The organism is Paenibacillus sp. J22P165, assembly GCF_059692015.1.
In genome coordinates this window covers 115,343-163,642 of sequence record NZ_JCAUAP010000013.1, presented here as the reverse complement: position 1 = coordinate 163,642, position 48,300 = coordinate 115,343, and the positions used below count along the sequence as shown (strand labels likewise).

The following is a 48,300-nucleotide window of genomic DNA, read 5'->3' as shown; positions in this document are numbered from 1 at the left end:
ACGCCCACGATCATACCCATGCCTACGCTCATACCGACGCCCACGATCATACCCATGCCTACGCTCATACCGACGCCCACGATCATACCCATGCCTACGCTCATACCGACGCCCACGATCATACCCATGCCTACGCTCATACCGACGTCCCCGCTCATACCCATGCCTACGCTCATACCGACGCCCACGATCATACCCATGCCTACACCCATGCCTACACCCACGCCAAGTCTTACACCCATGCCCACACCCATACTCATACCCACGCCAAGTCCCACACCCACACCCACACCCACACCCAAGTCTCAGTTACCAGCCCCTCCTCCGTTCCAGCCTCTGATATACCAAAAGTGATTTACATTTGAATATCGCTCTATTTTCATGGATACTGAAAGAAAAGAGATAGAGGAGTGGACACCATTCATGAATGCAATTATTGATCTACTACAAAATCATCGCTCCATTCGAAAATTCACAAAAGAGCCCGTTAGCAACGAGCAACGTGAGGCAATTATCCGCGCTGCCCAAGCCGCCTCCACGTCAAGTAATATGCAAGCGTACAGCATCATTCACGTGTCCGATGAGAATATGAAAAGCCAGCTAGCAGAACTAGCTGGCAATCAAGCTTACGTCAGCGAGTGCCCGCTCTTCCTCGTGTGGTGCGCAGACCTTCACCGCTACGCGGGGGCGGTCCACCAACACGTGGACACGCCAGTCTCCGGCAATGCTGAGAATCTCATCATTGCCACGGTCGAGGCTGCATTAGCTGCGCAAAATGCAGCGATCGCCGCCGAGTCACTCGGCCTCGGCGTCTGCTATATCGGCGGGCTGCGCAATAAGCCCGCGGAAGTATCCGAGCTGCTGGGCCTGCCCCAGCTCGTGTACCCGATCTTCGGCATGTGCATCGGCATGCCGGATCAAGAGCCGCTGCAACGCCCGCGGCTCCCGCTAGAGGCCGTATACCATGAGAATCGGTATACGCCGAACCCAGCCGCGGTCGAGGCGTACGACGAGACGATCCGCGGCTACATGAACTTACGTACCGACGGCAAAGTCGATACGACGTGGACCAAGGAAATGGCTGCGAAAGCGCAGCGACCAAGAAAGCATATGAAAGCTTTTCTGAGCAGCCAAGGCTACGAAGCGGAATAAACTTAGATGTAACACGGGGTCAGCGCTCATATATCAAGAACTTGTCTCATATAATGGCAATAGGTAGAGATCGGTTCGAGGTTATTTTGAGCGAAAGGTGAGTGATTCCATTGAAAGGTTTCAAAAATGTCGTGTACATGGGTTTAGCAGTCGGTATGTTATTTTATTCCATTCCCAAATTACAATTTCGCGAGGTTGGTTCCTTGCCGATGATCTTTAGTGTCATTTGGCTCGTCATGGCCCTGCTCATCATTGCTGCGCATTTGCATCAAATTCTTGGCGTTGATGAAGAAAAACGTAAGCAACAGCTCCGGATCAACCGGATGAAGAAATGGCAGATGGAGCAGCTCGTGCAAGGCAGACGGAAGCTATTGCAATTCCGTAAGTAAAATAGCAGGCTAATCTTTGACAACGAACACATGTTTGGTATAATGATGATGAGCATCCAATCCTAAAGGGTTGGATGCTTTTGCTTCTGATCTACCCTCATTGTTCTTAACCGTTAGAACGATTATACTAGTAGTACAGACTAATACAGGATCTAGTGAATGAGGTGTAACAGTTGGATACACATTCGGTCGATACATTAACGAAGCATGAGCAGATTTTGCGGCATATTGAAGACTTGAAGTTAGGCAGTCGGATTTCTGTTCGTAAAATCGCCAAGAATATGGAAGTTTCCGAAGGCACAGCCTATCGCGCGATCAAAGAAGCGGAGAATCAAGGACTCGTTTCGACCAAAGAGCGGATTGGAACCGTCCGTGTGGAGAAGAAACTGCGCCAGAATATAGACAAACTGACCTTTGCCGAGGTTGTGAATATGGTGGACGGTCAGGTGCTCGGTGGGGCGAAGGGGCTTCATAAGACGCTGCACAAGTTCGTCATCGGCGCGATGGAGCAAGATGCGATGATGCGCTACATTGAGGCAGGCAGCTTACTTATTGTAGGTAACCGGAATAAGGCTCACTTATGTGCCCTAGAGCAAGGCGCCGGCGTTCTCATTACAGGTGGATTTAATACGAGCACAGAGGTCAAAGTGCTGGCGGATGAGTTGGAGTTGCCTATTATTTCAAGCAGCTATGACACGTTTACCGTCGCATCCATGATTAACCGAGCTATCTACGATCGTCTGATCAAAAAGAAAATCATGCTCGTAGAAGATATTCTCGCCTCTGGTGCTGCGCTTTTCGCACTGAAGGCGAACAGCACATTGAAAGATTGGCAGCGTATGTCCGAAGATACGGGCTACAGCCGCTTTCCGGTCGTGGATGAGTGGAATCGCATTATCGGTGTTGTGACATCGAAAGATATGGTTGGCGCGAGCACGCAGCAATCTGTCGATAAACTGATGACACGCAATCCACTGACAGTTTCCCCACAGACCTCAGTCGCTTCTGCCGCCCATATGATGGTGTGGGAAGGGATCGAGCTTCTGCCAGTCGTAGATACGAATCGCAAAATCGTCGGCGTGCTGAACCGCAGCGATATCTTGAAGGCGATGCAGTCGATTCAAAAGCAGCCGCAAAATGGTGAAACCTTTGAAGATTTGATCTGGTCGGGGATGGAAGAAGTACGAGATGAGAAGGGCAAACTGCAATTTCATGGTGTAATTACACCGCAGATGACGAATCATTTGGGGACGGTATCAGAAGGGGTTCTTACGACGCTTATGACGCAAGCGGCTTACCGCATTGTGCAGGAGCATAAGAAAGGGGACCTCGTTATGGATAATATGTCGACTTATTTTCTAAAGCCGCTTCAGATTGACTCCAAAATAGAAATACGACCCACCATCATTGAGGTGAGTCGTAAATTTGGCAAGATTGATGTAGAAATTTATCATGCAGGAGCCCTGGTCTCGAAGGCGATGCTAACCGCTCAAGTGATCTAGCGAAGCAACCGATCGAAGTGCCCATGATTACGGATGCCAACGAAAACATTGAAAACACCGATCAACACGAGTACCGTGCCGAAGATACGGCGGAAGCTGGATTCGCTGAAGAAGAAGATCTGCGTAACAGCGATGAGCACGAGCATGAGTCCCATGAATATGTTCATACGAGCTGTATACAAGCCTCGTTTGGCAGCATCTGGCTCACGACGTGAGCGAATGCTATAGAACAAGGTAAGTCCGAGCAAGAGGCAAATAAGAATGAATAACGTCAATTGTATGGCGTGCATGGCGACAATCCGTCCCTTATCGTTGAATTTACAATTAACTTTAGCGATTTTAGGACAGGATTGCAAGATAAGACACAAATTCCTATTATGTCTTTTTCTCCTCGGCAGTGATCCAAATCGTTAATTCTGTCTGGATCAACACAATAGATTTGACCTGGACGACATATTTTTTATCATGAAGAAAATACGTTCTTTGTGTAATCATACGCTCATAGAGAGGCTGGGCATCGCCAACAAACGAAGCCTTCTGGCCAATGACGACCTTGAGTTCGCTTTTAATATCACCTTCAATTTCTTTTTGAATGTCATCACTAAAGATTGTGGTGTCATTTTTGGGAAGCAGATGCACATTGACTACATTGACAAGCGTTTGATTATTTTTAGTCTTTTTTAAATTAGCGATATCGGAAGTTAGATTTTCATTCTCCTGTAAAACCTTATGCAACTGCACATATAACTCATTATACGTGTGTTGATGAATACTCATATAGACCGCGCTCCCAATGATCGCTCCCGACAACAGTAATCCGAAGCTCGCAAGCAGTCGTTGGTATCGGGCAAAAGGAGGGACTCTCAAGTCTGATGGCCCCCCTTGCAGATCATTTGAATGAGCGCAGTTCCGAATTGTGCACCTGTAAAAGCAACAATGATATAGACAACCTGCTTGATTGCCGGGTTGAGGTGGCCGATGGCCACATGACTTTCAATATAACGGATTGGATCTATGGTACCGCCAACGGCAGCAACCATGGCCCAAATCTTGATATTTTCCGAAATGGTCAGCATTTTCTCTGTTGGAGATTGCAAGGTTAATACGGCTGCGATGCCGCTTAGCATACTTCCTCCGAAAACAACGCCAAATGCAATACAGAAATACATGATAATACTTGCCCAAAAGCCAGCCATGTGCCAATCGCTTCCTTTCTACTGAGTTGGGAGGACAAACTCTCTCTACTACTGTATGGGACTGGCTAGGTCCAATATGATAAAATATAGGAAAAAATCACGAAGAAGGGGGGAACCCACGGATGAGTTCGTTTGTACATCTGCACGTGCATAGTGAATATAGTTTGTTAGACGGTGCGGCACGGATGGAGGAGCTTGTTTCACAAGCGGCTAATCTTGGCATGACCTCTCTGGCTTTGACGGATCATGGTGTGATGTATGGGGCCATAGCGTTCTACAAAGCTTGTAAACAACGTGGGATCAAACCGATTATCGGGTGTGAAGTTTACTTCACTGCGGGTTCCATTCGCGATAAAGGAACACGGCAGGAGCAGCCGATTTATCATCTTATTTTGCTTGCGAAGAATTTCAAAGGGTATCAGAATCTAATGAAGCTCACGTCGATTGCACATCTACAGGGCTTTCACTATAAACCGCGTATTGATTTAGAACATCTGTCTCAACATTCGGAGGGGCTGATTTGCCTAAGCTCTTGTTTAGGCAGTGAGGTTTCCCAACATTTGCTTCATAACCGCTACGATGAGGCTCGCCAAGCGGCAGAGCGCTATCGTGACATTTTCGGAGACGATTTCTTTTTAGAAATTCAAGATCACGGCATGCTTGAGCAGAAAAAAGTGATGGTTTCCATGATTGAACTAAGCAAAGAAACCGGTATCCCTTTAATCGCGACGAACGATGTCCATTACGTAACAGAGCCAGATCATGTGATGCAGGATATCCTCATTTGTATTGGGACGGGCAAAACCGTGGAGGACACGGATCGGCTCAAGATGGGGACAAGTCAGATGTATTTGAAAAGCGAGGAAGAGATGCGGCGTTTATTCGTCCATGTACCTGAAGCGCTTGCGAATACAGCTGTGGTTGCTTCGCGCTGTGATCTCGAACTGACGTTCGGGAAGTCGATTTTGCCGAGCTTTAGGCCGATTCCAGAGCATTTGACAGCAGGTGTTTATCTGGAGGAGCTATGCAGACAAGGTCTGGAACAGCGTTATGCGAGCAAGCCAGAGTGGCAGGATACGAGCCATCCTCTGCGGAAACAGGCGGAAGATCGCCTCGCCTATGAGCTTGGTGTCATCGAGAACATGGGCTTCTCCGATTACTTCTTAATTGTATGGGATTTTATTCGATTCGCTCACGAGAAACAGATCATGACAGGACCAGGGCGGGGTTCGTCCGCAGGAAGTTTAGTTGCCTATGTATTGCGCATAACGAATGTGGACCCCTTGCAGTATAAGCTGCTCTTTGAACGATTCTTGAATCCGGAACGGATTTCCATGCCCGATATCGATATCGATTTTAGCGATGAACGACGGGATGAAGTTATTGATTATGTCGTTGCCAAATATGGTCATGAGCATGTAGCGCAAATTATTACCTTCGGAACGATGGCAGCCAAGGCCGCTGTTCGTGATGTAGGGCGTGTCCTCAATGTGCCTTATGGGGATGTGGATCGAGCCGCCAAAGCGATTCCTAATCAGCTCGGGATGACACTGAAGGAAGCGCTGCAGACGAGCTCTGACTTGAAAGGAATGGTAGCAAGACAACCTAAGACCGCAGAACTGCTGGAGATGGCGATGCGAGTTGAAGGAATGCCGCGACATGCCTCAACGCATGCTGCGGGTGTCGTTATTTCGCGAGAACCGTTGACGCATTACGTGCCTTTACAAGAAGGAACGACACAGACGGCGCTCACCCAATATACGATGGAGCATTTAGAGGCGATCGGACTCCTCAAAATGGATTTCCTAGGTTTACGGACGCTTTCCATTATTGAACGAACGGTCGATTGGCTCGCCCAAATGGAAGAGGTTCACGTTAACTTCGATCTCCTCAATATGGATTCGGATGATATTACCTATGAGATGCTCAGCAGAGGGGAAACAACAGGCGTATTTCAATTAGAGTCAACAGGTTGTCGTAAGGTTCTCAAGGACTTGAAGCCGTCTGAATTTGAAGATATTATTTCCGTCTTAGCCTTGTATCGTCCGGGCCCGATGGAGTTTATTCCTAAATATATTGCAGGTAAACATGGACAGGTGGAGGTTGTTTACCCACATCCAACGCTTGAGCCCATTCTAAAAGACACTTACGGTATCATCGTGTACCAAGAGCAAATTATGCAAATTGCCTCATCGATGGCAGGTTTCAGCTTAGGAGAAGCGGATCTATTACGTAGAGCTGTGTCCAAAAAGAAGCGGGAAGTCCTCGATGAAGAGCGTACACATTTCGTTTCGGGAAGCTTACGACAAGGCTTTAACGCGGATGAAGCTAACCATGTGTATGATATGATCGTGCGTTTTGCCGATTACGGCTTCCCGCGTGCGCATGCAACAGCTTATGGGGTTCTGGCTTTCCAAACAGCCTATCTCAAAGCACATTATCCAATTTATTTCATGGCTTCGATGCTAACCGCCGTCATGGGGAATCATCGCAAGGTTGCTGAGTATGTGGATGAATGCCGACGTGTGAAGTTAGCTGTTCTGCCACCAGATGTGAACGGCAGCGGAACGGTGTTTACGCCGGATTCTAAGGCTGGTGCTATTCGATTTGGTTTGGCTGCCATCAAAAATGTCGGTACACAAGCCATCGATGCCATTCTTAGTGAGCGTAAGAAAGCGCCGTTTGAGAGCTTGCTCGATTTCTGCCGACGGGTTGACCTTCGTGTAGTTAATAAAAGAGTTGTTGAGTCTCTTATCCAAGGAGGCGCCTTCGATTCGCTTGGGGGTCATCGCGCTCAACATTTAGCTATTCTCGATGAAACCATTGCTTCTGCTACGAAATGGCGCAAGGAACGAGATGATTTACAGCTTCACTTGTTCGGATTTGTGGAAGAGCCGAATTGGGAGGTCGAGGTGCCGAACATCCCTCCAATGCCGCAATCCAAGCAGCTGGAGCTGGAGAAAGAGCTGCTTGGCATGTACATTTCTGGCCATCCGCTGGATACTTATGCGGAGCAGCTTGCCGAACTGGATGCCGTGATGCTGCATCAGCTAACGGAACTTCCAGACCATAGCGATGTTCTGGTTGCTGGGATGATCCTCTCGAACAAAACGATCGTCACCAAAAAAGGTGACCCGATGGCGTTCATGGAGCTTGAGGATCGCATTGATAAGGTCGAGGTGGTCTTGTTCCCCGAGACCTGGAAGAAGTCCGCTCCGCTCGTGCAGAAGGGCAAACTCGTCCTCATCCGTGCGAAGCTGCAGCTTCAGGACGAGGACCCGCCCAAGCTGCTCGCGGAGCAGCTAGCCGCGCTGGACGACCCAGAGGCCGTCCAGCGGCTTCGCCGGCAGCCTGCGGGCAGACGATCCCCTGACGATGTCAGGGATCGTGCACCGCGCGCGGCTGCCCCGCAGAGCGGCACGCGCAGCGCCGCTCCTGCACCGCAGGCGGCCCCGGCAGCGGGCCGCCCAGAGCCTGTCGCGGCTGAGGCGAAGCCGCAGCGCGTGTTCGTCAAGATCACGGCTGACTGTGAGCAGCCGGATAAGCTCTTGCAGCTGAAGGCGCTGCTGAAGCTGCATAAGGGCCAGCTCGCGGTTGCGCTTTTCTATGAAAGCAGCAACAAGCTCTTGGCCTTGAGCGACCAGTATCGGGTCGATCCGACCAAGGATTTGATGCGCATGATCGAGACGATTATGGGCAAGGATTCCGTCCGAGTGAAATGAGAAAATAACAATCGTGGATTTTCTCTAGTAGTAAAGATAACTTCCTCCGCATATGAATAGGAACCCGGGTTTACTTTTCATATAGGCATCCCTATGCTAGGAGGAGGATTTATGACCGAACAACATATGATCCAACTACTCCAGAAACGCGGTGTATCCGTGGATCAAGTGTCAGAAATCGTGTATAAGCTGCAGAAGCCATATAATGATCAACTTACGATTGAAGAATGTGTAGACAGCGTAATGGCAGTGCTTTCGAAGCGAGAAGTGCAGTATACTCTCTATACAGGGATTGCCCTAGATGAATTAGCTGAGAAGAAGCTCCTGCCAGAACCGCTGCAATCTATTCTTGAAGCGGATGAACCCTTGTATGGGGTAGACGAGACATTGGCACTTGGCATTGTGCATGTTTACGGGATGATTGGGTTAACCAGCTTTGGCTATTTAGATAAGGAAAAAATAGGAATTATCCGCGCATTGAACGATGACAAAAGCAGTGTGCATGTTTTTCTAGATGACTTAGTATGTGGATTAGCAGCAGCAGCTTCAGCCAGAATCGCTCATCAAAATGAGCATGCGCCTGATTATAGCTCTAAGCAACGTCTGGACTAACTAGTTCAGGCTTTACTTTAAATATACAAATGATAGGTTTTACGTAATAAATTAGCTGTATTTCTAGATAAACGCTCACGTCCATAGTGGACTGTGTAGTCGTTTATTTTCGTTTCAATGATGTGCTCTGTTGCGGGCAAAAGTGGAATTATGCTATCATTATTGCATTGTGTGTTCCTATGCATGAATTATCGTCTCGTCATAGCTTAATTGCCTTAGTGGTTGTAGTTGCACGTCATAGGAGGTTTATTCATGTGGACGGTGATCTATATAGCTCCTACTGCGAAAATTGCAGAGCGGATTAAACAGAGGCTGACGGAAGAAGGTTTTCTGGTTCAAGTACGAGGCATCTCCTTATCCAAAAATCAGTTTGAAATTGTTGTTCCCGAAGGGGAACTGGAAGAAGTACAAGAAGTGCTCAATTCTATTTTACATAGATAGTTAAAGTAGAACTAAGAATCGTGGCTTGTCAGGGAAGATAGATCATAGCCAAGTAGAGGTGGAAATGTGCTAAAGGATTTATTTCAAAAGCGAAAATATGCAACGATTCCTTCCGAGAGAACGAAAAGGGAAATTCCTGAGGGTTTAATGAATAAATGTCCGAAGTGTGGCACGATTCAAACAAGCAAAGAGCTTGAGAAGAATCTAAAAGTGTGTACGTCTTGCGGTTATCATTATCGTTTAAGCGCATCCGAACGGATCCAACTTACGCTCGATGAAGGTCAATTTGTTGAATTTGATACCGATATGATTTCAGAAGATCCTTTGCAGTTTCCTGATTATGTCGAGAAATTGGACAAAGCGAAGAACGCAACGAAGCTTCAGGACGCGATTATGACGGGTCAAGGCACAATTGGCGGATATCCGGTTATCGTTGCTGCCATGAGCTTTGATTTTATGGGAGGCTCGCTAGGTTCTGTTGTCGGTGAGAAAATGACGAGAGCCGTTGAAATTGCGATTGAGAAAAAGCTTCCGATTCTCATTTATTCCACATCTGGTGGCGCGCGTATGCAAGAAAGTATTCTTAGCCTTATGCAAATGGCCAAAACTAGCGCAGCATTGTCCAAGCTTAGCGAAGAAGGCGGATTATTTATATCCATTATTACGGATCCGACTTTTGGCGGGGTTTCGGCGAGTTTTGCGATGCTTGGCGATATTATTATTGCAGAGCCGGCTGCTTCGTTTGGTTTTACGGGCCGCCGTGTTATCGAGCAAACGATTAAGCAGAAGCTGCCGGATAATTTCCAAACATCTGAATTCAATCTCGAGCATGGTCAGCTCGACAAGGTCGTCAACCGCAAGGATATGAGACCGACGTTAATTAAGCTGCTCGACATGCACGGGACGAAGGAGGAGGCGACTTATGGCGGGTGAAATGCCGTTTGAACAGCCACTGGCGGAACTAAAAAGCAAAATTGCGGAATTGCGTAAATTTGGCGCAGAGAAGCAAATTGACTTTTCAGAGGAAATTCGCCGTTTGGAAGAAAGATATGCGCAACTAGAGGATGAACTTTATACAACGATGACGTCAGCGGAGAAAATGCAATTGGCACGCCATCCGCAAAGACCGACGACAATCGATTATATTCATACAATTTTTACAGATTTCATTGAGTTTCATGGGGATCGCTTATATGGCGATGATTTAGCAATTGTTGGTGGTCTGGCCAAACTGAACGGGATACCTGTGACGGTTGTTGGGCATCAAAAAGGGAAAGATACAAAGGACAATATCGCTCGCAATTTTGGATGTCCGCATCCAGAAGGGTTCCGTAAAGCGCTGCGTTTGATGCGTCAAGCTAACAAATTTAAGCGTCCTATCGTTACCTTTATTGATACGAAGGGGGCATTCCCGGGGAATGCTGCGGAAGAGCGCGGTCAAGGAGAAGCGATTGCCAGAAACTTGCTGGAAATGGCCTCTTTTCGTGTGCCGATCATCTGTATCGTCATTGGTGAAGGTGGCAGCGGCGGTGCCTTGGCGTTAGGGCTAGGAAATAAGGTGTTAATGTTGGAGAATGCGATTTATTCGGTTATTAGTCCCGAAGGCGCAGCTTCGATTCTTTATAAAGATGCTTCTAAAGCATTACACGCAGCAGAAGCAATGAAAATTACGGCTGATCATATCCTTGAGCTAGGTGTTATCGATGGGATTATACCAGAGCCTAAGGGCGGCGCTCACCGGGATTTAGCAACACAAGCCGAACATATTAAATCAGCGATCTGGGAACAGCTTCAGCAACTGCTAAGTTTGAACGAACAGGAGCTGCTTGAGGACCGTTACCGGAAATTTAGAGATATCGGTCGGTTCACATTCAATCAGGAGGGTAACAGTAACCATGCGTAAAACGAAAATTGTCTGTACGATTGGACCAGCAAGCGAATCACAAGAAAATTTAAAGAAACTACTACTAGCGGGCATGAACGTCGCTCGTCTCAACTTCTCCCACGGAGATTTTGAAGAGCACGGCGCACGTATCCGCAACCTTCGCGCTGCATCCGCCGAGACTGGTAAAATAGCTGCTATTTTGCTTGATACCAAAGGACCGGAAATCCGTACAGGTAAGCTAAAAGAAGAGCCGATTGAGCTTGTTCAGGACAAGCATATTATTTTGACAACCGAAGAAATTCTAGGGGATACAGATCGTATCTCAGTTACGTATTCTGATCTGCCGCGTGACGTTAAAGTTGGATCGACGATTCTTATCGATGACGGCTTGATCGGTCTTACGGTTGTTGATATTCGTGGAACTGAGATCGAATGCCGTATCGTCAATGGCGGAACGATCAAAAGTAAAAAAGGTGTTAACGTACCAGGCGTGAAAATCAGCCTTCCAGGTATCACAGAAAAAGATGCGAATGATATCGTGTTCGGTATTGAACAAGGGGTAGATTTCATCGCAGCTTCTTTCGTGCGTAAAGCAAGTGATGTCATGGAAATTCGTGAATTGTTAGAGCGTCACAACGCTTCGCACATCCAAATCATCTCCAAAATCGAAAACCAAGAAGGCGTTGATAACCTTGACGAAATTCTTGAAGTTTCCGACGGTTTGATGGTTGCTCGTGGAGATCTTGGTGTTGAGATTCCTGCTGAGGACGTTCCAGTTGTCCAAAAGCAAATGATCAAAAAGTGTAACATTGTAGGTAAACCAGTTATTACGGCTACAATGATGCTTGATTCCATGCAACGTAACCCGCGTCCTACACGTGCGGAAGCAAGTGACGTAGCGAATGCGGTATTCGACGGAACGGATGCCGTGATGTTGTCCGGTGAGACAGCAGCTGGAAAATATCCAGTTGAATCCGTTGAAACGATGGCTCGTATTGCTGAGCGTGCAGAAGCAGCTTTGGAATATAAAGAGATCTTCCTTCGTCAAGCGCAAGCGCAACAAGTGACTGTTACAGAAGCAATCTCGCAAGCTGTAGCGAACTCGGCATTAGAGCTGGGTGCGAAAGCGATTCTTACCGCAACTGAAAGTGGCTACACAGCGCGTATGGTTTCCAAATACCGTCCGAAATCCCCGATTATCGCAGTAACACCTAGTGAGCAAGTGATTCGTCGCTTATCCCTAGTGTGGGGCGTTATTCCGGTGATTGGCGTAGAAGCGAAAACAACAGATGAGCTATTCAACCTAGCGGTAGAAAGCTCCATCAAAACAGGTATCGTATCACTTGGCGACATCGTTGTAATTACAGCAGGTGTACCAGTTGGCCGCTCTGGAACAACGAACCTCATTAAGGTTCATCACGTTGGTGAGATGATTGCCAAAGGGACAGGCATCGGTATGCAAACAGCAACTGGGACTGTTGTAACAGCACGTACCCCAGAAGAAGCTAACGCGAAAATGGTAGATGGCGCTGTACTTGTAACAGTTTCAACCGATAAAGAGTACATGCCAGCTGTTCAAAGAGCATCTGCTTTGATTACCGAAGTGGGCGGCATCACGTCTCACGCGGCAGTCGTTGCACTTAGTCTTGGGATTCCTGTCATCGTTGGTGTGGAAAATGCAGTTGAATTAATTAAAGACGGTACAGAAGTTTCGATTTACCCAGAAGTAGGCGTAATCTACTCAGGTCAAGCGAGCGTTCTGTAAGTGATTATAAGGAGTGAAGCGAGAGCAATCTTGCTTCACTCTTTTTTGCGTCTATGGCGCCAAATTCCTAGCTTAGATCCTACCTATGTTATACTGGAATCATCAAGACATAGCAGGAGGATTTAACATGAATCAGGAACAGTGGCATGGGCAACAGCTGCGAGTGCGGTATCAGGAAACGGATCAAATGGGGGTCGTATACCATGCAAACTATTTGACTTGGTTTGAAATTGGACGCACTGAATTCATTCGATCCTTGGGATATCCCTATAGTCAAATAGAGGCAAAGGGACTGTTACTCCCCGTAACCGAAGCGGATCTCAAGTTCAAAAAGCCAGCACGTTACGATGATCTTGTTGGTATCTATACTCGGGTAGCTCAAACAAGCAGCGTTCGCCTGCAATTCGCCTATGAAATTCGCAGAATTAATGAGGATCTTACCGAAGAATTATTGGTGACGGGCACAACTGGTCATGTTTGGGTGAATCCTTCTTGGAGGCCAGTACGTATAGAGAAGGAAGCGCCAGAATTGTGGCAGCTCATTACGAAGTATTCCGAAGGAGTGTGAACGTATGTTTCGATGGATTATTGCTCTTTTAATACTCGTACCCGCCGTTGAAATTACACTGTTAATTATGCTAGGACATCTAGTCGGAGGTTGGATGACCTTCCTGTTAATCATAGCAAGTGGTTTTCTAGGTGCGTACTTTGCTAAGCGCGAAGGTCGCAAGGTCATGGAATATGCGAAGTTTGAGTGGTCGCAGGGGCAATTGCCGGCACAGCAAATCTTAGATGGCATCTGTATTTTCCTTGGAGGGATTCTGCTCATTACTCCAGGCTTCATTACGGATATTCTCGGTTTCTTGCTCGTTTTTCCGTATACAAGACCGATATTCAAGGTGCTCTTGCTGGCTATCATCCGCAAGCAAATCGGCAAAGGCAATATGCACATTATTCGTCGTCGATAAGCTTATATTAAAGCAAAGGCTCGGTCATCCTCCTATTCCGGAGGTGCCGAGCCTTTGTGTATGTAGGCTGCGATATCATGAAAGATTCTCGCTCGATAGAACGCGGTAATGAGAATAAGGGATACAGGGCCAACGATGAGTCCTAATAGCCCGAATAGCTTTAAACCTACGAACATGGCGATTAAGGTAGCTAAGGGATCCAAGCCGACGGAAGAGGCTAATACTTTGGGCTCCATAATTTGCCGCGCGATAACAATAACCCCATATAGAATACTAAGTCCAATCCCCAGCATGATATTGCCTTGCGCAAAGAAAACATAGAGGATCCACGGCACCATGACCGCACCTGTTCCTAAATACGGCATCAAATCAGCCAAGCCCGTCAATAAACCTATGGTGATGGCATAGTCAACACGAAGCACAAGCAGACCGATAATGACCACGAGTGCGGTTAAGGAAACTAGAATTAACTGAGCTCTTACATATCCGAACAACGCTTTCTGCAAGTCCGTTCGTATTAACTTCGTCGTTTTGACGATCACGTCCGAGAAGATCCCTTTATAGCGTTTGATGAGCCCATACCAGTCCTTACTAATGAAGAAGGTGGCTAACATGACAATGATCGTGATTGTCGCAATATTCGGCAGCGAAGTTAGGAAACCTTTGAGTGCCGCAAAGATATAGGTGATGACCAATTTACTAACATCGGCTATTGAACCTGCTGTGGACGAGAGATTGGTGTTAACCGTCTCCTGATATTTCGGGTTATTTTCGAAAAATTCATTGACGCGCTCAATCCATTGTTGGAAGGTAACCGAATTAATAAATACATTAAATTCTTCTACCCACCGGTTAATCTGCAGTTGAATCGTATCCGCAAGTGAGCCCAGCTCAACGACAATGTTGGCTACAAGTAACGTAATGATGGTAACCATTGCACCTAAGAATAAGAGCATGGATAACGAAACCGACAGCCATCTGGGCAGTTTTAATTTGAATTGAAAAAAATTAACAAGCGGGTTAAGCATAAGCGCAATGATCCAACCAAAAATAAAGGGGTAAATAAGAGGAATGATATAGTAAAAGGCAATGGCCACTAGGAATAGTATGATTGCCACCCATATCCCCCTGAAAATTTGGTGAACCAGTCGCGGATTTAGGATACCCATGGTAGGAATCACTCCTTGTTATCAGTCATTTTTATTGTAACATGAACGTGGATAAATACGGAAATATCATCTTATTTACAAAATCTTAATATATTGAAATACAGGGAATTGGATTGTCGCCCCCTTAGACGCATAGTACAATGGAGATAGTAGATGACTAAAAAAAGGGAAAGTACTGGAGGAATTATGAGTATTGCGCGCGAACCGGAACTGAAGGATGTTAAAGAACTCAAAGAACTCAAAGAGATCTCAACCAAGTACATTAATCGTGATTTGAGCTGGATTGAGTTCAATTGGCGTGTGCTTGAGGAAGCGCAAGATGCGAGTACGCCACTGCTAGAGCGTGTGAAATTTCTGTCGATCGTATCAAGCAACCTCGATGAATTCATGAGTGTTCGTGTCGCAGGACTTAAGGATCAAATTAAGGCTGGCTATACCAAAAAGGACTTCACTGGTTACACACCAGCAGGACTCATTAAGCGCATTATGAAACGCACGGCCAAAATGGTGACAGAGCAGTACAAAACGTACCGTGAAGTAACGCGGCTCTTAGGAAAAGAAGGTATCGTTTTCACCGAGTATGAAGATTTGAACACGTCTCAGAAGAAGGCTATGGATGCCTACTATCATGATATTATTTTCCCGGTACTTACACCGATGGCTGTCGATCAAAGTCGCCCGTTTCCTCTTGTCCATAATCAATCTTTATATTTGGCCGTGTTGCTTGTTCGCGAGGGCGATGAGTTAGATGAAGAACCGTTTTTTGCTATAGTTCAAATTCCTAGTAATTTATCTCGCTGCATCCCTGTGCCAACACGTTCGAATAGCAAAAAGACCGAGTTTATTCTACTGGAAGAGTTAATCGAGCATCATATTCAGTCTCTTTTCAGTGGTTACATACCGATTTCCGTGCATGGCTTCCGAGTGACGCGAAATGCGGATCTAACGCTCAATGAAGAAGGAGCGGAGGATTTACTCGAGGAGATTGAAAAGGAGCTAAGGCGCAGACGCTGGGGCTCTCCTGTGAGGTTGGAGGTCCAAGAAGGGATTCATCCCTACGCTTTAGCGCAATTGCAGGAAGAGTTTGAAATCGAGGAACAAATATTTGAGATTGATGGGCCGCTGGATATTACCTATTTTATGAAGCTAGCCAACTCATTGAATGGGTTTGATAATCTTCGCTATCCGCGCATTGTGGCTAAGTATCCCATTGAATTTGAAGATACAGCGAATTCCGATGAATTCTTCGAGATTCTCAAGGCAAAAGATGTGCTCGTGTATCATCCCTTCGAAACGTTCGACGCTGTGACGGACTTTATTATTCATGCGGCTTATGACCCTCACGTACTGGCGATCAAGATGACGCTATACAGAGCGAGCGGTAAATCGCCAATTATCCAAGCCTTAGCGAGAGCAGCAGAGTCAGGTAAGCAAGTGACAGTGGTCGTTGAGCTGAAGGCTAGGTTCGATGAAGAACGAAATATTGCATGGGCAAGAATGCTCGAGAAATCGGGTTGTCACGTTGTATACGGCCTTGTTGGACTCAAAACGCATGCCAAAATTACACTCGTCGTTCGTCAAGAGGAACATACACTTCGCCGATATGTCCATGTCGGAACAGGTAACTATAATGATAGTACGGCACGGCTATATACGGATGTTGGTTTGTTTACCTCCAATAGTGTTATTGGTGAAGATGCTTCTGCCCTTTTTAACGAAATTACAGGTTACTCAGATCCACATGATTGGCAATCTTTTGCCGTAGCTCCAACGGATTTAAAAGATAAGTTGTTCGAACTCATCGCGCGAGAATCTGAACATGCCCAAGCTGGCCGTCCTGCAAGGATTATTGCCAAAATGAATTCACTGTCCAATCAAGAAATGGTGGATGCGTTATACGCGGCGTCTCAGGCTGGTGTGAAGATTGAACTTATCATTCGCGGTGTGTGCTGCTTGCGGCCGGGAGTGCCGGGTCTCAGCGAGAATATTACTGTTCGGAGTATTGTAGACCGTTTTCTTGAGCATTCAAGGATCTACTATTTCGAAAATGGGGGTCGTGTCGACGTCTATCTGTCTTCAGCAGATTGGATGACGCGGAATTTAACGCGGCGGATTGAGTTGATGTGTCCAGTATTGGATCGTGAAATGAAGAAAATGATGATTCAAATTCTGAATGTGACACTCCATGACAATGTAAAGGCAAGAGAGCTCATGTCGAATGGGATGTACGCACGAATCAAAAATGAACTGACCCCTTATCGGAGCCAGTTCGAGGCCATGCGGATTACTTCATGGAAGAAACTTCGGCTTGAGCCGTAAGCTTGAGTCCCCAGATTTTATCAAAATCCTTCGTAAATGCGTGAAGCTCCCTAAGCTCCAAATAAGGGTTGTGTACGCAGCGCAGATGGAGACACATCGCAGTACCCTTACGAAGGAGGGTTAGTTCTTGAATTGGCTGAGTTTCACTAATATCCAAAGCCATTGCAAGCTTTAGAATCGCACCGAGCTTGATGATTAAGGTAACATCGGATTCCAGTAACAGGTCCTTGTACACAAGTGCCTGCTGCAGGGTCCGATTTTTTGTTTTGAAGGTTGCGATAAGCGATGCCAGGACAATCTCCCGATGGCTTAGACCGTCAATATGGGCTTCCTGGATCATATATTCCGTATGCTTGAGGAACTGATAGTAATGTACGCTGACACCAATGCGGTATAATAGCGCTGCTGTGTGCAGCAACAGCTTGCTGCGTGATTCCAACTCTGTAGGTGGTGTAAGCACATCGTACATTTGTAAAGCAAAAGCATCGATATGCCGCACATGTGCGACGGACGCATTCGGATGGAGCATCAGGATGTTCTGGAGGCTCGCTTCCAACACGTCAGCCTTCATCGGTTGCTTCGGATTAAAGGTTTCGAAAAAAAGACCGTCACGGAGTCCAGATCCGCTAACAAGACAAGAAGAGGATTTGGCTGCCTCGCAGATCGTCTCAAGGATAATCAGACCTGGTACCATAATGTCGGCTCGCTCTTTGGCGAGACCGTCAATTTTCTTTCTTTTATCAATAGGCAATGAGGATAAAAGAAGTGAAAACTCCCGAAGCTCCTCTAGCTTCATGACATAATTATGAGCGAGCTGGAGAGGGTATTTATTGCGCTTACGACTCATTTTACCTAGGGTGCGAATCGTTCCTCCCAGCCCAACCATCGGAAGATCAGGGGACTTGGCTATCCATGGCTGAGAAGCAATCGCTTCAAGGACCATTTTGCGGATTTCGTCGATTTCGGATACCGTTAGGTTAGCGCCTTTCATGTATTGGCGGGTCGTATTCACAGCGCCGAAGGGGAAGGAGACACTTTGGACCAGCTCTCTATCCTTTACTAACGAGACTTCTGTGCTGCCTCCGCCGATATCAATAATCATGCCATTGCGAATATCCATGGCATTGACGACACCTAAATAACCATAGCGAGCTTCCTCAAATCCGCTCAATACCTCAATTCGAAGTCCTGTTTGTTCCTCAAGAATTCGCACGATATCTGCTGTATTGGCAGCGTTTCGAACAGCTGCTGTTGCAACTGCTCGCACAATTGTAACAAATTGAGACTGGCATAACCTGGCATAGTGGGTTAAGATAGGAACGATTGAAATAATATCTTTGTTATGTAAGATGCCATCTTGACCCATACGTTCACTAAGTCTTGCGGAATCTTTGTGCTCACTCACGACGCGATAAGCGCCATGTGCATTCATTTCATAAATGACAAGTCGGATGGAGTTGGAACCGATATCGATGATGCCAATCCTAGTTGCATGGTTGCTCATTATGTCGCTCCTTTCAACTCATTTCACGGATTCATTGGTTACATTGTATCAATCTCGTACTTGCTCTACAAATTTTTCCGCGCTCACTGAATAATTCGGTGAAATTAACAAAAACTTGTATCGTGCGTTTGGAACCAGTTGTACGAAAATGGTGTGAAAATTTGCGCCAAAAAGAAAACTTATGATAGTGATAATGAACTTCTATGACCCCTTTTGTTCACTTACCAAGTAAAATACTTTATTATTAAAAGAAGAAAACAGCAATATTATGCTAATAGAGTAGCTAAGGAGAGATTCCCATGTCTGCAACCAAAGGTTTAGAAGGAATTGTAGCCACAACCTCGTCGATCAGCTCCATTGTAGATGGTGTGCTTACGTATCGCGGGATTGATATTGATGACCTCGCAGAAAATGCGACTTTTGAAGAAGTAATTTACTTACTTTGGTTCGGCAAATTGCCTACTCAAGCAGAGCTTGAGAAATTGCAAAGTGACCTGAACTCATACAGCAAAGTACCAGATGCGGTAATCGACCTCATTCGTGCATTCCCGAAAGATGTAAATTCCATGGCGGCGCTTCGTACAGCGGTTTCTGCACTTGCCCTTTATGATGAAGAGGCAAATGATGCTAGCATGGAATCCAATGTGCGCAAAGCGATCAAGTTGCAAGCACAAATTCCAAGCATTATCGCAGCTTTCGCACGCATTCGCGAAGGTAAAGAGCCAGTAGCTTCCCCAGGATATGCTTCTGTAGCTGCTAACTTCTTGTTCCAACTGACTGGCAAAGAGCCAGATAAAGTTGCAATTGAAGCTTTAGATAAAGCGTTGGTACTTCATGCAGACCACGAGTTGAATGCATCGACTTTCGCGGCGCGTGTAACTGTAGCAACATTGACTGACATCTATTCCGGTATTACTTCCGCTATCGGTACGCTTAAAGGGCCTCTTCACGGTGGTGCGAACGAAGCGGTTATGGTTATGCTTGAAGAGATCGGTACAGTTGAGAATGTTGTTCCGTACATTAACGGTAAATTAGAGCGCAAAGACAAAATCATGGGCTTCGGTCACCGCGTATACAAAAACGGCGATCCACGTGCAAAGCACTTGCAAAAAATGTCTTATGAGCTTGGCAAATTGACTGGCAACCTCAAATGGTACGAAATGTCCATTAAAGCAGACGAGTTGGTAACAGGTCTTAAAGGCTTGAAACCAAACGTAGATTTCTATTCAGCATCCGTATATACGACGCTAGAAATCCCACGTGACTTGTTTACGCCAATCTTCGCGATTAGCCGTACTTCCGGTTGGGCAGCTCACATTCTTGAGCAGTACGAGAACAACCGCTTGATCCGTCCTCGCGCAGAGTACACAGGTCCAGTTAACCAAAAATATATCCCAATTAGCCAACGCTAATTGTTCATGCTATTTAAGCTCAAGGTGCGGGCGTTTGGTACTGGGCCCTAGTTCTTCTGGGGGAGTACTGAGACACCCGTCACTTTTTGTGTGCCTAGTTATGCACAGCATATAGAAGAAACCATTTTAGACAAATTTGAGGAGGAGCAATTATCATGCCACAATTCGAAAACTACGAACTTCCAACAGAAGGTCAAAAAATCACGATCGAGAACGGTGTTCTTCAAGTTCCTAACAACCCAATTATCCCTTTCATCGAGGGTGACGGTACAGGTCCTGACATTTGGGCGGCTTCCGTTCGTGTACTAGATGCAGCAGTTGAGAAAGCATACAAAGGCGAAAAGAAAATCGCTTGGTACGAAGTATACGCTGGTGAGAAAGCATTCAACAAATTCAACAGCTGGTTGCCGAATGATACATTAACAGCAATGAAAGAATATATCGTATCCATCAAAGGACCTCTAACTACACCAATCGGTGGCGGTATCCGTTCCTTGAACGTGGCACTTCGTCAAGAGCTTGATCTTTACGTATGTTCCCGTCCAGTTCGTTACTTCGATGGCGTTCCATCCCCAGTTAAACGTCCTGAGTTGGTTGACATGGTTATTTTCCGTGAAAACACAGAAGACATCTACGCTGGTATCGAGTGGGAAGCTGGTTCTGAAGCGGTTAAGAAAGTAATCTCCTTCTTGCAAAACGAAATGGGCGTTAACAAAATCCGTTTCCCAGAAACTTCAGGTATCGGTGTTAAGCCAGTATCCTCCGAGGGTACAGAGCGTTTGGTTCGCGCTGCAATCGAGTACGCAATCAAACATGGTCGTAAAACATTAACATTGGTTCACAAAGGTAACATCATGAAGTTCACAGAAGGCGCGTTCAAAAACTGGGGTTATGAGTTGGCTGAGCGTGAATATGCTGATAAAACATTTACATGGGCACAATACGATCGTATTAAAGAAGCAGAAGGCGCAGAAGCAGCAAACAAAGCTCAAAAAGACGCTGAAGCTGCTGGCAAAATCATCGTAAAAGATGCTATCGCTGACATCGCTCTTCAACAAGTATTGACACGTCCAACTGATTTCGACGTAATCGCTACATTGAACCTGAATGGTGACTACCTGTCTGATGCACTAGCTGCACAAGTTGGTGGTATTGGTATTGCTCCAGGAGCAAACATTAACTACTTGACTGGTCACGCGATCTTCGAAGCAACTCACGGTACAGCTCCTAAATACGCTGGTCTTGACGTTGTTAACCCAGGTTCCGTTATCCTTTCCGGCGTAATGTTGCTTGAGCACCTTGGTTGGTTGGAAGCTGCTGAACTGATCTACAAAGGTTTGGAAACATCCATCAACAACAAAACAGTTACTTATGACTTCGCACGTTTGATGGAAGGCGCTAAAGAAATTAAGTGCTCCGAGTTCGCGAACGAAATCATCAAAAACATGGCTTAATTTTTACCTATCGTTGAGTTAGACAAAAGTTATGAGGAGGTATATTTTAAATGGCTATTCGTCGTAATAAAATTACCGTTGTTGGCGCGGGTTTTACAGGTGCTACTACTGCTCTAATGCTAGCTCAAAAAGAACTTGGTGATGTTGTTTTACTCGATATACCGCAATTAGAAAACCCTACAAAGGGAAAAGCACTTGATATGCTTGAAGCAGGTCCTGTGCAAGGCTATGACGCTCAAATCACGGGTACATCCAGCTACTCGGATGCAGCGGGTTCCGACATTGTTATCATCACAGCAGGTATCGCTCGCAAACCTGGGATGAGCCGCGACGATCTCGTTAACACCAATGCGGGTATCGTGAAATCCGTATGTGAGAATGTGAAAGAAGTGGCTCCAGATGCGATCGTAATCATCTTGAGTAATCCTGTAGATGCGATGACGTATGTCGCTTATCAAGCACTTGGTTTCCCGAAACATCGTGTCATTGGTCAATCCGGAGTTCTGGATACAGCCCGTTACTTAACGTTTATCTCCCAAGAGCTGAACGTGTCCGTTGAGGATGTAAAAGGGGTTGTTATCGGCGGACACGGCGATGACATGGTGCCACTCGTACGCTACACGTACGCTGGCGGTGTGCCCATCGAGAAGCTGATTCCAGCTGATCGCATTGAGGCTATCGTGCAACGGACTCGTACTGGCGGCGGCGAAATCGTTAACTTGCTTGGTAACGGTAGTGCATACTACGCACCAGCAGCTTCCCTTGTGCAGATGACCGAAGCAATCCTTAAAGACAAGAAACGGATCATCCCGACAATCGCACTTCTCGAGGGCGAGTATGGGTATGATAACCTGTTCATGGGTGTTCTGACGGTCCTTGGTGCTAACGGCATCGAGAAAATCATGGACATTGAATTGACAGAAGCTGAGAAATCAGCTTTGGACAAAACAGCGGAATCCGTACGCAATGTCATTAAAGTTGTATCAGGTTAATCGTTATAGTCATCAATGGCCAGCTTCCTAGGTTATAGGAGGTTGGTCTTTTTTTTGTCGCGATGCCTATGTCGGTGTTTTCTGCGTATTTGGTCACATTTTTATGGAGATATGGTGAAATTACGGATTATATGACATCGCTTTCTTGTTACGTTCATGCCGATTCTGTATACTAAAAGAGAACGATTCTAATTAAAATTGCGGAGGTCGACTCAATGTACCAGGTTATGATTTTTTTACATGTAATTAGTGCTTTAATGCTTGGCTCTTATGTTGTTTTCCCTTTCATTGTGGGACGAGCTGCAAGCTTATCTGGAGCAGGACAAGAAAGCTTCATGGGATTGCTATCTACGATGAATCGTGTTGGTCAATTTTCATTGATTGTTACTTTCCTTTCCGGTGGAGCGATGGTAAGTCAAATCGATCCTATGCCGTCTGCTTTATGGATGGCGGTAGCTGTTATTCTTCTAGTGATTGTTGGGGCTGTAACAGGAATGATCGGTGGTCGTATTAAAAAGTTGAAAGCGAATAGCGCAGCAGGGAAAAGTACTGCGACGGATGCTGCTAAAATCAAAACATTCAGCTGGATCGCTTCTATCTCGGTTATCCTAGCTATTCTAGTTATGACAAATCCTCAAATTTTGGGATAGTCGATACAGCTACACAAACAAAGAACCTCTTACATCGCATGGGTTATGCGGGATAAGGGGTTCTTTGTTTTGTTTATTGTAAATTCAAACGGTATCTTATTCGCTCGGATCCGCGATATCCAACGTAATCTCATCTAACGTTTTCTCGAAAGATGCGCTCATATGCTCCAAGAAGTAATCGACTTCCGGCATATTCATCTTCTTCAAACTGTCGAGCACTTGCTGCTTGGCGACGACGAATTCCCGGTTGCCGGTAGAGAGCTCAGTTAGACATTTGATGTAGGCTTCAATCAAATCAGCGGCTTTGACCCAGCGGTAGAGCTCAGGGTCAGGATCTTGAATGAGGCCGCGGTAGATGTTGCTAAGCGCAGGTGGAATCGTGCCGATTAATCGTTCTACAGCTACGTCCTCAATCTCGCGAAAATTCCGCAGGATTTGCTCATTGTTGTGTTTAACAGGCTGAGGGATATCACCTGTCAGCACCTCAGAGGCATCATGGAACAAGGCGATGGAGACGACGCGGTCCGTGGGTACATTCCCACCATACACTTCGTTGGAGATCGTGCACAGCATATGAGCAATAGAAGCTACGTAGAAGGAATGCTCGGCTACGTTCTCGCGGCGCATATTCCACATGAGGCTCCAGCGGTCGATATATTTGAGACGATATAGATAGGCAAAAAAGTGATGATTCATCATAAATTCCTCCTAGAAACGGAGCGCATGCATTCCGCAATTTAATGTACCCTAACAGGTATAACACTTCGCCTATTTGAAGTCAACATGGCTGGCACCATGCCAACAACTTTGTAGGGAAAGGTGTAGAAACGAAATTTTAGGTTAGGTTAATGGTAACACGAACATTTACAGCTAAGGGGGAGGAAAAATGAAAATAATCGGTATATTTTGTATTGTACTGGTATTTAATATCCTATTAGTCATTGAGATGGATATCCTCCTCGGCTTTAGCTTATATCACTCCCTCGATAACATGATGAATCATTTTCGTGCAATGTCAGCACCGGAACATGTTCTTTTGATCTTTATGTTTGTGTTCTTACTGATAGCGCCAATCAAACTGCTGATGAAAAAAACGAATAAATAAGAAAAATAATTCGAAGAACTCGAAATGTAATGAACAACAATAAAGAGCGTCATAATCGGATGATTATGACGCTCTTTGCCAATTCTTTTTGAATCACTATTCGTTGCCGTAAAATGCTTATTTTTTGATAAATTGCTTAGGAGTCTGGCCATAGGTTCGTTTGAAGATGCGAATGAAATAGCTTGTCTCCATGCCCATCTGCTGTGCCACTTTTTCAATGGAGATGCCAGGGTGATCCTGCAGGAGTTGGATTGAGCGGCGCATGCGGATTTGTTGAATGTATTGTTGCGGCGTAACGCCATAGCTGCTGATGAATAGGCGGTTAAAATGCTGAATGGAGTAACCGACTGTTCTAGCCAAGTTGGCTAGCAGTAAACGCTCATTATAATGATCATGAATGAGCTTGATCGCTTCTTGAAGAGCGACATTAGGTTGCCCAGCTGCATGGACGCGTTGCTTCAGCTCAGGGCTAGTTTGGCTTTCAAGGATAAGTAAGAGCATATCGTACATCCGCCGGGACGCTTCCCAGTAGCTAGTTTCTCCATTTAAGCTGATCAGATGCCATAAGGACTCAAGCTTACGCCATAGCTCATGAAACAGGGTTTCATTGAGTTGCGTGGGGATCTGGCTGCCAAGATGGTCTACAAATGTTTGGGCCGAAGTGCCGTTGAAAGCCACGAAACCTAGCTCCCATGCGTCTTCTCCTGGCGCTGGGAAATACTCGTGCTGCACGTTGGCAGGAAGAATGAGCATGGCGCCAGGACTCATCTCTATTTCACGTACGCCAGAAATCTGGAAAATGCCTCTGCCGCTGCGACATAAAAAGAGCTGATGAGCAGGATAGCCATTTGGTCGCAAAAGCTGCTTCTGTTCATGGCTGCCAACACAATACACATAAAGGGGTACTAAGTTATCAAACGTTGCTAGTTCAGCAATAAGAAATGGCATCATGTTGACTTCACCACCAATGTTCATTTTGTACGATTTTTGATATCTTCTGTTCTACTAGTATAGTAACTATTTCCCCTATAATCAAAATAAATAATGAAGTAATAGCGATATGAAATGGGAGTGATTTGAATGTCTCGATGGATTCCACCAATAAGTTCAAAACTACCGGTCTTGATGCACGGTGCTGACTATAATCCCGACCAATGGCTGCACGATCCGCGAATTTTGGAAGAGGACTTACGGTTAATGAAGCTTGCTAATTGCAATGTGATGGCGATTGGAATTTTTGCTTGGTCGGCGTTGGAGCCGACAGAGGGGACATTTACATTTGAATGGATGGACAGGCTGCTGGATACATTTGCAGAGAATGGTATTTACGCATGGCTAGCAACACCGAGCGGAGCTCGTCCAGCCTGGATGTCTGAGAAGTATCCAGAGGTGAGAAGGGTTGAAGCGAATCGCGTACGCAATTTGCATGGCCTCAGGCACAATCATTGCTACACAAGCCCCGTGTACAGAGAGAAGACTGCGATCATGAATTCGAAGCTGGCTCAACGTTATGGGGGGCACCCAGCGGTCATCGGCTGGCACATTTCCAATGAGTTTGGTGGAGATTGCCATTGTGAGTATTGTCAGGATGCCTTCCGAGCTTGGCTGCAAAAGAAATACGGAACGCTCGAAGTACTTAATGCAACATGGTGGACGTCATTCTGGGCGCATACGTACACGAATTGGAATCAGGTCGAATCTCCGGCACCGCATGGCGAGAGTATGGTGCACGGGCATAATTTGGATTGGCGTCGATTCGTTACAGATCAAACCGTCGACTTCTGCAAACATGAAATTAATGCCATTCGGGGAGCAAATTCTGATCTGCCAGTTACAACCAACATGCACTTAATTGAAGGTTTGGATTACCGTAAATTTGCCGATATATTGGACGTCATTTCCTGGGATGCTTACCCAACTTGGCATGAACATCAGGATGACAGTGAGCTGGGAGCTATAGTTGCGTTCTATCACGACCTGTTCCGCTCATTGAAACAGAAGCCTTTTCTGCTCATGGAATGCACGCCAAGCTTGACGAATTGGCAGCCAGTCAGCAAGCTGAAGCAACCAGGCATGCACAGGCTTTCATCCCTTCAAGCTGTAGCGCATGGCTCAGATTCTGTGCAATATTTTCAATGGCGTAAAAGTCGAGGCTCCAGCGAGAAATTCCATGGTGCCGTCGTTGATCATGCAGGGCATGAGCATACACGCGTATTTAAAGATGTAGCAGAGCTAGGGCAAACTTTATCTGATATTTCAGAAATTGTCGGGACGACGACGCGTGCAGAGACAGCGATTCTATTCGATTGGGATAATCGGTGGGCGATCAAAGATGCGCAAGGTCCACGCAATATGGGCATTCATTATGAGCGAACGGTACTTGCACATCACCGAGCGTTTTGGGTGGAAGGCGTAGCTGTAGATGTCATTGGTTCTGAGGACGATATCTCCGCCTACAAGCTTATTATTGCCCCTATGTTATACCTGTGCCGGGAAGAAACGGGGAAGAAGCTTGAACAATTCGTCGCTGAGGGTGGGACGCTGGTCACAACTTATTGGTCAGGCGTTGTTGACGAGCATGACCTGTGCCATCTAGGCGGCTTTCCGGGTCCGCTTCGTAAAACGCTTGGTATTTGGGCTGAGGAGATTGAAGGTCTCTATGATCACGACCGGAATGGGGTAGCCATGTTACCTGCCAATCCTCTTGAATTGACGGGGACTTTCGAGTCACATGAGATTTGCGAAATTATTCACACAGAGGGAGCAGAGGTTCTGGGTGTGTATACGGATAGCTTTTATGCAGGCCAGCCGGCGCTTACGGTGAATCGATTCGGGGATGGTCAAGCGTATCATATGGCGACACGGATGAAGCCGGATTTTCTACAAGCTTTTTACAGTAAACTCATCCAACAAACTGGCGTTGCTCGTGCCATAGATACGGATCTCCCACTAGGAGTAACTGCTCAGGTGCGGACAGACGGTGTGACTGATTATGTGTTTATTATGAATTTTAGCGGGAAAATGACGCAAGTTTCGCTGGACGATCAATGTTACACACGTCTGGATTCGAATGAGAACTTGAAAGGGGTTATTGAACTTCCCGTTAACGGGATAGAGCTGGTCAAACGTTCGGCCAACTGACGGTGTATTGGACGGAAAGTAACATACAGTCGTTTTGAAACTGTATGTTCTTTCTTATTCCTTTTGATCTTGTTCTTGTCGAGAGCCACGTCCGATGTGTTTACGAAAAAGCGCAATAAGTAAGATCAATAAGGGAATCCCCGTTTGGATGGGAAGTTGGATATATCGAGGCAATACATTCAAGCCTTCATCAAGGTGCTCAACGAAGTTCGATGACATGAGAATGGAAGATAGCAGAATGACGATACCAATGGGCAGGGCTAACTTTCTGTAGTTATGAACTTGAAATAGATCAGAAGCTGCAAGAATGGCAGCAAGAAAAAAAGTACCTACTTTGAAAAAGCTAGTGATCACGAAAATGATGACAACAAGTGAATCTAGGCGCTGTAAAAATTCGCCGATATTGATTTCGCCCATGGTCTCAATTAAGGGGAATACAGCGTTTTGAGTATGGTAGACACCGAGAACAGCCACATTGAGTATGGTCGTTATACTTAAGATCATGCCAGAAAGTAAGATACTGATGACACCTACTTTTGCAGCGGCTTGTGAGTTATTCAAGAACGGTAAAAACATCGAAAACGTGACCATTTCAGCAAATGGAAACGTGTATACGAGAGGAAATGCGGCATGGAAAATGGGTTTCCATCCATTATCGATCATGGGCTTCAGATTATTCGTATCCATTTGTCTAGAAATGATAAGAAGGAGTACACCAAAGATAAAAACGATAATAAATAAGCTAAAGAAGATCTCAACGGATCGAACATACACTTCAATACCTCTAGTTAAACCGTAGACTAGTGCAAGAATCATGATGCCGTTAAGGATGGAAATGGGGGTTTCATTATAGGAGATCGTCGAGGTAAGCGCACCGAAATCCATTAAATTTCTACCGGATACGTAAGTAAAGTAAACGAGATAAAAAAAACCAAGGGGCCAACCTATATATTTGCCAAGAATGAGTTGCGTATATTTGGTAAAGGAGTGATTAGGATATAAGCGAAAAAGGGGAACGTAGATTAACAGGTAAGTAGCAACTCCAGCTAACATTGCAAGTAGAATAGCAATCCAGGCAGATTGTTTGGCTTCCATACCGATGTTAATGATAATGGCGTTGCCTATTTCAAACATCATCATCCATGCAAACATTTGTCCGCTATTGATTTTCTCTTTTATCATCGAAGTCCCCTATCTTGTTGTGGAGTATCTCCTTTAAATTATTACCTATATCGCGAATTGTAAAAGCTGTTTTAGAAATAAAGTCATTTTATGAGTAGGATCCTAATCACAAATAATAATGGAGATTATGGGAAATATTAATAAAAATGATCTGAGAGGATTACATGATGGATCTCTTTAAGAAATTAACGAAAAGAAGTTCTTATCATAGTTCGCTCCAGCCAAACAATTCAGGTATGGAAGCATCATTGGACCTACTGTTCACGGATCTGCATGAGAATGTGCAAGAAATTAAGACGAAGCTCGGTAACAGTTCAGACCTGGTAACTAGGGAGTTTATCATAGGTACGGAAGGAGCACTTAAGGCTTGTATCTTCTATACAGATGGTCTTACAGATGCTATTGCTGTGCAAAATTTTATCCGAGATTCACTATTACCTGAAGTGCATATTGGTTTGAACCCGACGACGGACACCGATTCTTCGGTTATGCAGCAATTAAAAAATCGTATCCTGGCTGTTGGAGAAGTCCATGAAGTCATTGATTTCAAATCTCTGTACACGTGTTTATTGTCTGGGGATGTCATTCTATTGTTGGATGGACACACCCAAGGCATTGTCATTGGTCTGCGTGGTTGGAATGAACGTGGTGTTACGGAACCCTCCAATGAAACGGTCATGCGTGGGCCTAAGGAAGGATTTTCAGAAAACATTAGAACGAATACAGCATTAATTCGCCGAAAGATTAAAGATCCTAATCTCTGGCTGGAATCTAGAAAAATTGGAAGAGTCACGCAAACGGATGTTGCGATTATGTACATTAAAGGAATTGCTGATGATTCTATCGTGGAAGAAGTCCGTAGTCGTTTAGATCGTATCGATATTGATGGAATATTGGAAAGCGGTTATATCGAAGATATGATCGAGGATAAAACGTATACGCCCTTCCCAACCGTGTACAACACAGAACGGCCGGATGTCATTGCTGGCGAGCTGTTAGAAGGGAAAATAGCCATACTCGTCGACGGAACACCGGTGGTGCTCGTCGTGCCTGCGCTCCTTGTCTCTTTCTTACAGGCGGCAGAGGATTACTATCAGCGCTGGGATATCAGTACCCTTATTCGCATCTTACGTTATAGTTCATTTTGTATTGCTCTATTAGGTCCTTCTTTGTTCATTGCAATTACAACCTTTCACCAGGAAATGCTGCCGACGTTACTCCTAATTAGCTTGGCAGCTCAGCGTGAGGGGGTTCCCTTCCCTGCGTTCATTGAAGCATTGATTATGGAAGTGACCTTTGAAATATTACGTGAGGGCGGATTGCGTATGCCCAAATCTATTGTGACTGCCATTAGTATTGTCGGAACATTGGTTATGGGTACCGCTGCGGTAGATGCCGGATTCGTATCAGCGGCCATGGTTATCGTTGTTTCTATAACGGCAATTGCAAGCTTTGCTGTTCCTGCTTTCACCATTTCTGTATCGGTTCGTATGCTTCGTTTTCCGATGATGGCACTCGCAGCCTCTTTTGGTTTGTACGGTATTATTATTGGAGTCATTATTTTGGTTCATCATTTGGGTAGTTTACGATCATTTGGCATCCCTTATCTTAGCCCTATCGCTCCCTTTAAGTTAAAGGATAATAAGGATACCATTATACGGGTACCTTGGTGGGGGATGATTTCGCGGCCTCGTATCGTGAACAAGCAAAACACTATTCGTGAGAAGACGGATCAGCCATCTCCACCGACAAGCAATCCAAAGGGAGGTTAGCCTATTATGAGAAAGCAAGTGATTGCTCTCTTGTTTATGGGGATCGTTATTGTTCTAACCGGCTGTTGGAATCGTAATGAGTTAACTGATTTGGCATTTGTGGTAGGTATGGCGATTGATAGCAGTGATGATCAGATTGAAGTATCTATCCAGGTGGTTGAACCTCAGCAAATTAATGCCAAGGGGGGATCAACTCGCATTCCTGCCATCATGTATAAAAGTAAAGCAGATACGTTAGCTGAAGCTTTAAGAAAAATGATGACAGTTTGTCCTAGAAAACCATATGTTTCTCATCTTCGTGTTCTGGCCATTGGGGAATCGCTAGCACGGGTAGGCATTGCGGACACATTAGATTATATCTCCCGTGATCATGAATTTAGGAATGATTTCTCCATTATTATTGCAAAAGGAGGAAAAGGGGCAGATGTTTTGTCAATCTTGACGGCACTGGAACCCATTCCATCCAACAGTCTATTTGACACTTTGCGTGTATCGTCCAGAGAGTGGGCACCTACGACGACAATCACACTAGACGAACTCATTACTGACTTGGTTAGCCAAGGCAAAAATCCAGTGTTATCTGGAATTGAAAGAACGGGTGATCTCAAGGTAGGCAGATCACTGGATAATTTGGAATCAACCACCCCAAATGGCAATGTACGATTAATAGGGTTGGCGGTATTTCGAAAAGATAAGCTGGTCGGCTGGTTAGATGAACCAGATAGCAAAGGTTACAATTATATTGAAGGTAATGTGAAACGTACGATCGGCAATGTGACGTGTGAGGATGGCGGACGGATCTCATTCGAAGTGTTAAATACAAAGTCAAATATGAAGGGTGAAATCAAGAACGGTGAGCCGCATATCGATATTCGGCTGCTAGTTGAACAAAACGTGGCGGAGGTCAAATGTCAAGTTGACTTAACGAAGTTAGAAACGATTGAAGGTCTTCAGGAAAGATCGAACAAGCAGTTAAAAGAGCTTATCGAACATGCTATTCATGAAGTTCAAACGAAATATCAATCTGATATTTTCGGGTTTGGTGAAGTGATTCATCGTAACGATCCGAAGGGTTGGCAACAAATAAAGGATAACTGGCAGGAATTGTTTCCAAAGTTATCCGTGAATGTTCAAGTCGAAACGAAGACGCGACTCACAGGCACAACATCAAATTCTCTTGTTGAAGAATTGAAAAATAAGAAGTAGTCCAATCAATGACGTAAATCCCTGAAATTTTGACAACAAAATTGCAAGGCATTTCAAATCGGTTAGCGTCTGGCAGTGAATCATACCAGCTTGTTTGATTTGCCTATTCAAGTTACATGATGGATGGGGTCTATATGTATATAAACTGTATAGAAAGTGACAGGGGTTTCGTGATGAAAGTAGTTGGCTATTATTACTGTGTACAGTGTGATTCCGTTCGACCCGAGTATTGTTCAGCTACCCTTTTCAAAACTGCGTTCAGAGCATTGCCTAGCGGTGAACTCTATCAGATTGGGACTTGTAAAGAGGTATGCATACCGACGAAGGGGTGAAGGGGCAACGGAGTCCTTCATTCTAGGAAATGGTAGATTAATAATGTAAATAATTGTAAGGGTTTACAAATAATAAAATCGTGAGGTGCTTCCTATGAAAACAACGAAAAAACCAAATGTAATTGTATTTTTTACGGATCAGCAGCGCTTTGATACAACTGGGGTTCATGGTAATCCCCTTGAACTGACACCTAACTTCGACCGCATGGCGATGGAGGGGACGCATGTTTATAATTCGTTTACATGCCAACCGGTATGCGGACCTGCTAGATCTTCCCTGCAAACAGGGAAATATGCGACAGAAACAGGCTGTTACGTGAATGGCATTCCGCTGCAGCAAGAGGAGCAAACGCTGGCCCATTATTTTAATGACGCTGGCTACCACACCGGATATATCGGCAAGTGGCACTTGGCTGGACAAGAACCGGTACCTCAGAATCAGAGAGGAGGCTATCAATACTGGTTAGGTTCCAATGTTCTTGAATACGCTTCGGATGCTTACGATACGGTTATGTATGACAATTTGAATAAGCCAGTGAAGCTGCCGGGCTACCGGGTAGACGCACAAACGGATGCAGCAATTCGATACATTGATCAGCATAAGGAGGAACCTTTCTTCTTATTCCTTTCCTATCTCGAGCCGCATCATCAGAATCATTCGGATAACTATCCAGCTCCACGCGGATACGAAGGTCGCTACAGCGGCAGCCAATTCATCCCTGGGGATCTGGCTACATTGGGTGGTACAGCGCATGCTCATCTTGGTGGTTATTACGGGATGGTCAAACGCTTAGATGAGGCTCTAGGACGCTTGTTCGATTGCTTAATTAGTCTAGATTTGGAGGAAGATACGATTATCATGTTTACTTCCGACCATGGCTGCCACTTTAAGACGAGGAACAATGAGTATAAGCGATCCTGTCATGATAGCTCCATTCGAGTACCGACCGCATTCACTGGCGGCTGTTTCAAGTCTGGCGGGCGTTTGCAAGAGATGATTTCTTTAGTGGATCTTCCACCAACGCTACTGGATGCAGCAGGTATTCCGGTTCCAACTTCCATGCAGGGCCGTTCTATTCTTCCGCTGCTGCGCGGTGAAAGAGATGATTGGCCAGAGGAAATACTTGTACAAATCAGCGAGTCACAAGTTGGCCGAGCTATTCGTACACACCGCTGGAAATACAGCATAAGTGCGCTGGATTTGAATCCTTATCAAGATGCAGGGGCAGAGACGTATGTCGAGGAATTTCTTTATGATCTGCAATCCGATCCCCATGAGTTGTGCAATTTGATCGGAGTTGTCTCCTTTGATAACGTTGCCTCGGATTTGCGAGCGCGTTTGATTCGTCGTATGCAGGAAGCGGGAGAAGCTGCTCCAACGATACAGCCAGCGGAAGTAAGGACTAATTCGGGTGCCAGAAGGGTGTCTGTCAGCGAGCTCCGCAAGAAGCTGTAGGTACATCATGATGTGCTAGGCGAATCGACAAAGCCATTATTCATTATAATTATAAGTTGAACATAAATAGGAGAGTGCCAGACTAACATAACACCCTCGTGTTTGGTCTGGCTTTTTTTCTACAAGCTCGCATGCCAATAGATAAAGGGATTTGTGAATGAAAGTAGAATGTAATGTAGAATTTTATGAATTCAGAATATTCATTTAAATATTGTGGGTAGGTTTGTAGAAAGGGATTGAGGGCGCCATGCATTGGTTCAATAAAGTGACAATCAGAAATCAGTTGATTTTCCTCGCATCGATCACATTTGTGTTGTTAATCTTGATTTTTTCCGTCTTTTATACGAAAAACAAAGAGATTATTAAACAAAAGAATACCGAATACACCGTGAACATGATTTCTCAATTGCAGCAAGATGTGGCTTCCTACCGCAATAGTATTGATAAATTACTTATGAATATTGCCTATAACCCCGACATGCAGGAATTCATGCTCGAAACCGATTATGGAAATAGGTACGAGCTCTCTAAGAAAATTAGCAGTGTACTGAATAATGCCAGATTAATGAAAGAGGGTATTGTTGACGTCATAGTCGTTGGAAATTCAGGATCGTTCTATAGCACCTTCGGCGGGAATGAATATGTCACAAAGTATCAAAAGCTCTTCAGTAGTTCTCCATTTATTTCTGGGTTGAAAGAGGTGAATTTCGGTTCCAATATCAAGGGAACCAAGTTTTTCATAGCAGGACTATCGACCTTCGCCACGTATGATGCCGCACATACAGGCAAACAGATTGGCTATTGTTATCTCGTCATTGATGCTAAGGAAATCACCGCGCTTTCGTTCCCCAAGATCGGCAAGGAAGAGATGAAATTCTACTTACTAGATCGCGATCATCAGGTGTTTACGTCCAACGATACAGCCTCTATTGGGGGCAACTCCGGTTTCTTGACAGCTGCTGAAGCTTTAAATGGCCAATCGGCAATCCTTACCTTAAATGGCGTTCGCCAAATTGTACAAACGGAGAAGCTTCCTGAAATAGGCGGCACCATCATTAGTGCTATTCCCGAAAAAGCGTTATATAGCGAGATTAGAAAATTAAGATTAAATGTCATCTATTTGCTGCTTACCGCCATTTTTATTCTTTCCGTGCCCTTCATCTTAATTATGAATAATTTAATTAAACCCATTCGCCAAATTACGAATTTCATTCTAGGTATTCGAACCAAACAAACGGTGATTTTTAAGCAGGAGATCAAACTTGAAGGCTACTTTGAAATGACAATCCTTTCTTCAAAATTGAATACAATGTTCAACGAAATCGATTCACTCACACGAAATCTCATTGAAGCTAATATCCAGCTTTATCGCGTGGAACTCGAGAAAAAGAAAGCTGAACTTGCGTTCTTGCAAAGTCAGATTAATCCTCATTTTCTGTACAACACCTTCGAAACGATAAAAGGAATTGCGATGATAAAAGGGGTACCTGAAATTAAAGACATGGTCCAAGATTTAAGCCGGATATTTCGATACAGTATTAAAGGAACAGAAGAAGTCACGCTTCAAGAAGAGCTGGATACGATTAGCGCTTATTTGCGCATTCAAAAAACGCGGTTCAAAGATCGGTTCGACATTCAGTTGGACATCCACCCCCGAGTATTAACCTGCAAAGTTCCTAAAATGATTCTCCAACCGATTGTTGAGAATGCGATTATACATGGTTTAGAACCCTTAGCGAAAAAAGGTCATCTGAGGATTATGGCGGAAATTGACCCCCATAACAAATTAATTATAAGTGTGAAAGATAATGGGAACGGAATGCCTGAGGAAATAAGCGAGGCGTTACATAAGAATGCGGAAGGCAAAGACCAATTCGATCAGCATCTAGGCTTGAAAAACGTCAATAATCGTATCCAATTCATCTGTGGAGATGAGTATGGGTTAAGCTTCCAAAGTCAAGAAAACTTAGGGACAGAAGTGATTTTTCATTTGCCGCTAAAGGAGAATGAGGATGTATAAAATTTTATTGGTAGATGATGAAGAGTGGGTTGTACAGAGCTTAAAACATAGTATTGATTGGGAAGAGTATGGATTTCAAGTTATTGGAGAAGTGCATAGTGCTGACGAAGCTCTTGCCTTCATTGACACACATCAACCACATCTGGTGATAACGGATATTAAAATGCCTGGTATGAATGGTCTTGAATTAATAAAAAGAGTAGTAAGCAAAGAATTACCCGTCCAATTCGTTGTAGCAAGTGGACATGCTGAGTTCGTTTATGCGCAGAAAGCACTGCAATATGGTGCGATTGGTTACTGTTTGAAGCCTTTTGAAGAAAATGAAATTAAAGATTACTTAAAGAAAGCAAGGTTACATATCGAATCGAAAAGTAAAAGTGATCATTTGGAATTAATCGATTTAATTCTAGGGCAAAGTGTGCCCGATCATGGCAAAGTAAAGGAATTATTACGAGCTGAGGGCGTTGATTGTGAGAAAAATGATTTAGCTGTCGTTCAAGTGATCGGGCATTTCTCCATGCCAAACGAAAGTAAGATTCCGTTCTGCAGTCTAAAAACAGGACCAAGTAAATTGGTCTGTCTTATGAATCAACCTGATTTTACGTCCTTTATGGAAAAAGTGAAATCGGTCCCGAATGTTAGTGTAGGCTATGCGACGCACATGAAGTTACATGAAATAAAAGAAGCCATACATGCGGCTAATATCTCAGCATTTCATTTTTTTGTGACAGGAAAGAAGGATTGTTATAGTGTCACTCCTGCCTCTACGGATCTGAAGAGTTATTTAAGTAACTTAGCCACCGCCATGGTAAAGAAAGATCTGAAGGCCATTGATGCCTCCTTTCAAGAAATCTCGTTTTGCTTCGAATCGGGAGTTTATACGATCAAAGATGCTTATTTTGTCTATTATCAAATTATGTATTATGCGAGCGATAGACTAGCTATGCATGTGGACGTGGAGATTGATCACTTCGAACAACTATCCTCCATTTATTTGAATGTACACGTCATGTTGGCAGAGCTTAGGCGGCAAATCATTCAACAAGTGATCTCCTTAGCCAAGGTATCCGATGTAGAGATCGAGCACGAAACAGTCAGGCATATTGTGAAATATGTCAAAGAAAATTTCTATAATGACATCAATTTGAGTCAGATTTCCAAACTATTTTTCGTAACACCGAACTATGTTAGTCATATTTTCAAAAAGGAGATGGGCGTTAATTTCACGGAGTACATCAGTAAGCTGCGAATTGATTATGCCGGGGGCTTATTAAACAGCTCAACGTTAACAATTCAACAGGTGAGTGAGAAGTCAGGGTTTAACGATTATTTTTATTTCACAAAAATATTTAAGCGGATAACGGGCATTACGCCATCGGAGTATAGAAAAAAGACAGGTGAAGATTAGACCTAACCTTACGATATGAACGATTTCATGATTCGCTATGTAATAATCTACGATGAAGAAACAGGCCATGGCTTTCAGCTTAAAGCGTCGATATAGATGCTGGGAATCGTCTATATGGGCGTATCGCAGATTATATTAATATTTAGTTAAGAAATCGTTCACATCGTAAGGAGGGTTCCTATGGAAACAACAACGAACTTAGTCGAGCATAGGCAGGTTCGTAAACGATCCAACTTATGGGATAGAATCACCTACCATAAGTATTTTTATATCATGTTATTACCTATTATTACATGGTATGTAATATTTTGCTATATTCCAATGTACGGTTTAACCTTAGCGTTCAAAACCTACGACTTTAGCAAAGGGATTACAGGCAGCCCATGGATCGGAATCCAAAACTTTAAAGATATTTTGAATGATAGTCAGTATCTAAACTCATTAATGAATACCATCATCATAAGCTTCGGCAAACTTATTTTTCATTTTCCAGTGCCGATCCTTCTAGCTTTTCTCATTAACCAAATTGCTAGGCAAAAGCTTAAAAAGATATACCAGACGATTTTTACATTTCCGCATTTTATTTCATGGGTCGTATTAGGTGGAATTATTACCAATATCTTAGGCTCACAAGGTGTTTTTAACCAAATTATGGGGTTGTTTGGATTTGAATCAATGTCCATACTGACGGACCCTGCGTTATTTCGTCCACTCATCTACATCACGCATATTTGGAAAGAGATTGGATGGGATTCTATCATATATTTAGCAGCTCTTGCAGGTATAAATCCTGAATTGTATGAAGCAGCGGATATGGATGGGGCGAATGGCTTGCAAAAAGTACTTCATGTTTCTTGGCCTGGTATTAAATCTACGGTAGCTATCCTGTTCATTCTTACAGTTGGGCTTATGATGAACGTTAGTTTTGATCAAATTTACAACTTGTACAGTGCTCCCGTTTATATAGTTGGGGATACGGTGGACACCTACATTTTGAGGACAACCATGTCAGTTGGAAGCAATTTTGGGTTATTAGCTGCTGCTGGCTTTATCAAGTCTGTGGCAAGTATGTTTCTACTGTTGTTTGCCAATTATGTCGTCAAAAAATTTGGAGAACAGGGTCTGTTTTAGAAAGGGGGAGTAAGCATGAGCTCATCACCAAGTTTAGGCAGAAAACGTTCGGGGTTAAGCTTTATTCCCCATGTCATATTAGGATTCTTTGGAATCCTATCTATATTTCCTTTCTATACGGTTCTGATTTCTTCCTTCGCCTCTTTTGAAGCGATTACAAGTAAGAAGGTTTATCTATTTCCCACCTCATTCGTATTAACGAACTACAAAACAATCTTAACGCAAGAACAATTCTTTAGCTCACTAGGCGTAACCATATTTATTACCGTAGTTGGTGTTTCCATTAATATGTTCCTATCGGTAACCGGTGCCTATGCGCTATCCAAAAAACAGCTGCCTGGTCGTAATTTGTTCTTATCCTTAATTATATTCACGATGTTTTTTAACGGCGGATTGATCCCTTGGTACTTACTCGTTAAAAATTTAGGATTAATTGATAGTCTGTTCTCCATGATTTTACCTGTAGGAATTAATACATTCTATCTCATCATTATGAAAAACTATTTCAATTCACTGCCTGAAAGCTTAGAAGAGTCGGCTAAGATTGACGGCGCCAATGATATCTATATTTTGATCAAAATTATCATCCCGATTTCTGCCCCATTCATCGCTACATTTGCTTTGTTTTATTCCGTAGAACGATGGAACGAATGGTATAACTCCTTATTATTTATTCACTCACCTTCTAAGGTACCTTTACAAATTTTGCTTCGCGAGCTGCTTATTAATTTCAATACGGACATCGGTTCGATTGGGGCAGCCATCAGGGACAGTAAAAGCATTTATGTACAAGGTGTACAAATGGCCTCCATTGTTGTCACAAGTCTTCCGATTCTACTTATTTACCCGTTTCTTCAAAAGCATTTTGCAAGTGGCATTATGGTTGGATCGTTAAAGGAGTAAGCGGCCAGACGTAGGTGTTTTAAAGAGAAGAGCAACAGGTTGCCTTTCTCTTAGATATATAAAATAGGGAGGTTTTCGTATGAAAATGTTGAAAAAAAGTTCACTTTTCTTAATGAGTACCCTGCTGTTAACAACCTCATTGGTGGCCTGCAGTAAAACCAACACGGAACCAGGAACGGCGACTGTGGCGCCAACAGCCAGTGCTAGTGCCAGTACGACTGCACCAAAGACGGAAGAAAACAAATATAAAGATGCCATTGAGCTTTCGGTTGCAATATGGGATGTCGAGTCAGGATTAGCCAAGTCGAAAGATGATGCCCTTTATCAATTCCTCTCTAAGAAATTTAACGTAACGTTTAAACCGGTAGGCATCACATGGGATGATTATGCACAAAAGATCAATCTCTGGGCGGCTTCAGATTCCTTACCAGACATTTTCTCGATTGATGCGATCGGAACGCCAACTTTTTATAATTGGGTCAACCAAGGCATTGTAAAACCTATTCCGAAGGATCTTTCTAGTTATCCGAATTTATCCAAGTATTTAGATGTTAAGGATATTCAAGCAACGAAGATTAATGGGCAATTTTATGGCATTCCTAGACGTACTTATTCTTCATTAAACTATAATGCAAATGATCGGGTCATCTTCTATCGCTGGGACTGGGCACAAGCGGCAGGCGTAACGAAAGAACCAGAAACGTTTGATGAGTACAAAGATATGATGGTTAAAATTGTTGCCTCGAATCCAGAAGGGAAAAAGCCTGTCGGACTCACGGGACTTCCGAAAACAGCACCAGATGTATTGTGGACGTATAGTAACCCTCTTGCTTCATCAGATGGCAGTGGGGCTGATTCCAAATGGATCAAGGAAGATGGTAAATTCATTCCAGCCGTCTTTAGTAAAACTTCCATACCTACATTGAAATTAGCACGTGACTGGTTCGCAGCAGGCATTATTGATAAAGATTTACCATTGTTAAAAGGTGAACAGCATTACGAGAAGTTTGCTTCTGGAAAAGCCGCATCCATTGTTGTCAGCGGTGGTTATATCAATGGCTACAAAAAAATCGAGAAAGACAGATTTAACAAAGTATATCCGGACAAAAAATTCACGGACGCTGTTAAATCATTGAAACCACTGACAAGTCTGGATGGCAACAAATATCATCCTGTGTTTAAAACATACTGGTCGGAAAGTTATTTTAACGCGAAGATCAACGACAAAAAAATGACGCGTATCTTGGATCTGTATGATTATCTGTTGAGCGATGAAGGTAAACGTCTAGTTAGCTATGGTTTTGAAAATGTTGATTATAAACTGGATGGTGCCAAAATCACCCCGATCGATCCGAAAGTCGTCATTGGCGAGAAGTATCCAAGTACGTTAGTCTTCAATACGCTTGCAACTTGGGAAACCCCTTATACCGTTGACGATTCTAATGATCAGAGCTGGGTTAACAAGGATCTGCAGAAGGATGCAATCAATTACATGCAATTTGTGAAAACCAAAACAAAAATCCCTGATTTCTCACCTGAGTTAACGCTAGTGTCTACACCTGCCAAAGATAAATTTACAGTTATTAATTCAGATTTACTGATTAAAATTATGGCAAGTAAAGATGATGTGGAGCAAATGTTCACGAAGGAAATTGACGCTTATAAAGGTAAAGGTCTGGATAAAGTCATCGAAGAAGTGAATGCCAAAGCGCAACAATTAGGAATTAAATAAACGAACTTCCTGGTCGGTATCGTCGTATACCGACCAGGAAGAATCGTTGTAAGGAGTGACAATACATGACATTAGGTGGTAATGGCCTGTTTTTTCCTGAAGTAAAGCTCGTTTATCAATTAGCGGGTTCATTTATCATCCATCATCAAACGCTTACCATAAAAGCGGGTAAGATGGCCATGCAGGCAGCTAGGTTGATGGCAGAATCACTTCAATCCGCTTATGAATTAGAAATTGCTATCATAGAGGATGATTTACCTCGTATTGAAATAGCTACCTTTTTTGAAGAAAACTTGCTGATCAAGGCTGAACTCCTGGAACAACAAGATATTGTAAAAGCCTCTCAGCATGCTGAGGGATATGCTTGTATGGTCACGGATCGTTGTATGTTCATACATGCCAATACACATCGCGGTTTTCTTTATGGCTGGTTTGCCATTGAGCAATGGATGAAGAACATGAGCAGCAGGCAGGAAGGGAATCTAGTTATACCCAATATTCGGTTGGTAGATTGGCCAGACTTAGCCGTTCGCGGACATCATTTTGATTTCAAAGGCAGTGTTCCTTTCATGTCTTATGTGAAGGAAACGATTCAGAAGCTAGCGCGTCTGCGCATAAATACGCTCTTAATCGAGTATGAAGATCAGTTTCCTTATACAAACCATCCTGAGATCCATAAGACAAATGGCTATACACACGTAGAAATTAGAGAAATGCTCGATTATGCCGACTTGTATGGGATTGACGTCATACCGTGCATTCCAAGTATAGGGCATGTTGATTTCGTGCTAAAACATCAGGCGTACAACGATCTCTGTGAAGACGGATTAACGTTCCAATTTTGTCCTTGTCATCCTGGCTCCCTTCAACTATTCAAAGATATGATCGATGAGATCGTTGCTTGGCATCCGACAAGTACCTATATTCACATTGGTGCTGATGAGGCGATGGCTCTTGGGCGATGTGCAAAGTGTCAGGCATGGTTGCAAGCGAACGGGGCAGAACGACGTACAAAAGTCGATTTATTCATGCATTATGTCAAGCAAGCAGCAGCGTATGTGCTTCTGCAAGGCAAGAAACCGATTATTTGGGACGATATGTTTCACTCAGAGAAGTGTGTGGAGCGAATGAGCGAGCTCCCGGAAGGGACGGCCGTTAGTTCTTGGAGTTACTACGATAATGGCAGAAGCAATTGGGTGTGGTGGGCAGGAAGTTATTATGCCTCTAAACAATGGTTAGAGAAGGATCCGGGTGCTATTTCTCGGTACAGCTGGTTGGAAGATTTGCCGGATAATGAGCAGGCAATGATTCGTACGTTATGGGATTCAGGGGAGTATCCGCTATATGGAACGAACAATGTTCCTTGGATAACGGCGTACAAAGAGCACGTTACTGAAATCTTTGGTGTTTCTTGTGTGCGAGGTGCAGATCATACGAATCAATGGTTCGCTAACCAAGAAGACCGAATTCAAAATGTGATGTTTTGGTCCAAATATGCGAAACAAACCGATTTATCAGGGGTTCTCTCATCAGCTTGGACACGGTTCTATTCGCTGTCTCCCTCCATTGAGCCCTGGGAATCCGGTTGGTATCCGTTAGCCGCACACGCCTGTTTTTCTTGGCAGGTATCCACGACACGAGAAAGTTTTGACGGACTGTGGACGCACTATTTTGCGGAAGGGGACAGCGCGATCTTAAAAGCCTTGCAGCTCATGGAGAAAGGAGCCCAATCACGTAAAGCGCAATACTATTATGCGGCACAGCAAGTCTTAAAAGAATGTCAGTCACCTAGCGTGCAGTTGCAACGGTATGTCAATCAATTAAGTTCAGCAGCTAAATTCTCTGAATTGTACATCCAATTTGAAATTGCCTTGAAAGATGTGGAATGGGTGATGTATGTGAAAGACAAACACCCCTTAGAGAACGATGTAATTATGAAGCGTGGTATGAAGGTGTTGAATGCCCTCCTAGCAGATGCTGAACAGTGGGAAATGACCGCTTCTGAACAATGTCAGGCTTGGATGGCCAGGGATGAAGTTGAGGAAATGGTCATGTCGAAGCTGCATCCATTTAAGGTGAGAGCGCAGGTCGTGAAGAATTATGAAAGCTTACAACTACAGGTAAAGCAATCACTTCCAATTTAGGGTCATGTCGTATACAAGGCACATGATCTTTTTTTTACCCTAAAATTGGGGGAATCAGAGGTATTAAATTTATTTTAAGGCCAAGTAAACCATAAACAATGATTGGAAGGGAATGGTTAATCCAATGCGACAATACGCTCAAAGGGCAAAAAGAAAGATCAGACTACTTACGCAAGTTTGTTCAGTACTTATGCTATCCTCCCTTTTCAGCAACTGGATTCCACAACAGCCAGTGTACGCAGACGATTATTACGGCCACGAAAATACAGGTATATTTCGCGAAGATTTTAATGGAAACACATTAGATCCCAAAAAATGGCTCATCGCTGCTAAGCAATGGGGAGGAATGAATAACAATGGAGTAGTGCCAGAAAATGTTAAGGTTCAAAACGGCAACTTAATTCTTGAAGCACATGGTGATTTATATAATGGTCCAGTCAAAGGCTTATACAAACCCAATAAAAGCAAGGAAGATATTACGCCTTATCACCTTGCGTACAATGTGGATACTGTGGAGCGAGGGAACAAAAGAGTGGGCGCAGCCGTAGCTACGAAAGCCTACATGGGCTCTGGCAGATATACGATGTCCGCGAAGATTATCCCCGATCTAGGTGTAGCTTCTACGATGTGGAGCTTTCATTACCAGGAGTATTACGGATCTGTTGCCACCAAAAATGGTGTCAAAGTTGCGAGTGGAGATCCAGAATACATCAGAGCCTTTAAAGAAGGCCGCTTGCTGCCAGGGGCAGGCGGCGTCTACCCCGAATATTACGCGTATAATCATGAAATTGATATTGAGCTTCCAGGCAGACCGAGTGGCGCACATACGGGGCAAACGTATGACCGGGCGCTTTTGAACACCTTTACAGGTGAGGCGGATAATGAATATACGACCATTTATGCCAATCTGGCAGCTAAAGGTATCCATGTCAACGATGGGAACTACCATAAATTTGAATATCGCTGGCATACAGGAGGCAATGGAGAAACACCAAGAGTGGACTATTATATAGATGATCAGTATATCGCGACCAGTACAACAACGCTCCCGACCAACGCAGGTCGTCTCTGGCTGGGTGTTTGGTTCCCGGATGCCTGGGCAGGCTCTTCAGCTAACTTTGATGTGAAGCAAATGGCTGTCGACTACTTTGAATTCGAGCCTTACCATGAGCCAGGAGACACATGGATGCCGGAGACATTCCCAGATGACGGTTGGGAAGATTCTGATTTCCGTCCTATGACTGCAGACGCGATTAATACAAGATGGGGCACAACAACAGGGGAATTTCGTGATAACTTTGATGGAACGTGGCTAGACACAAGTAAATGGAAAATAGCGCAGAAAAATTGGGGCGGCATGCTCGGAAACTCAAGTGTCAATGGACAAAGCTGGAACGGCGGTGTTCACCCGGATAACGTTAAGCTGGATGCACAAGGACATTTGGTACTAGAAGCGCATGGTGATTATTACAACGGATTACCTATTGGGATGAATAGCAATGGCGTGCCGCGAAAAGATGGTCGACGTGTTGGTGCCGCTATTGCGACTTCGCACTATTATGGCTCTGGTGAGTATGAGATTCGCATGAAAATACCAAAAGTGATAACGGGGCCTAACAATGAAGGAATGCCGCATGGTGCTGTTCCTGCGATCTGGACGTTCCATTATCAGGAAATGGATGCGACAAGCCCTGAAGCTCAGCAATTTAACGTGGATCCTAACGCGGATTACTGGGTCAGTAACAATGAAATTGATATGGAATTTCCAGGACGTCCTGGCCCGACGCATACAGGTATGACATTTAATAAGGCCTTATTTAATACGTGGCAAGGCGAGAATGAGACGGAATATCATACGAATTATACGGATTTAGGCACGAACGTGTCGGATGATCAATGGCATACGTACAAAATTATTTGGCAAATTGCTGACCCCGCTCATAACATTGCGCCTTATGTTCAATTCATGGTGGATGGTGTTACCAAATATACGGCAGATGCAACCAAATTCATCCCTACTAAACCAGGGCGCTTATGGTTAGGTTATTGGTTCCCCAAAAATTGGGGCGGACCAGCGAATTTCTCCAAAGCACAATTGCTGGTTGATTATGTGAATTTCAAACCGTACAGCACTTCAGGTGCTATAACACAGCAAGAGTCTTATCCGATGACGGGTTGGGCTGCGAGTGAACAATACCCAGGCTATTGCGTATTCCCTTGCAGTGCAGCGCAAACCCCGGATACACAAGCGCCAACCATACCGACTGCCTTGATATCCCCTTCCAAAACAAGTAACAGTGTTATGCTTTCGTGGACGGCGTCTACGGATAATGTAGGGGTATCGGCATACGACGTTTATCAAAACAATGCGTTACTAACTACTGTAACAGGAACAACGTATGTGGCATCTGGTTTAACAGCGAATACGACGTATAGTTATTATGTCAAAGCGAAAGATGCAGCAGGAAATATGTCTGCAGCGAGCAGCGTATTAGCCGTGACGACAAATGCTGCTGTAAGCAGTTTGCTTCAGAACGGTACGTTTAGTTCAGGACTTGTTAGTGATGCTGCTTTAGGTTGGAAAAATACGAAAACCGGTGTGTCAGACGTGACGGGTGGCACACTGAATTTACATCCAACGACTGTGGATATTGCGGAAGTCGAGCAAGCCGTAACCGTCTCATCTGGTCAGGCTTATAAGTTAACAGGCGATATGTGGAGTACAGGTGATCCAACATATGGGTATGTGTACATCTATAGTGGTTCCCAAATCATTGCACAAGATTTCACGAATGCGACCAAATCGTTAAATCTTGTTTTTACAGCAACAAGCAATCAAATTCGTGTCGTGCTGCAAGCCTATAAGCAGCAAACGGGCGTATTCCATTTTGATAATCTGAACTTAGTTACAAATTAAAAAAAGATGGCGTGGAGGCGCCGTATGATGTGCCTCTCATGCCATCTTTTTTTTGAAAAGTGAGATTGATGGGGATTTTCTTGAAATCTCTCCTGTGTTTTAGTCGGATAGATGGATTTTCTACAGTTAAATTTCTGAATTTACCTATCAAACGCAGAATAGATGGATAACATGAAGTTAATTTTATGCTTTTTTACTAGAATGCATAAAAACAGAGTTATTAACTACATATTTTACAGTTAAATCGAGTGAACGAGAAAATCAAACGAAACTAGCTGTACATTTTCCAGTTAATCCTCGAGCGTCGAGAGCCCGTGTTCGCATCCTGTGCGTCCATATCCCGGGCACTCAGCTGGCTTATTTCACGCTCGGCGCCACCCGCACAGCCACCTTGCCGGTGGCCGGGGTGTAGACGAGCGACTGCCCGATCAGCGCTTGCAGATCGTCAAGCGCAATCGTGACCAGCCCGTGCTCGCGCAGCACGGGCTGCCCTAATCGCACGCGCGCGCCGTCGCCGCGCGTCGCGGTCTTCGCATTCACCTGCAGGGTGAATGCAGCATCCCCCAGGCGGAGGCGCAGCTCTCCGCCTTCAGCGGTTGCGCTGCCGCCGAGCTGCGCCACGGCAGCGGCCGCGTCCAAGCGCAGCGGCGCGCTGCCTTGCTGCGCCTCGACCCTGCGCTGGATCGAACGGTGCAACAGCTCCGGCGTGATGTTCGGGCTGCCCGCGTTGATCCGCGGGATCAACATGTGATCGGCGCTGCGCGTCGCCATCTCGGGTGAGATCGTGAAGGCGTAGCGGATGCCCGCCTTCCCCACTTGTTCCGTCGCCGCAGGCGACGTGATGCCGTAAGGGTACGCCATCGCGTCGAGCGGCGCCTCGGTGAGCGGTGCAAGCTTGCCCACGCAGGCTTGCGCATCCGTGAACACCCGCTGCTGGTACGCAGCGTCATTCTCGCCATCGAGCTTACCCACCAACGCAGCTTCACCACTCGGCAGCTTGTGGTGAAGGTCGTCCGTATGGCAGCCGATGTCGATGAAATTCGTCGCATGCGTCATTTCCTTGATTTGATCATAAGACATCGACGGAATGTAAGAGGCCAAGGGTGTCGCTAAGTCCTTCGTGATGACGAAGTTGACAGCGGGTATGCGTAAGCTTTTGAGAATAGGATAAGCCCCTGTATAAAAGCTTTGATACCCATCGTCAAAAGTAACTAGCACCGCGTTCGAGGGAACCGTTGCGCCTGCCATGTACATTTTAAACTCATTTAATGAAATAAAATGATAGCCTTTGCTGAGCAGCGAGGTTAGTTGATCTTGAAAAAGGGCACTTGTGATGGTGCTTGAGCTGGTATCGGTGTCATGGATATGATGATACATAAGGACGGCTACTTGATCTTGATAGTAAATGGTCCCGGATTTTTCAGCCTGCAAGGGGGTCAGTAAGAGCGTAAGCCCGAGTAGACTAACGAGAATCGAAATTGCGATTCTTTTGTACATGTCAGTGAATCTCCTTGTTTTGCTCACAAGAACCGTCGAACTGTTCCTATGAGGTATGATATAATAGTTAATATTCTTTAAGATTATGCGGGTAATTGAGAGGAGCTAGACTGTGTTATGCAACATTTTTATCAAAGCGTTTATGATTTAATTGTGGAAACATCCACGAATCTTCCAGGTGATGTTCGCCTTGCGGTACAAGCCGCTCAAGCAAGAGAGGACAAGGGTACACGCTCAGCGTTATCACTATCCCGCATTGCCGATAACATTCATATGGCGGAAACCAATGTTTCTCCAATCTGTCAGGATACAGGTATGCCAACGTTTATTATACACTGTCCGGTTGGGGCAAACCAAATTGTAATGAAGAAACATATCCTTGAAGCAGTTGCGAATGCAACGAAGGCAAGCAAGCTTCGTACGAATTCCGTAGATTCGCTGACAGGTGCTAATAGCGGGGATAACCTCGGACCTGGAACACCCGTCATCCATTTTGAGCAATGGGAGCGCGACGATGTTGAAGTGAAGCTCATTCTCAAAGGCGGCGGCTGTGAGAACAAAAACATTCAATACAGCTTGCCAGCAGATCTTGAAGGTGTAGGCAAAGCTGGTCGTGACCTCGACGGCATTCGCAAATGCGTGATGCACGCGGTTTACCAAGCACAAGGTCAAGGCTGCAGCGCTGGCTTTATCGGTGTTGGAATCGGTGGAGATCGAACAAGCGGCTATGAGCTGGCGAAGCATCAATTGTTCCGTCGTGTAGACGATGTGAACCCACATCCGGATCTTCGTAAGGTTGAGGAGTATGTGATGGAGCACGCGAATACGTTGGGTATTGGTACGATGGGCTTTGGCGGTCAAGTGACATTGCTTGGCTGTAAAGTTGGCGTGATGAACCGTCTGCCAGCTAGCTTCTTCGTATCTGTGGCTTATAATTGCTGGGCGTTCCGTCGTCAAGGCGTGATTCTGAATGCAGAGACTGGTGAAATCAATGGCTGGTCTTACCCTAGAGGCGAAGAGGTTTCGTTCCAAGATGCTTTCGAAGCAAGTGCCGAAGAAGCTAGAAATACACCGCAAGAAGAGCGTCGCGAGATCGTTCTTACGACGCCAATTTCAGAAGAGCAAATTCGCAGCTTGAAAGTCGGCGACGTCGTTGTCATTAACGGAACGATGCACACTGGGCGCGATGCACTTCATAAATATTTGATGGATCATGATGCGC

39 protein-coding genes (1 of these 39 running past the window's edge) are annotated in these 48,300 nt (G+C 44.7%); 29 read left to right on the top strand and 10 right to left on the bottom strand.

Features of this window, described 5'->3' with window-relative positions:
• Positions 1-302, bottom strand: a 302-nt coding sequence (locus AC58QM_RS28840; protein WP_497288236.1) for a hypothetical protein, incomplete at its 3' end; no start/stop codon positions are given.
• Between the two features lie 121 nt (positions 303-423).
• Here AC58QM_RS28840 and nfsA point away from each other — a divergent pair.
• The 3 genes from nfsA (at position 424) to AC58QM_RS28825 (ending at position 3,043) form a co-directional block, all read left to right on the top strand.
• Positions 424-1,152 (top strand): oxygen-insensitive NADPH nitroreductase, encoded by a 729-nt coding sequence (nfsA, locus tag AC58QM_RS28835; protein ID WP_497288235.1) that lies wholly within the window; start codon positions 424-426, stop codon positions 1,150-1,152.
• 110 nt (positions 1,153-1,262) lie between these two features.
• The gene (locus tag AC58QM_RS28830; protein WP_497288234.1) at positions 1,263-1,541 is read left to right on the top strand and encodes a hypothetical protein; all 279 of its coding nucleotides are present in this window, start codon (positions 1,263-1,265) and stop codon (positions 1,539-1,541) included.
• Positions 1,542-1,714: 173 nt separating this feature from the next.
• Positions 1,715-3,043 carry a DRTGG domain-containing protein gene (locus AC58QM_RS28825; protein ID WP_497288233.1) on the top strand — a complete coding sequence of 443 codons (1,329 nt, stop codon included), beginning with the start codon at positions 1,715-1,717 and terminating at the stop codon, positions 3,041-3,043.
• Here AC58QM_RS28825 and AC58QM_RS28820 read toward each other — a convergent pair.
• The 3 genes from AC58QM_RS28820 to AC58QM_RS28810 all read right to left on the bottom strand — a co-directional run bounded on the left by AC58QM_RS28820 (position 3,040) and on the right by AC58QM_RS28810 (position 4,239).
• Positions 3,040-3,333 carry a YtpI family protein gene (locus AC58QM_RS28820; RefSeq protein ID WP_497288232.1) on the bottom strand — a complete coding sequence of 98 codons (294 nt, stop codon included), beginning with the start codon at positions 3,331-3,333 and terminating at the stop codon, positions 3,040-3,042. The genes AC58QM_RS28825 and AC58QM_RS28820 overlap by 4 nt on opposite strands.
• 85 nt (positions 3,334-3,418) lie before the next feature.
• Positions 3,419-3,910, bottom strand: a complete 492-nt coding sequence (locus tag AC58QM_RS28815; RefSeq protein ID WP_497288230.1) for a sporulation membrane protein YtrI — start codon at positions 3,908-3,910, stop codon at positions 3,419-3,421.
• Positions 3,907-4,239: a YtrH family sporulation protein gene (locus tag AC58QM_RS28810; RefSeq protein WP_310500423.1), complete on the bottom strand. Its 333-nt coding sequence runs from the start codon at positions 4,237-4,239 to the stop codon at positions 3,907-3,909. Before AC58QM_RS28810 ends, AC58QM_RS28815 begins: the two co-directional genes overlap by 4 nt.
• A 122-nt stretch (positions 4,240-4,361) precedes the next feature.
• On the opposite strand from AC58QM_RS28810, the gene AC58QM_RS28805 reads away from it, so the two are divergent.
• From AC58QM_RS28805 to AC58QM_RS28770, 8 genes are all read left to right on the top strand, one after another.
• The gene (locus AC58QM_RS28805; protein ID WP_497288229.1) at positions 4,362-7,961 is read left to right on the top strand and encodes a DNA polymerase III subunit alpha; all 3,600 of its coding nucleotides are present in this window, start codon (positions 4,362-4,364) and stop codon (positions 7,959-7,961) included.
• Positions 7,962-8,072: 111 nt separating this feature from the next.
• Positions 8,073-8,573 carry a phosphatidylglycerophosphatase A family protein gene (locus tag AC58QM_RS28800; protein ID WP_497288228.1) on the top strand — a complete coding sequence of 167 codons (501 nt, stop codon included), beginning with the start codon at positions 8,073-8,075 and terminating at the stop codon, positions 8,571-8,573.
• A gap of 252 nt (positions 8,574-8,825) precedes the next feature.
• Positions 8,826-9,014: a hypothetical protein gene (locus AC58QM_RS28795; protein ID WP_028554922.1), complete on the top strand. Its 189-nt coding sequence runs from the start codon at positions 8,826-8,828 to the stop codon at positions 9,012-9,014.
• A 66-nt stretch (positions 9,015-9,080) separates the two neighbouring features.
• Positions 9,081-9,947 (top strand): acetyl-CoA carboxylase, carboxyltransferase subunit beta, encoded by an 867-nt coding sequence (gene accD, locus AC58QM_RS28790; protein ID WP_497288227.1) that lies wholly within the window; start codon positions 9,081-9,083, stop codon positions 9,945-9,947.
• Entirely contained in the window at positions 9,937-10,917 is a 981-nt protein-coding gene (locus AC58QM_RS28785; RefSeq protein ID WP_497288226.1) for an acetyl-CoA carboxylase carboxyltransferase subunit alpha, read from the top strand. Before accD ends, AC58QM_RS28785 begins: the two co-directional genes overlap by 11 nt.
• A complete protein-coding gene (pyk, locus tag AC58QM_RS28780; RefSeq protein ID WP_497288225.1) occupies positions 10,910-12,664 on the top strand; it encodes a pyruvate kinase in 1,755 nt (584 codons plus the stop codon). Before AC58QM_RS28785 ends, pyk begins: the two co-directional genes overlap by 8 nt.
• A 127-nt stretch (positions 12,665-12,791) precedes the next feature.
• Positions 12,792-13,232, top strand: a complete 441-nt coding sequence (locus AC58QM_RS28775; RefSeq protein WP_497288224.1) for an acyl-CoA thioesterase — start codon at positions 12,792-12,794, stop codon at positions 13,230-13,232.
• Between the two features lie 4 nt (positions 13,233-13,236).
• Positions 13,237-13,632: an FxsA family protein gene (locus AC58QM_RS28770; RefSeq protein WP_497288223.1), complete on the top strand. Its 396-nt coding sequence runs from the start codon at positions 13,237-13,239 to the stop codon at positions 13,630-13,632.
• A gap of 32 nt (positions 13,633-13,664) precedes the next feature.
• Here AC58QM_RS28770 and ytvI read toward each other — a convergent pair whose 3' ends face one another.
• The gene (gene ytvI / locus AC58QM_RS28765; RefSeq protein ID WP_497288222.1) at positions 13,665-14,750 is read right to left on the bottom strand and encodes a sporulation integral membrane protein YtvI; all 1,086 of its coding nucleotides are present in this window, start codon (positions 14,748-14,750) and stop codon (positions 13,665-13,667) included.
• Between the two features lie 204 nt (positions 14,751-14,954).
• Between ytvI and ppk1 the strand changes: the two genes are divergently transcribed.
• On the top strand, positions 14,955-17,120 hold the full coding sequence (gene ppk1, locus AC58QM_RS28760; RefSeq protein WP_497288221.1) for a polyphosphate kinase 1: 2,166 nt from the start codon (positions 14,955-14,957) through the stop codon (positions 17,118-17,120).
• Here the strand turns inward: ppk1 and AC58QM_RS28755 are convergent.
• Positions 17,086-18,624, bottom strand: a complete 1,539-nt coding sequence (locus AC58QM_RS28755; protein ID WP_497288220.1) for a Ppx/GppA phosphatase family protein — start codon at positions 18,622-18,624, stop codon at positions 17,086-17,088. The two genes, ppk1 and AC58QM_RS28755, sit on opposite strands and share 35 nt — an antisense overlap.
• A gap of 299 nt (positions 18,625-18,923) precedes the next feature.
• On the opposite strand from AC58QM_RS28755, the gene citZ reads away from it, so the two are divergent.
• The 4 genes from citZ (at position 18,924) to AC58QM_RS28735 (ending at position 23,132) form a co-directional block, all read left to right on the top strand.
• Positions 18,924-20,036 carry a citrate synthase gene (citZ, locus tag AC58QM_RS28750; protein WP_497288219.1) on the top strand — a complete coding sequence of 371 codons (1,113 nt, stop codon included), beginning with the start codon at positions 18,924-18,926 and terminating at the stop codon, positions 20,034-20,036.
• 155 nt (positions 20,037-20,191) lie between these two features.
• Positions 20,192-21,490, top strand: coding sequence for an NADP-dependent isocitrate dehydrogenase (gene icd / locus AC58QM_RS28745; protein WP_056624036.1), 1,299 nt, complete (start codon positions 20,192-20,194; stop codon positions 21,488-21,490).
• A 50-nt stretch (positions 21,491-21,540) separates the two neighbouring features.
• Positions 21,541-22,482 carry a malate dehydrogenase gene (mdh, locus tag AC58QM_RS28740; RefSeq protein WP_497288218.1) on the top strand — a complete coding sequence of 314 codons (942 nt, stop codon included), beginning with the start codon at positions 21,541-21,543 and terminating at the stop codon, positions 22,480-22,482.
• A gap of 215 nt (positions 22,483-22,697) precedes the next feature.
• The gene (locus tag AC58QM_RS28735) at positions 22,698-23,132 is read left to right on the top strand and encodes a hypothetical protein (protein ID WP_310500409.1); all 435 of its coding nucleotides are present in this window, start codon (positions 22,698-22,700) and stop codon (positions 23,130-23,132) included.
• 96 nt (positions 23,133-23,228) lie between these two features.
• Here the strand turns inward: AC58QM_RS28735 and yfbR are convergent, their stop codons facing one another.
• Entirely contained in the window at positions 23,229-23,828 is a 600-nt protein-coding gene (yfbR, locus tag AC58QM_RS28730) for a 5'-deoxynucleotidase (RefSeq protein ID WP_497288241.1), read from the bottom strand.
• 190 nt (positions 23,829-24,018) lie between these two features.
• Between yfbR and AC58QM_RS28725 the strand changes: the two genes are divergently transcribed.
• Positions 24,019-24,237 (top strand): YczF family membrane protein, encoded by a 219-nt coding sequence (locus AC58QM_RS28725; RefSeq protein ID WP_497288217.1) that lies wholly within the window; start codon positions 24,019-24,021, stop codon positions 24,235-24,237.
• Between the two features lie 117 nt (positions 24,238-24,354).
• Here the strand turns inward: AC58QM_RS28725 and AC58QM_RS28720 are convergent, their stop codons facing one another.
• Positions 24,355-25,188, bottom strand: a complete 834-nt coding sequence (locus tag AC58QM_RS28720) for an AraC family transcriptional regulator (protein ID WP_497288216.1) — start codon at positions 25,186-25,188, stop codon at positions 24,355-24,357.
• Between the two features lie 129 nt (positions 25,189-25,317).
• Here AC58QM_RS28720 and AC58QM_RS28715 point away from each other — a divergent pair, with 129 nt between their 5' ends.
• Positions 25,318-27,378 (top strand): beta-galactosidase, encoded by a 2,061-nt coding sequence (locus AC58QM_RS28715; RefSeq protein WP_497288215.1) that lies wholly within the window; start codon positions 25,318-25,320, stop codon positions 27,376-27,378.
• 54 nt (positions 27,379-27,432) lie between these two features.
• On the opposite strand, the gene AC58QM_RS28710 is transcribed toward AC58QM_RS28715, so the two are convergent.
• Entirely contained in the window at positions 27,433-28,560 is a 1,128-nt protein-coding gene (locus tag AC58QM_RS28710; RefSeq protein WP_497288214.1) for a GerAB/ArcD/ProY family transporter, read from the bottom strand.
• Positions 28,561-28,727: 167 nt separating this feature from the next.
• Here AC58QM_RS28710 and AC58QM_RS28705 point away from each other — a divergent pair, with 167 nt between their 5' ends.
• The 10 genes from AC58QM_RS28705 to AC58QM_RS28660 all read left to right on the top strand — a co-directional run bounded on the left by AC58QM_RS28705 (position 28,728) and on the right by AC58QM_RS28660 (position 45,581).
• Entirely contained in the window at positions 28,728-30,332 is a 1,605-nt protein-coding gene (locus tag AC58QM_RS28705; RefSeq protein WP_497288240.1) for a spore germination protein, read from the top strand.
• 6 nt (positions 30,333-30,338) lie between these two features.
• Positions 30,339-31,538, top strand: a complete 1,200-nt coding sequence (locus AC58QM_RS28700) for a Ger(x)C family spore germination protein (protein WP_497288213.1) — start codon at positions 30,339-30,341, stop codon at positions 31,536-31,538.
• Positions 31,539-31,964: 426 nt separating this feature from the next.
• A complete protein-coding gene (locus AC58QM_RS28695; protein WP_497288212.1) occupies positions 31,965-33,326 on the top strand; it encodes a sulfatase family protein in 1,362 nt (453 codons plus the stop codon).
• A 247-nt stretch (positions 33,327-33,573) separates the two neighbouring features.
• Positions 33,574-35,346: a cache domain-containing sensor histidine kinase gene (locus AC58QM_RS28690; RefSeq protein ID WP_497288211.1), complete on the top strand. Its 1,773-nt coding sequence runs from the start codon at positions 33,574-33,576 to the stop codon at positions 35,344-35,346.
• Entirely contained in the window at positions 35,339-36,754 is a 1,416-nt protein-coding gene (locus tag AC58QM_RS28685; RefSeq protein ID WP_497288210.1) for a response regulator transcription factor, read from the top strand. Before AC58QM_RS28690 ends, AC58QM_RS28685 begins: the two co-directional genes overlap by 8 nt.
• Before the next feature lie 180 nt (positions 36,755-36,934).
• Entirely contained in the window at positions 36,935-37,885 is a 951-nt protein-coding gene (locus AC58QM_RS28680) for an ABC transporter permease (RefSeq protein WP_497288209.1), read from the top strand.
• Positions 37,886-37,900: 15 nt separating this feature from the next.
• Positions 37,901-38,788, top strand: a complete 888-nt coding sequence (locus tag AC58QM_RS28675) for a carbohydrate ABC transporter permease (RefSeq protein WP_497288208.1) — start codon at positions 37,901-37,903, stop codon at positions 38,786-38,788.
• A 79-nt stretch (positions 38,789-38,867) separates the two neighbouring features.
• Positions 38,868-40,520: an extracellular solute-binding protein gene (locus AC58QM_RS28670; protein WP_497288207.1), complete on the top strand. Its 1,653-nt coding sequence runs from the start codon at positions 38,868-38,870 to the stop codon at positions 40,518-40,520.
• 65 nt (positions 40,521-40,585) lie between these two features.
• The gene (locus AC58QM_RS28665; RefSeq protein WP_497288206.1) at positions 40,586-42,664 is read left to right on the top strand and encodes a family 20 glycosylhydrolase; all 2,079 of its coding nucleotides are present in this window, start codon (positions 40,586-40,588) and stop codon (positions 42,662-42,664) included.
• A gap of 346 nt (positions 42,665-43,010) precedes the next feature.
• Positions 43,011-45,581 carry a family 16 glycosylhydrolase gene (locus AC58QM_RS28660; RefSeq protein WP_497288205.1) on the top strand — a complete coding sequence of 857 codons (2,571 nt, stop codon included), beginning with the start codon at positions 43,011-43,013 and terminating at the stop codon, positions 45,579-45,581.
• A 357-nt stretch (positions 45,582-45,938) separates the two neighbouring features.
• On the opposite strand, the gene AC58QM_RS28655 is transcribed toward AC58QM_RS28660, so the two are convergent.
• Complete coding sequence (locus tag AC58QM_RS28655) at positions 45,939-47,078, bottom strand: polysaccharide deacetylase family protein (protein WP_497288204.1); 1,140 nt, start codon at positions 47,076-47,078, stop codon at positions 45,939-45,941.
• A gap of 117 nt (positions 47,079-47,195) precedes the next feature.
• On the opposite strand from AC58QM_RS28655, the gene AC58QM_RS28650 reads away from it, so the two are divergent.
• Positions 47,196-48,300 carry the 5' portion of a fumarate hydratase gene (locus AC58QM_RS28650; RefSeq protein ID WP_497288203.1) on the top strand. It continues 446 nt past the right edge of the window, so the window shows 1,105 of its 1,551 coding nt (coding positions 1-1,105); the start codon lies at positions 47,196-47,198; its stop codon lies off the right edge, out of view.

Bases quoted from the DNA above. Each gene is read 5' to 3' on its own strand.
- nfsA (WP_497288235.1), top strand. From the start codon at position 424: ATGAATGCAATTATTGATCTACTACAAAATCATCGCTCCATTCGAAAA.
- AC58QM_RS28820 (WP_497288232.1), bottom strand. From the start codon at position 3,333: ATGCACGCCATACAATTGACGTTATTCATTCTTATTTGCCTCTTGCTC.
- AC58QM_RS28810 (WP_310500423.1), bottom strand. From the start codon at position 4,239: ATGGCTGGCTTTTGGGCAAGTATTATCATGTATTTCTGTATTGCATTT.
- AC58QM_RS28805 (WP_497288229.1), top strand. From the start codon at position 4,362: ATGAGTTCGTTTGTACATCTGCACGTGCATAGTGAATATAGTTTGTTA.
- AC58QM_RS28800 (WP_497288228.1), top strand. From the start codon at position 8,073: ATGACCGAACAACATATGATCCAACTACTCCAGAAACGCGGTGTATCC.
- AC58QM_RS28795 (WP_028554922.1), top strand. From the start codon at position 8,826: ATGTGGACGGTGATCTATATAGCTCCTACTGCGAAAATTGCAGAGCGG.
- AC58QM_RS28785 (WP_497288226.1), top strand. From the start codon at position 9,937: ATGGCGGGTGAAATGCCGTTTGAACAGCCACTGGCGGAACTAAAAAGC.
- pyk (WP_497288225.1), top strand. From the start codon at position 10,910: ATGCGTAAAACGAAAATTGTCTGTACGATTGGACCAGCAAGCGAATCA.
- AC58QM_RS28775 (WP_497288224.1), top strand. From the start codon at position 12,792: ATGAATCAGGAACAGTGGCATGGGCAACAGCTGCGAGTGCGGTATCAG.
- AC58QM_RS28770 (WP_497288223.1), top strand. From the start codon at position 13,237: ATGTTTCGATGGATTATTGCTCTTTTAATACTCGTACCCGCCGTTGAA.
- ppk1 (WP_497288221.1), top strand. From the start codon at position 14,955: ATGACTAAAAAAAGGGAAAGTACTGGAGGAATTATGAGTATTGCGCGC.
- AC58QM_RS28755 (WP_497288220.1), bottom strand. From the start codon at position 18,624: ATGAGCAACCATGCAACTAGGATTGGCATCATCGATATCGGTTCCAAC.
- citZ (WP_497288219.1), top strand. From the start codon at position 18,924: ATGTCTGCAACCAAAGGTTTAGAAGGAATTGTAGCCACAACCTCGTCG.
- icd (WP_056624036.1), top strand. From the start codon at position 20,192: ATGCCACAATTCGAAAACTACGAACTTCCAACAGAAGGTCAAAAAATC.
- mdh (WP_497288218.1), top strand. From the start codon at position 21,541: ATGGCTATTCGTCGTAATAAAATTACCGTTGTTGGCGCGGGTTTTACA.
- AC58QM_RS28735 (WP_310500409.1), top strand. From the start codon at position 22,698: ATGTACCAGGTTATGATTTTTTTACATGTAATTAGTGCTTTAATGCTT.
- yfbR (WP_497288241.1), bottom strand. From the start codon at position 23,828: ATGAATCATCACTTTTTTGCCTATCTATATCGTCTCAAATATATCGAC.
- AC58QM_RS28725 (WP_497288217.1), top strand. From the start codon at position 24,019: ATGAAAATAATCGGTATATTTTGTATTGTACTGGTATTTAATATCCTA.
- AC58QM_RS28720 (WP_497288216.1), bottom strand. From the start codon at position 25,188: ATGATGCCATTTCTTATTGCTGAACTAGCAACGTTTGATAACTTAGTA.
- AC58QM_RS28715 (WP_497288215.1), top strand. From the start codon at position 25,318: ATGTCTCGATGGATTCCACCAATAAGTTCAAAACTACCGGTCTTGATG.
- AC58QM_RS28710 (WP_497288214.1), bottom strand. From the start codon at position 28,560: ATGATAAAAGAGAAAATCAATAGCGGACAAATGTTTGCATGGATGATG.
- AC58QM_RS28705 (WP_497288240.1), top strand. From the start codon at position 28,728: ATGGATCTCTTTAAGAAATTAACGAAAAGAAGTTCTTATCATAGTTCG.
- AC58QM_RS28700 (WP_497288213.1), top strand. From the start codon at position 30,339: ATGAGAAAGCAAGTGATTGCTCTCTTGTTTATGGGGATCGTTATTGTT.
- AC58QM_RS28695 (WP_497288212.1), top strand. From the start codon at position 31,965: ATGAAAACAACGAAAAAACCAAATGTAATTGTATTTTTTACGGATCAG.
- AC58QM_RS28690 (WP_497288211.1), top strand. From the start codon at position 33,574: ATGCATTGGTTCAATAAAGTGACAATCAGAAATCAGTTGATTTTCCTC.
- AC58QM_RS28685 (WP_497288210.1), top strand. From the start codon at position 35,339: ATGTATAAAATTTTATTGGTAGATGATGAAGAGTGGGTTGTACAGAGC.
- AC58QM_RS28680 (WP_497288209.1), top strand. From the start codon at position 36,935: ATGGAAACAACAACGAACTTAGTCGAGCATAGGCAGGTTCGTAAACGA.
- AC58QM_RS28675 (WP_497288208.1), top strand. From the start codon at position 37,901: ATGAGCTCATCACCAAGTTTAGGCAGAAAACGTTCGGGGTTAAGCTTT.
- AC58QM_RS28670 (WP_497288207.1), top strand. From the start codon at position 38,868: ATGAAAATGTTGAAAAAAAGTTCACTTTTCTTAATGAGTACCCTGCTG.
- AC58QM_RS28665 (WP_497288206.1), top strand. From the start codon at position 40,586: ATGACATTAGGTGGTAATGGCCTGTTTTTTCCTGAAGTAAAGCTCGTT.
- AC58QM_RS28660 (WP_497288205.1), top strand. From the start codon at position 43,011: ATGAATAACAATGGAGTAGTGCCAGAAAATGTTAAGGTTCAAAACGGC.
- AC58QM_RS28655 (WP_497288204.1), bottom strand. From the start codon at position 47,078: ATGTACAAAAGAATCGCAATTTCGATTCTCGTTAGTCTACTCGGGCTT.